Consider the following 57,671-nt stretch of genomic DNA (forward strand, 5'->3'; position numbering starts at 1 on the left):
TGCTAATAATCGACTGATGTTGATTGAGTTTGCCGAGTTTAAACCGATAGTATTTGCTAATTCTTTATCATCAAACGACTGCTTAACTAACGCCTGACAATCATCAAAATCACCATCAACGGCTAATGTTTCAATATTACCACCTAATGTGGTGAACATTTTTTCTTGCAGCAAACTAATTTTGCCTTTTGGATACATGATAACAACACGAATGTTATCAATACCATGGAAGGCATGAGCAACAGCAGCACCAGTATCACCTGAAGTAGCTGTTAAAATAGTTAACGGCTTTGTTTCACCACTTGCTTTGGCATCCTTGGCAACAAATGCTTGCAAACATTTCGCCATAAAACGGGCACCAAAGTCTTTAAACGCCAACGTTGGTCCGTGAAATAATTCTAAAATAGCTCGGTCTGGGCTTATAGGCTGTAATAAAGCAGGGAAATTAAAAGCATCGGTAACAATGTCAGTTAATTCACTTTGCGTTAAATCACCTTCAACAAAAGGTTGTAGTATTTTGACACTACGCTCTACCAAAGGCAGTGCAAGAAGCTCATCGATATTATCTAACTTAGGCATTGAGCTAGGAAAAAATAAACCCTGATTTTTACCTAAACCTTGCTTTACCGCTTGGGAGAAAGATACCTGCTCGTCATTTTCTTTTAAATTATAATATTTCACTGTCTTTCCTAATAATCTGTTCACTAAATTTTTTAGCGATGGTGCTTATATATGAGCGATGCAAATCGTTATTAATATATAAGTTAAATTTCTGTTGCGCCAACTTTGTCGACTTTACATATATGGACAAAGCCTAAAGTTGTTTGTAAGTAGTTATCTTGTAACCATAAGGCGTATTGCACTGCCTGTTGCTCGCTATCACAAACACAAAACAATGTCGGTCCTGAGCCTGAGATTCCAACAGCTAACGCGCCTTGTGCAGTCAAATAATCTCGAGACTCTTGATATCGAGGCAGCAAGTTAGTGCGATAAGGTTCAGCAATAACATCAGTGAGCACTGAGAATGCTTGGCTCTTATCTTGACGATGACAAGCATCGACAAATGTAGCTAAGTTTTGACCATAACTGATAACATCACTACGACTATAAGTTGTAGGCAAAACATCCCTAGCGGCTTTAGTCGAGACTTCTATACCAGGGTATGCCATTACATAATAGCAATCATCGAAGCTAGGTAAAGTACGCGAGATCACGTTTTCATCCGGTACCATTAACTGCAAACCACCTAAATAACACGGTGCAACATTATCGTAATGTAAGCTACCGCTAATTTGCGCTTCCATTTGACCTGTCATTTTTAGCAAGGCATTTTCAGAAAAACTAAAATCATGATATTTAGCATAAAATGCATTTAGGGCTGCTAATGCCGCAACAACAGAGCAGGCACTTGAGCCTAAACCACTGCCAACCGGCATTTTTTTATCCAAGCTAATAGCAACAATAACAGGAACTCTGTCAGCATTTATCAATTGTTCATTAAAAAGTAATAAGCAAGACCACACTATATTATCTTCTTTGTTACTCGGCAGCTTATCAGCAAAACTACCTGTAACCGTTAAACTACTTTCACTAGCGGTTGTTGAACTCACTGTAACAACATCACCCAATAAAGTACCATCTATTGGTTTTACTGCCAGTCCTAATACATCAAAGCCTACGCTGACATTACCAATGGAAGCTGGTGCAAAAACAGAAACACTTTTCTTAATATTGGCGTTAATAGTGACGTTAGGGTTAGTAACTGACATTAGTGTTGTTGCTCCCAAGCCAAGGTTCTTAGTAAGTCACCAAAAACACCTGCGGCAGTCACTGCTGCACCAGCACCGTAACCACGTAAAACAAACGGTAGCGGTTGGTAATAACGGCTATGGATAGCGAGCGCATTCTCGCCATCTTTAACACTATGAAGTGGGTGCTCTACCCCAACAGACTCAATAGAAACTTGGCATTTACCATCAACAATGTTACCAATATAGCGAAGGACTTTACCTGCCGATTTTGCTGTTGCTACACGCTCAGCAAAGTCACTATCAAGCTTAGTTAAGTTGCTCATAAACTGATTAACATTACCACTGGCATCAAAATCATGGGGTAATACTGACTCAATATTAATATCTGATAACTCTAATTTCATACCCGCTTCACGTGCCATAATTAATAATTTACGGGCAACGTCCATACCGCTTAAGTCATCGCGAGGGTCCGGTTCAGTAAAACCATTTTCTTTGGCAATAGCTGTGGCCGCAGATAACGACATACCCTCTTCTAATTTTCCAAACATATAAGATAAAGAGCCTGATAATACGCCTTCAAAGCGTTGTAATTCATCACCCGCTTTAATTAAGCTTTGTAGGGTATCAATAACAGGTAGGCCTGCACCTACCGTTGTTTCATATAAGAAGCGACGATTGCTTTTCTGTGCAGTAGTACGCAGCTCTTGATAATATTCCCAAGAATCTGTATTAGCCTTTTTATTTGGCGTGACAATATGAAAGCCTTCAGCTAAATAATCAACATAACTCATTGCTAATGCTTCATTTGACGTTGAGTCAACAAACACAGGATTAATGAGATGATTATCACGAACAAAACCTTTAAGATTATCGACATTAACGGGTAGTGGTTCTTCAGCATTGGCAACAACTGCTTGCCAGTTATTTAAATCAATGCCTTCTTTGTCAAACACCATACCTTTAGAGTTAGCAATACCGTAGACTTTCAACACAATATTTTGCTTTTTCAAGCTCGCTTGTTGACGAGATATTTGCGCGATCAGCTCACTACCAACAACACCGCAACCTACCAAGAAAACATCAATAGTTGGTTTATGAGAAAAGAAATTTTGATGACTTACTTTCATTGCATCCATACATTTACGCTGTTCAACTACAACAGATATACTACGTTCAGAGGAGTCCTGAGCAATGGCAACGACGTTAACCCGAGCTTGAGCTAATGAACTAAAGAATTTAGCCGCTACGCCTCGTTGATGATGCATGCCATCACCGACAAGTGACACAATTGATAGCTCACCCTTTAACGATAACGGCTCAAGCAAGCCATTTAAAAGCTCTAACTCAAATTCATCTTGTAAACTTTGTTTCGCACGTTCTGAGTCACTTGAATAGATACAAAAGCTTATGCAATACTCACTCGACGACTGACTAATAAGTATCAATGAGATATTTTCTCTACTCATGGTTGCAAAGACACGACTCGCCATGCCTACCATACCTTTCATGCCTGGACCTGACACATTAACCATGGTTAAGTCGTCAAGGTTGGAAATTGCTTTAACGCGCTTTTGTTGATCATTCTCACTAGAGATTAAAGTACCTGCGGCACTTGGGTTACTGGTATTTTTAATTAGACAATTGATATGATATTGAGCAATTGGCCCTATTGTTTTTGGGTGTAAAACACTGGCACCAAAATAAGATAGCTCCATTGCTTCTTGATAAGATAAATAATCAAGTAATTTAGCCTCTTTAATATAACGAGGATCTGCATTGTAGACGCCATCTACATCCGTCCAAATCTCACAACATTCAGCTTCTGCACAAACGGCTAATACGGCAGCAGAGTAATCTGAACCATTACGCCCTAACGTAGTTACTTGCGGCATATTGCTATTATTATCAGCATTAACACCAATAAAACCTGGCATCAACGACACTGGACTTAATTTATTGTATTCACGCGCGAACTTATCTTTTGATAGTACTAAATCGGCAACCGCATTAAGTGACGAGTTATTAGTATATAAAAACTTCTCTGGAGCTAATAGCGATACCTGTAAGCCATAAGCCTGTAATACCGCATCAAGTATTGCAACGCTTATACGCTCACCAGTACTGATGATTCGTGCTCGAATATGTGCAGGACAATAAGTTAATAACGTTACACCTTGCATATAACGTTGCAGTTGCTGCTCATAATTAGTTAACGCTTGCTCACAATGTTGGTGATTAAAGTTACTAATACTTGCTGATAAATCATCAATAATTGTTGATATTGCGCGTTTGAAGTGGCCTAAGTCTGTTACCAGTTTAGCTTCATCACTAATATTTTCGGCCATAGCAACGAGGTGATTGGTCACCCCTTGTGGTGCAGATACAACAACAGCAATCTTTGAAGATTCACTTTTGTCTTTGATAATATCTGCAACTTGACGGAAACGCTCTGCTGAAGCTAGTGAAGAGCCACCAAATTTAAGTACACGCATGTTTACTTCCTTTATAAAGAGATATTGAATAAATATACTCTTTTATTGTTTAAGCTATTATAAGTTACCACAAGTCATTAGAGCTAATACTCTTCATTGTAAGCATAAAAAAGCCCGTAACCTTTTCAGGTCACGGGCTTCGATAAAATTTTTATTTTTTACACGTTAGCCAGCGACCGCCATCCTAATTCGGGTGGTGGTGGTAATAAGAATAATGTGGCTGTTGTTTATTTGCATAAGCTTAAAGTGCCTTAAGTTATCATAAGTGTCAATCTTTAATGACAAATAACAGTAAATAAAAAGTTATAATTTATGCAAAATAATAACTAAAACGTTCACTTTTATGCATAATTTTTTAAAAGGAGATTTAGTGCAGTTGTGCGCAAGCACTTTTTTTTGGCGAGATATTAATCAATAAGTAAACTTTTAGAGCAATCGGCACTGCACACTTGGTTGCGTCCCAGCGCTTTGGCTTGATATAAAGCGTTATCAGAGAGGGTAATTAATTCTTCATAATTAGATTCTTCAACACTAAGTTGTGCCACCCCTAAACTGACTGTTACCTTTATGGCCTGATCTTTATAAATCAAAACTTTTGTCGCTATTTTATTACAAATACGCTGCGCTAGCTCTATTGCGCCACTTAATGCTGTCTCAGGTAAAATAATGGCAAACTCCTCACCACCATAGCGACCAAAAATATCTTCAACCCTTAATAAAGAGCTTATTAAAGCACTGACTTCAATTAGCACCATATCTCCACATTGATGACCATAATTATCATTAAGTAATTTAAAGTAATCTAAATCAAGCATTATCAGCGATAATTTTTTATCATGTCGTCGTGCTTTTGCATACTCTTGTTCTAATGATTCTTGCCAATGTCTTCGATTATAGATTTGAGTTAAACCATCAATACGACTAATTTGCGCGAGCTCAGCTAATGTTTTCTGCAATTTTGTTTGGTAATGACAAACATCGGTTACATCTTCAATTAAGATACAGATATATTTACTTTTACAATCAGTTTCTATAGGTAAAAAGGTGCAATTTTGTGCCATAAACTCACTATCCGTGGTGATAGGTCGAGTATGAGGTAATTCAAATAGATGATGTCTTTGCTCCCAAGAACAAAAACTTGGCGTATTTAATTGGAAAACCGAGCTGAACTTACGCGATAACCAACGCTCTGGTAGCTCTGGAAATGCACTAAATATTGACTGACCAAGCGTATTCTTTGCTATTTTATCGGTATGAACCTGTAAAAAACGATTCCAAATAACAATATTAAAATCAGCATCTAATACCAAAACACCGGTATTTAATTGATTAGCGATCTGGCTATTTATTTGTTTAAGCACTTGTTCATTTAAAGTCAGTGTATCGGTCATAGTTGTCGAAATAAGTGCATTAAAGTCCAGCATTAAAATTCTGCCAATATCCGATCAAGTACATGTTTTATATTCGTTATCGCTGTTTCAGGGATCAGTAAAATCATATTGCAATTAAACGAATAATCAGTAACTTGATAGTTAATATTTACTTTTAACGCTAAATCCCAACTGAATGGCATTTGTTGTAAATGCTCAGATAAATTTTCCTTGGCACTTGGCAGTAACTTAGGGGCATTATAAGACATTTGATTATCGATTTGCCGAGCGAATACATTCAAAAAAGTTGTCGTTAAAATAGAGCTAATATCAATTAATTGCTCATCTTGTGATAACTCATCAGGTTCATAGCCAAGTAAATCGGCAATGCGACCCGAGTCTTCTTCTTGGTACACTAATAGTGCTTCACCACGGATGCCTTCGTAACCAAAAAAGCCTTGGCTTACAACAGCCATAGTGTTTTTTTGCTGGCTCAAAGTGTTCATCAAGTCTTTAGCATCAACACTTTCAATACTCGGGACTTTTAAATAAACAAAAGTATCTAGGTAACGGGCAAGCTGATCACTTGCTTGTCCCATAGCGACATTGATGAGCTCTTGTAAACAATCTTGTTGGTCTTCTGTTAAATGAAATTCACTCATAACAGACCATGCTGTTGCAGATGGTTGGTTAAAACCTCTGGTTTTACTGGTTTACGTAAAAATTCTTTTGCGCCTAGTGCTTTTACCTTACTTTGCATTTCAGGTTGAATATCTGCTGAAATAACAAAAACACTGCATTTAAGCTTTAATTTTTGAATACCTTGTAAAACGCCAATACCATCAATCCCCGGCATAGTGAGATCAAGAAAGAGAACATCTATACTATTATCACGTAAAATAGTTAAGGCTTCTGCGCCATTAGTTGCAGTTTGAACAGATGTTTTCCATTGCTCAGGAAGGCTTCTAAGCACTTGCTTTCTGGCCATGTTTGAATCATCACAAATAAGCACCGATGGGCTCATAAAAGGAAGGACCTTATTTTATTTTTTTTGTTGATGATAATTTACCCTAAAAAAAAGCAATTGTTAATCAACAATTGCTTTTTTTTAACAAAATTATAAAGATAGTTTATTTTCAAATCTAAAACTGATATTAGATTTTGCGAAGCAACAACACTTTTATTCATTTGTAAATTAACTTACAGAGCCAAAGTACAATAAAATTAAGTATTTACAAAAGAGTATCATTCAGCACAACTATAAAACTATCCGCCAAGAATGAAAAAAGCACAAGCAATAGAAAGATACGCTGAACTTATATAAAGCATTGAAATTTTGATACTATGTAAATTAATTTTCATCACAATTCCTTTTCGAGTTAATCCAAAATAAGGGGGTAGTAATTAGTGAAAGTGATTATAATTTATGCTAATACAAAAAAGTGTAGTTAATGGTTGTTGTTTTGTCTAAGTTTGTGATTAAGATCATTGAACTTTAGATATTTTGTTGTCTTTAGGTAGGATTTTTCCAGTGTAATTGTGATTGATGAATATTAAGCCATTTTTTAGCGGTATTAACATTGGGACAAAATTTTTCAACGAGTTGCCAAAAGTCTTTGGAATGATTTAAATGCACTAAGTGGCACAACTCATGAATAATAACGTAATCAATAACAAATATTGGCGCCATCACTAACAGATAATTGAAACTGAGTTCACCGCGATTATTACAGCTCCCCCATCGTGCTCGGTATTGGCGAATATTTACTTTTGTCGGACTTAATGACGTTTGCGTACTAAGAAACTCAAGACGCTCAATAATCAATTGTTCAGCCTGCTGTTTAAAGTAAGTTTCCAGAAGTTTTTTAACCCGTGCAGCTTTATCTAGAGGCTCTATCAGTCGAATACTTACCCTTTCATTGATTACAACGTTAAGTTGTCTTAGAGATGGTTTAGAAGCACAGAATAACTCAACTTCATTGGCTATACTATTATCGATGAATACGTTAGATTTTTTTGCCAAACAGATATTCAGTGTGAGGTGTTCACCTAAGAAAAATAGACTTGAACCTTGGCTAAAATCACAAAAGTCTGGTTTTTTCTTTTGCTCAGCTACTTTTGTATGTAGCCAAGCTGACTTTTCTTTAATGAAAGTATCAATTAACGTTGCGGCCACATAATATGGTGCTCGCACAGTTACCTGACCATGTCTAACCTGTAATGAAAGTGTTTTTCTACGCTTACTGCGAATAAGTTGATATTCAAGCATAAAAAATCAACCACAATACTTTATATTCAATTAACTGGCTTCACTCAATTTAGTGCTCGTAGTTTTAGCTTTACTTTTTTTGGCTTTTGCAATAGGTTTTGGTTCATCACTTACGACAATTTCAACAATGGGTGTAACAGCTACTTTTTCAGCTGACTTTTTAGTTGGCGGTTTTGTCGGTTTCTTAGCTAACAACGCAACAAGTACCTCTTCTCGGTGTTGTGCTAAAAAGATACTTAACTCTTCATTGGCGCTATCACTTAATGCTACCGAAGATTGAGCGAACATTTGGCTTAAATTATCAGCCATATCCAACATTTTGTCATATTCATCAGCTGATTTCTTATCCATAAATGTTTTCGCCTCGACCCCGTTTCTAATTACTACAAACCGACTTTCAACTGCCATTAGCTTTCCCCATAACTACATATCGAACTTATTAAAGATTCGTAACACTGTAAAAATAATAATACCTAAGTATCAAATTAACTTTTACCCAAATTATATTACCCACAATAGCATAGCCCAAACCAAAACTGTATATAAAAACAGTTAATCAAGTGATTTTCAATCATGTCACTCAGGAGAAATGGTTAAAACAAGACAATCATCTCAAGTTTAATGACATCTACTACACATTTCGTATGTCAAAATAACACCAAATGTAAAGATTAATGTCAGTAATATACAAGATTTATTGTTGAATAAACAGACAATCAATCACTTAGCAAACTTACATCATTTAATGCTTGATTTTTACTTACATTCTCTGAGGGAATGGTTACAACTTTTAACTAAAAAGAGTCCACTATTATAGTGTGCCTTGCATAACGAGGTCGAACAAAACACTAACGACATACTATAACATTCTGGAGAATTACCATGACTACTTTTAAAAAAACATTACTTGCTCTTACCGCCGTTTTACCTGTTTTAGCTATCAGTTTACCAAGCCAAGCAGCGATGACTCCATATATGGAAAAAGCCTTAATCGATGTTTGTAAAGCAGCTAAAAGCAATAGTATTTTAAAACTTAAAAGCACAACTGAATCTTACCGCCTACAAACTAAAACTGTCGCTTTAAAATTAATGTGTAATGGTGAAGACGTGATTAGCTTTGCTGAAAGCAATGGAGCTGATAAAACCGCGGCGAGATTACAGAAAAGTATTGGTAATGTAAGCATCACCGATGTAGCTGCATTGTCAAAAGTAAAAGTAACTTTTTAATATAATGGCTAAATAAGAACGCTCAACAGGCTATTCTTGAGCGTTCATATTTACATCAAACTGTTAAACAATAACTACTCACCAAAGACTTTTTCAAACCAAGAACGATGGTCAATTTTTTCTTGTAAACATTCTTTTGACATAACTATACCGTCGAGCACCGCAGGATAAAACACAGTGTTGGCACATTCATCTGTTACGGCATTGCCCGTTTGTTGCTCAAATAAGGTAACGGCAATACTTTCAGGTTTATCTTCAATTTTATTTACTATCCCTTGCCTCTTCATGAAATCAGCAAACAAAGGCAAGGCGCCACTACTTCCTGTTAAACCTGTGGGTTTATTATTATCTTTTCCTAACCAAGTTGTTACTAAATGCTTATTGTCATAGCCGATAAACCAACTGTCTCGTAAAGCATTACTTGTACCTGTTTTACCTGCTACTTTATTGTTGCCTAAACGCCAACTTAGTGACCTAGCTGTACCAATTTTGGTGACTTGTTCTAAAGCGTAATCAAGCAGGTAAGCCGCATTACTTGATAAGCGCTGCTCACTTGATTGCTCTTTTTGCCAGAGTGTCTCATTATTTGAAGACAGTATTTTAGTAATGGTATGGCTTTTTTGGTAGTAACCTTTGTTCGCAATGGCTAAATATAACTGGTTAATTTCCAATGGCGACATATCAATTGCACCTAATAATACGGACGGTCGCATTTGAATATTATGTTGATAGCCCAGTGTTTTAATAACATCAGCGACACTGCCTAAACCTAAGCTCATACCCAGGTTAATGGTTGGTATATTAAGGGAATAAACTAACCCTTCTATTAACGAAACTTGACCTCTATATTTTCCATCATAATTTTTCGGTTGCCACTTTTTACCTGAGCCTTTTTTTAAGGTAATCGCTTTATCATCTAAAATAGTTGCGAAATTATATTGTTGATATCGCTCAAGTGCCGCAACATATATTGCTGGTTTAATTAATGAACCAATATGACGTTTGGCATTAAGCGCTCGATTAAAACCAGCATAGCCACTTTCCCTGCCACCCACTAGAGCTCTAATCTCGCCACTACTAATATCAGTGACTATCATAGCGGCCTCTAAATCACTTTGCTGATATTCTCGCTCAAGTAATGGCAGTTGTTGAGCCACACTCTGCTCTAATAACTGCTGACTGCGGTGCGAGAAACCGGTAAATACTTTTATGCCTGATTTTTGGGTAAAACTTGACAGGTGCTGATTTAATTCCGCATTAACGAGTTGCAAGTAGGCGGGATATGTTTTTTTGGCTAAACGTCGATGCGTTCTAACGGATAACGCTGACTCTGCAGCCTGCTCAAAATCGACTAATGATAACAAATTCTGTTCAAACATAAGTCTAAGAATGAGGTCACGTCGTTCTATTGCTCGTTTGGGATGTCGCCATGGATCGTAATAACTGGGTCCTTTAACTTGAGCTATTAATAAAGCCATTTGCCCATGACTTAATTCATGTATTTTTTTATCAAAATAAAATTGCGCGGCCAAGCCGAAGCCATAGACACCATTGGCATAATTCTGCCCTAAGTAGACTTCATTAATATAAGCTTCTAGTAGTTGATCTTTACTATACCTCAACTCCAAAATCACGGCCATTAGCGCTTCTTTAATTTTTCGAGAAAGTGTCCGTTCTCGACTAAGAAACATATTCTTAGCTAGCTGCTGTGTTAACGTGCTACCACCCTGCACCGTTCGTCCTGCACGAATATTATTGAATAGCGCTCTAACAATGCCTATAGGTGAAACACCATGATGATGATAAAAATCACGGTCTTCAATTAACAATAAGGTATCAATCAATTGGCTAGGTAGCTCTTCTAGCGATACTAAGACACGATCTTCTTTATTATCAGGAACTAAACGTGCCAGTAATTGTGGCTCAAGCGTTAATGTGGTAACTGCTTGTTTATCGACACTCAAGGAAACAATAATATCGCTAACAACCTCAATACTGAGTTGCTGTGCGCTGTTAGAACCATCGGTAAAATCAAATGAACGTTGAAAGATATTTAGACGCTCTGGCGACTGCGCGAATTCCCCAGCTCGAGTGACAAACTTAACTTTTTGATAGGTATTAATTTTTAGTGATTGAGCTATTTCATCCAAATTAGCTTGTTCACCTAACTGCAATGTTTGCATTTGACCGTAAACTTGCACAGGCACTTGCCAACGCTGACCTTCAAATGTCTTTCTTACCTTAGCATCAAGATAAATAGAGAAAATCCCTAAGGTGAATAAGGAGGCAATCATTAACTTACCTAAAGTTATCCCTATTTTACCTAATATTGATTTTTCTTTATGTACTAAGGTGCTACCTTTTTTTACTTTAATTTTTGACATTATTTTTCGATATGCTGAGTTATCAAGTTGGGTTATTCTTTTATATGACGCTTCATTTTATTGGTTGCTTTCGCATTGACCGGATCATCTGGCCAATAATGCCTAGGATAGCGGCTTTTCATATCTTTTTGCACTGCTTGATAACTTCCAGACCAAAATTTAACTAAGTCTTGTGTTACTTGAATAGGGCGTTGCGCGGGTGAAAGTAACTCTAACAACAAGGGAACACCTTGATTTTGTTCAAAAACACCTTCCATAACACCCACAATAGGAGTTTGTATTAAGCCATATAACTCTTGCATCGGTAATGATACTTTGGGTGATTTATCTTGAGAATAACTAATAGGACAATGCCTTCCTGTAGGTCCCACATAAACAGTAGGCGCGGCTTGGCTTAATATTTTTTGCTCTTGATAATTTAGTAAAGATAATAACATTTTTGATAAATCCAGTTTATCAAGCTGCGCTTTATTTTTTATTTCGCCAACAAACGGAGCAAACCAAGTTGTTAGCTTTGCCAAGAGTACATCATCATCGATAATCGACAAATTATATTCGGGGCAATATTGATTCAACCACTGCCAACGAGCCTTGAGCGCTAGATCTTTGGCCTGCCAAGATAAAAATAACAAACCTTTTTTCATCACTAACTCACACCACATAGTACTAATGGTTTCAGCCGTAACCTCTTGTTTCAATGGCTGCTCTGATAAAATAATTGCACCTAGTGTAGTTTGCCTTTTAGCTATTATCCTACCGCTTTTGCTGTCAAATTTTGCTATATCTTGTTGTTTTATTTGTGCAGGAAAAGCCTCCGTTATTTCAACTAAACTGATCTGACTAGCTAATCGTACACTTAACTGATTATCACCTTGGCTCGTTTGAGCAATAACAATAAAGTCTTCATTGGCTAATGCATCTTGTTCATTAACTGACGCGCCTTTGCCATTAACGCAAATATAATCGCCATGATTTATCCGAGCTTTCGCCACCCGCTCTGGGTAAGCATAAGCGATTAGTAGACCTGTCTTTGATAAATCTAATGAATGGACGTTAAAACGTAATTGTACATTTTGCGCAAGTCGGTTTGCTTGCAATAAAATCCGTTCTAACACCGGATTTTTATTGCTCCTATGCTGAATAAGTAATTGTAATCGGTGAACTAAGTCACAATCGAATTTAGCCTGTTCGCCCTTAAAAACATCGCGTTCTTCGAGTAACGCTGCGATTAAACAAGCCAACAGTGTTATGTTCTGGCCTAGGTGTTGTGCCATTAAAATCATATGAGCGAAACGTGGGTGGCAAGGTAAATTGGCAGCTTTTTCACCATGTTTGGTGAGTAGGTATTTGTCATCGACAATAGCTAGGCTTTGTAATTCTTGCCAAGCTTGTTGTTCTTTGATTTTACTTGGTAGCTCCAATAAAGGTAATTCAGCTAAAGCAGAAACGCCCCATCGAGCCGCTTCAATCAGTGTCGGTAATAAATCTGCTTGTTGAATATCATTAACACTGTGTAAAGGTCTACGCTCAAAATCATCTTTGCCATATAAGCGAATACAATGTCCTGGCATTAATCGTCCTGCTCGCCCTGCTCTTTGCACAGCTGAAGCTTTTGATATCTGCTTTTGCATAAGTTTATTCATCAAACTAGCACTATCAAAAACAGCCACTTTTTCAAGCCCGCAATCAATAACAAGATCTATACCATCGATGGTCAGTGAGGTTTCTGCAATATTAGTCGCTAAAACAATCTTACGGTGACCATTTTCACAAGGAGCTATAGCCTGCTGCTGATCCTTTAGAGTCAACTCGCCAAATAAAGGGCAAATTTTTACACCTTCTGTTTGTTGCGCCATTAAACGCTCAAGTAAAAAATGGATATCAGCGACACCCGGTAAAAAAACTAAGATTGAGCCATGATGATCAAGCATTTTATCTTTGATAACCGTCAACGCATGTTCTCGCCAACGTTGATGGCCCTTAGGTGCTTGATAACTCACTTCTATAGGATAGCTTCGCCCTTCACTCTTCAATATGTGTGCATCTGGCAATGCTTGGCTTAAATATTCAATATCTAGCGTTGCCGACATGAGCAGTATTTTTAAATCATCACGCAATTCTGTTTGTACTTCACGGGTAAGAGCAAAAGCTAAATCGCCCTGTAAACTTCGCTCATGAAATTCATCAAAGACCACCAATGAAGTATCTAATAGCTCGGCATCTTTTTGAATAATCTGCGTTAATATTCCTTCGGTAATAACCTCAAGTCGAGTCTTCGCGGACGTTTTACTGTCGTTGCGTAATCGATAGCCAATAGTTTCACCTACGTTTTCATCAAGTTGTTTTGCTAAAAAAACCGCTATATTTTTAACGGCTAAACGTCTAGGTTGCAGTAAATAAATTTTTTTATTCGCCAAGCTTGGCAAGGTTAATAACCATAAAGGTAAGCAAGTTGATTTACCTGCTCCTGGTGGAGCCGATAATATGAGGGTATTTTGCTCATCAAGGGTTTGGCAAAATTGTTGTTTAATTGCTTCTATGGGTAAAGAAGTGGTCACTGACATCGATAAACTAACGTTATTAAAAATATGGCAGCCATCATAACAATTATTACTTGTCTGGCATAATTCGATAATTAATTGAATTTCTCTATGATTGATTTAGCTTCGATTAAACATACTTTAAAAGTGTATCTGCAATGAAAAAAATTTCGATATTGTAGTTGAATATTGTTTTTTAGTTGAGCCAACAGATGTTAATTTTGGTGATAAGGTTCATGGCTGCATGGTAATGAATTCACCAAGCTTCGTATGCTTGTCCGGCAAAGTTGAGTAAACGTTACAGTGTGACTATTTCCGCCAATGGGAACCACTGTGTTTTTCCTATTATTAGTCGATAAAATGATATCGGCTTAGCACTATATTAAAAATATTTAGCACTAAATAGAATAAAAACTTGCGAATATAAATTTTTATGCTTACTTGGCAAGCTATTTAAAGGCTGTTATTACTAAACGTTGCCCTTTTATTAATCAGAAATAATCAGAGAGGAATGAACATGGAATACTCAGCACATGGACGTTATGTCATTGAACAAAAAAAGAATATTTTATTAGTAGATGCACAAGGCCCTTTTAATGAGGTTACAGTAGAAAAATACCATCAAGATATAAAGCAGCTAACTGAAAAAATGAGTGGCGAACCATGGGGTTCATTAATCACCTTTCGTGGCAATAGTATTTTTACCCCTGATGCTGAGCAACAATTAAGAGAAACAACTCAATATCGACAAAAAAAAGGTATGATTGCTATCGCTGTTGTTATTTTAAATAGCGCTTACGCTGATATGCAACAAATGCAATTACAGCGTATCTACCATGACTGCCAAATAGAATTTCATGTATTCAGTGATAGCGAAAGTGCTACCGATTGGCTCAATGGTTTTATTGAACAAGCAAGCTTATTAAAAAATAAACAACGAAAAACAGCGCGAGTTAATTAAAATGACTATGCCAATATAAAATTACGTTATGATTAGCTAAAATTAAACAGCCCCCTAACTAGCTCATTTTACTATGATACTGCAACTGCAACCCGCAAAATTAATTAAGCGTTACAAGCGTTTTTTAGCCGACATTAAACTTCCTAATGGTGAGGAAACAACTATACATTGTGCTAACACTGGTGCAATGAAAGGTTGTGCAGTGCCTGATGATACCGTTTGGTATAGCACATCAACCAACACCAAACGAAAATACCCATTTAGCTGGGAGATCACCCAAAGCCAAGATGACCATTTTATTTGCGTAAACACTTTACGTGCTAACCAGTTGGTTGAAGAGGCATTACACAAAGGCCTTATCAATGAGTTATCTGACTTCAATGAATTAAAAAGAGAAGTTAAATATGGCAATGAAAACAGTCGTATTGATTTTTTAGCTACTTATAATCATGCTCCTGACACATACATTGAAGTCAAATCAGTCACCTTATTGGACAGTGGCCATGGTTATTTTCCTGATGCTGTCACCACTCGTGGCCAAAAACACTTACGTGAATTAATGGACATGGTCTCACAAGGGCATAAAGCTGTATTATTATTTGCTGTTTTACATACCGGTATTAATGCTATATCTGCCGCGAGTCATATTGACCCCACCTACGCTGAGTTACTCAAAGAAGCCAACGCTGCGGGCGTTGAAATAATAGCCTACAAGGCCAACTTTTCACTCTCACGAGGAGAGCTAGATTTTAATTTAGTAGAAAAAATTCCCTTTATTGAACGATAAAGATTGACTAGTCCTAGTAAAACTTGCTAAAAAACCTTGCTAAAAATGTTTAAATAGCAGATTAAAATTATCATTACCATTAACTAGTTGATAAAATTAGATAAAATTTTTATTTTAACTAATTTGTTGATTTTCATCCTGAGCGACACAATATAGTCCTGATTAATCGGGTCATATATAAAATATTGGTACTTACAACAAAGGCACTATACTTCCTAAAACGTGGTATATTAGTAAATTGCCTTGGTCTATGTAGCATTTGGAGAATAAGCATGCCAAAAAGTAAACACAAGCCATTAGGTATCCTTGCCTTAGCAGGCGTTTCGCCATATCAAGAAAAAGCTGGCGAAGAGTACATGGAAGGGCCTCAACTTGAGCATTTTAAGAAAATTTTAGATGCTTGGCGCTTACAATTACGGGAAGAAGTTGATCGCACCGTATCGCATATGCAAGATGAAGCAGCAAACTTTCCAGATCCTGTGGACAGAGCAGCTCAAGAAGAAGAGTTCAGTCTTGAATTACGTACACGAGACCGTGAACGTAAACTTATCAAGAAAATTGAAAAAACCTTACAGTTAATTGAAGATGACGATTTTGGTTTTTGCAACTCTTGCGGTATAGAGATTGGTATTCGTCGTTTAGAAGCACGTCCAACTGCCGATCTTTGTATTGAATGTAAGACGTTAGCTGAAATTAAAGAACGTCAAATGGCTGGCTAATTATTAGCTAACCATACCTAGTTCTAGCTAGCATTAACTAGACAGGGTTTACATGCAAAATTTGCATACCTTCGCATACAATAAGCGACCACTAGAGCCTAATCAGGCTTCTCAATATCGTGGTCGCTTTGCTCCATCCCCTTCAGGTTTACTCCATTTTGGTTCTCTTATCGCTGCTCTTGCGAGCTTTCTTGATGCTAAATCGTTTATTAATGATTACGGCCAGCAAGGCAAGTGGTTAATTCGCATTGAAGATATAGACAAACCTCGTGAACAAAAAGGCGCCAGCACAGCAATATTAACTGCGCTTGAAGCTTTTGGATTGCACTGGGATGAAACCGAACTTTATCAAAGCACTCAATCTCAATACTACCGTGATATTTTATCTAACCTATCGAAGCAAAAACTAAGCTATTACTGTCAATGTACTCGCGCTCAGATCAAGGCTATCGGTGGTATATATCAAGGTCATTGCCTTAGTGCTAATCACTCCCCTAAAAATAGTGCTTTAAGACTTGTTAATCAGCACGGTCTGTATAATTTTAATGACCTATTTCAAGGTGATGTTGTGTGTGATAAAAAATTAGCTGATGAAGACTTTATTATTCACCGTAAAGACGGTTTATTCGCCTACCAGCTTGCCGTAGTCGCTGATGATATTGCACAGGGCATTACCCATGTTGTCCGTGGTTGTGACTTACTCGAACCTACCGCCAGACAACTGACTCTTTATCAAACATTAAATAATAGTTTTTTGAAATGTAATACCCCACTGTTCGGTCATATTCCCTTAGCGATAACGAGTGATGGTTATAAACTTAGCAAGCAAAACAAAGCGCCAGCTATTGATAACGATAGGCCGCAGCCAGCACTTATTGCCGCGCTAACATTTTTAGGTCAATCGCCGGCTCCTGAATTAGTGAATGCGAGTGTGGAAGAACTAATTAAATGGGCCATAAATAATTGGCAACGTAGCAACGTGCCTAAAGCTGTTGAAATAAACATTGATTAACAGTCAAACCGATTAAGTTACTCAGCATTGAATAAAAAAGAAGTAAGCCACTGAAAAGCAATTTAATAAAGGAAATATTATGTCTACTAACACAAAAAAAACTATTGTAATTACTGGCGCCAATCGGGGTATCGGTTATGCCATGGCTAACATTTGTCAAAAGCGTGGTGATACTGTTTATGCGCTTTGTCGTCAAAGTTCTAAAGATTTAGATGCGCTAGGCGTAAACATAGTAGAACAAATCGATGTGGCGACACAAGCAGGTATCGATAAAGCCGTATCAGCACTTAGCGGTATCACCATTGATTTATTGATCAACAACGCCGGTATTTTACGTAACGAGCAGCTTAGCGACTTAAATCAAGAGACCATTGTTGAACAATTTAATGTTAATGCTATTGCTCCTTTATTTTTAAGCCATGCTTTACTGGCGAACTTATCTTCAGGTAGCAAAATTGGCTTGATCTCTTCAAGAATGGGCTCAATTACGGATAATGATTCTGGTGGTCGCTACGGCTACCGCATGTCAAAAGCGGCGTTAAATATTGCGGCGGTATCATTGGCAAGAGACCTTAGTGAAGAGAATATCGCTGTGGGTATTTACCACCCTGGTTATGTGCAAACAGAAATGGTTAATAGCAATGGGGTATTAAGTAATGGTGATATCAGCGCAAGTGTCGCTGCAGAGCGCCTAATTGCCTTAATGGATAACTTAACCATGGCAGACTCAGGTGTGTTTAAACACTCAAATGGTGAAACATTACCTTGGTAGTCTTGGTCTATAAAAATTAGTTTATCGAAAGAAATACGGGCTTTGATTCCCGTGTTTTTTTCTTAGTGGCTGTTTTGCTGTTTTTTCATGCTATTTGTCGCGTCTGTTATTCTCTTTTGCCCTGCACTGTTATATCATTGCGCCACTATTTTATGTCTGTCTTAAAGGCCTGTGACTATCAAAAGCGTTATTAATTTATGCAAACGAGTTTTCTCCAAAAAAGTGAGTAAAACTATCGCCGAAACGACCCCTACAAAAAACGCTAAGAAAAGCGCCAGTAACAAAAAAAATGTTGCTACTGCATCCTTTGATAACCCATTAATTTTCTCAAGAGATCAGCATCCTGTCTCGCGCCAATTAATGAGTCCCAATGCACTTAAAGTATTACACCGTTTGAATAAAGGTGGTTTTGATGCCTACCTTGTTGGTGGCGGCGTGCGCGATATTTTATTAGGTTTTGAGCCTAAAGATTTTGATATTGCAACGAATGCAACACCTGATGAAATTAAAGATTTGTTCAGAAATTGTCGCTTAATTGGTAGACGCTTTCGATTAGCCCATATTGTTTTCGGTCGTGAAATTATAGAAGTTGCCACTTTTAGAGGGCATCATGATAACGCATCAGAACAAGAGAAGAGCTGTAAAACAACCTCTAAGCAGAGCGAAGATGGCATGTTATTGCGAGATAACATATATGGCAGTATAGAGGAAGATGCTGAGCGTCGAGACTTTACTATCAATGCTTTATATTATTCATCTAAAGATTTTAAAGTTTATGATTTTGCTAATGGTGTGCAGGATGTCAACGATAAAGTTATTCGCTTGATTGGCGATCCTGAAACGCGTTACCGCGAAGATCCGGTACGTATGTTACGAGCGATTCGTTTTGCCACTAAACTCGATATGCAAATAAGTGATGCTACAAAAGCCCCCATTAAAGAATTATCGACATTAATGGCCAATATTCCTGCGGCTCGTTTGTTTGAAGAATTCTTAAAAATGTTCATTGCTGGTAAGGCTGTTGCAAACTTTGAGCAACTGCGTAGTTATGACCTCTTTGGTTACTTCTTCCCTGCTGTTGATCAAGCACTTAATGATGAATCAAACGAGCAAAGTTATTTACTCGACTTCATTATGCTAGCGATGGAAAACACTGACAAACGAATAAATAATGATCAACGCGTAACGCCTGCCTTTTTATTCGCTGCCATGCTTTGGTATCCATTACAAAAGCACATTCAGCAAATTAAAGTTACAACTCAACTTACACCACAAGATATCTTCTTTGCTGCCCTCAATGAAATCATGCCTGAGCAGCAACGCAGTATTGCGATCCCTAAACGTTTCCAAGCCGTCATTAAAGATATTTGGATCCTGCAAGATAAGTTAAGTCGCCGTGATGGTAAGCGTGCATTTAAAACATTGGAGCATCTTAAATTCAGAGCAGGTTACGACTTCTTATTATTACGTGCACAAATAGAAGCGACACCTGAACTTGAAGAATTAGCGCTGTGGTGGACAGACTTTCAAGAAGTATCAAATGATGCCCAACTCCAAATGATAAAAGGTGTAAACGTGCCACAAGGCTCAAAACGACGTACCCCAAAGAAACGTCGTAAACCTAGTGCAAAGCCAACTGAATAATAACGGCAAAGAAATGCAAAAAACAACCATTGCCTATATAGGGTTAGGTAGCAACTTATCAAACCCTAGATTGCAAATAAGCAGAGCTGCTGCCGAAATTGCTAAAATAGAAGCGGGTAATGTTATTGCATTATCGGCTCTGTATTTGAGTAAGCCAATGGGTCCTCAGGATCAAGATGACTACATCAACGCAGTTATTGCCCTAAAAACAAGCTTATCTGCGCTTGAATTATTAGATGCCTTACAAGCAATAGAGAATTCAGCAGGACGTGTACGAAAAGATAACCGCTGGGGCGCACGTATACTCGATTGTGATATTCTATTATTTGGTAATGAATCGATAGAGAACGAACGCTTAACTGTTCCTCACTACGGTATGAAAATTCGAGAATTTGTTGTACTGCCATTAGCAGAAATCGCACCTACTTTACATTTACCTGACGGTACTTCAATCAGCTCCCTTGCTAGTGAAATCAACAGCAATGGCATAATAAAATTATCGCTATTAAAATAATAAATATTAAAACTATTGCCCTTAACACTATAATAAATAATTAGAACTACTGCTCATTAACCTATTCGGAAAAATCATGGCTAAAATAACCACCGCAAGCTTGCTGAACATGAAACAACAAGGCGAAAAAATAGCAACCATTACCGCCTATGACGCCAGCTTCGCAAAACTATTTGACCAAGCAGGTATACACGCCATACTTATTGGCGACTCTTTAGGTATGGTATTACAAGGCAAAGACAGCACATTACCCGTGACTATCGAAGATATGGCTTATCATACACGTTGCGTAAAACGTGGCGTTGAAGCATCCCTTATTATTGCTGACATGCCTTTTATGAGCTATGGCACTAAAGAGCACGCTTTAACAAATGCCGCACTGCTAATGCAAGCTGGCGCTAGCATGGTAAAAATGGAAGGTGGCGCTTGGCTTAATGACACTATTTCAGCACTGGTTGAGCGTGGTATTCCCGTTTGTGCTCACCTGGGTTTAACGCCGCAATCGGTTAATATTTTTGGCGGTTTTAAAGTACAAGGTCGTGATGATGATAAAGCCGAACAAATGATTGCTGATGCAAAAGCACTTGAAGCGGCCGGCGCTCAATTATTGGTACTTGAATGTATTCCCGCCACTTTAGGTGAAGCCATCACTCAGGCGCTGACCATTCCAACTATTGGTATTGGCGCAGGTAAAGAGACGGATGGACAAATTTTGGTTATGCACGATGCCCTAGGTATTGCCTGTAATTATATGCCTAAGTTTTCGCGCAATTTCCTAAAAGATACCGGTGACATAAAAAAAGCCATTGAGCTTTACATCAGTGAAGTGAGTCAAGGTAACTTTCCTGGTGATGAACACATTTTCAAGTAATTACAACAAGTAGTGACGCAAGCTATATCAGAGAATATGTAAAATACAGCTCTATTAATAAGATACTAACACTATAATATTTATAATAAATAACGGCAAAATTAATTTATGAAAACAGTCAGTCAAATTAGTGAATTACGTGCGCAAGTAAATGCATGGCGTCAACAAGGTTTAACCGTTGCTTTTGTGCCTACTATGGGTAACTTACATGCGGGTCATATTTCGTTAGTCGATGAAGCACATAAACATGCCGATAAGATTGTTGCCAGTATTTTTGTCAACCCAATGCAATTCGGTGCAAACGAAGACATTGATAGCTACCCACGTACCATGGTTGATGACCAACAAAAATTAACTGCTGCGGGTACCGATTTACTCTTTACCCCAACACCTGACATTATTTACCCAAAAGGCCTAGCAAAGCAAAGCTTTATTGAAGTGCCAAATATCTCTGATGGATATTGCGGTGAAAGTCGTCCCGGTCATTTTCGCGGTGTTGCTACCGTAGTCTGTAAATTATTTAACTTAGTACAACCAGATGTCGCTTGTTTTGGCCTAAAAGATTATCAGCAAGTACAAGTAATCCAAACGATGGTTGAAGACTTATCGATGCCTATTACTATTATTCCCGTAGCAACCACCAGAGAAGATAATGGTTTAGCTTTGAGCTCTCGTAATGGTTATTTAACTGCTGAAGAAAAAGCTATCGCTCCTGTCCTACATAAAAATTTACAATGGTTAGCCGAAAAAATTAGTACTGGTTTTTCTCAAAATGACAGTATTGATTTTATTGGTTTGTCAAAACAAGCAGTTAAGGCAATAAATGAGGCTGGTTTACATACTGATTACCTCCATGTTTGCCAAGCACAAACATTGCAACCTGCAAGTGAAGATGACACACAATTAGTTATTTTAGCGGCTGCACATTGCGGTAAAGCACGATTAATTGATAACTTACAATTGAAGCTAACTTAATTACCTTTGATCTTCCTGATATCAACTTACCTAGTCTAGTATGTCTTAGCTAGGTAAGTTGCGAAGTAGCCGCTAAACTAGCGTTACTAAGAGCATACCAATGACTAACAGTTCATTAATCCTTTGCCCTGTATTAGCGAAAAAATCAGATAAAAAGTCCATTTTACGCTTCTATAAAGATAACCATTATTCAGCAAGATTTATTGGTTATGATACTTGCTACCTTATCAAAAAAAATGACAAAATTATTGCCAGCGTGATTCTCTCGTTAGGTGAAAACAGACCAGAAATCAGCCAAATTGGAGAGGACATTCTCCTAACTAAATCCCGTGCTAAGCCGCAATATTTATTACACGCATTGTTTGTTACACCTGATTATCGCAAATTAGGCTATGCCGAGAGCCTACTGAAGCACTCGATAACGCATCATCAGCAGCTAGTATGCTTTGCGCAGACATCGTTAAATAAACTCTATTTAAACAATGGATTTACTCTGCTTTTTGATGACTTAATGAGTGAGTGTTTAACTCCGACTCTATTGAATCGATTCAAGCAGTATTCAAAACACAAGACTGAGCTAAAAGTCTATATTCATCAGATATCTAAGTAAATAAAGTGCGTGTGCAGACATTATTGATTTGAACAGAACCAATATTTATTTTTTTGAAGGCTAATTACCGCACTAGCTAGGCTTAAAGTAAGTTTTGACAAGTTTTTCTTTCTTTATCAAAAATAGACTTTACTTTAATAAGCCCAATTACAAACCAAGTAGAGATAACAAAAGGCGCGGTTAATGCGGGTACTGTTATCATCTCAAAAGCTCTTGTAAGCAATACAGAGAGTAAAATAGCAAAAAGGGTAAGACAGTATTTGTTTGGATAGCGATCGATAAACGCGATAGCAACAAGACAGCCATTAAAGCCATAAAGTCCCATCACTGCTTTCTCTTGAGTCAAGCCCAAGGAAATGGCAACAAGTAAACCGATAAGTGCAGCCAATACAGCCCATACTGCCGCTTTATATGATCCAAATAACAATGCAACACAAAACACGGCACCGGTAAGCCAGCTATCTTGTAGCATAACTTGCCCCACACCACGAAGAACACTATGCAAAAGCTCTATAAGTGTCCATGGCTCAATAGATGATAATGTAATAGCTGCAACAATACTCTCTTGGTTTGCTTGGCTTGCAATGACGAGTCCTGAATAATCAATTATGAGTATGATAGTCCATGTTGAAAGAATAAAAGGTGTAGTCAACGCAGGAATGCTTGGCATTTTAGTTATCATTAAATGCATGAGCAATGTAGATAAAGCAGCACCAATAACAACTAAAAAAAGTGCACTAACACTAAGCGGTATAAAGTAAAAAACAGCAATACCAACCAGTGCAGCATTGAAGCCATACAAACCTTTATTTACATAAACACTGTCATAATGGAATAGTTTAGTGGTTGCTAAACTAGACAAAATTGCCAATAGGCATCCTAGCAACATCGTAGCTGAATTTATACCAATGCCTATTAGGAATAACAACCCTGTGACAGAGCTTGCTTGTAACATGATTTGAGCTGAGCTGCTTAGAATGCTTTTAGTAAAATGCTCGAAGGGATAATTCATAAATAATTTTTGACCAAAAAGTCACTCTCAACAGTCACAACTAAAGCTAGTTATACCAATTACATTAATTAAGTGACCTATTTTATACGTAGGAAAAAGTGATAAGTTCAAGGCATTTATTTAACTAACTAGTTTTTCTAATTATTAAATAACGCAGTAATTATTACTTTTAACAAGTAGAAATGATCACTTAGTTTGTGTGATTGGTATTACTACTGATATACTTTAACGTAGTTATAACTTCTTCTACCGAAGTCGCCCAGGCTTGCGCACTTGCATCAACTTCTTTTAACGGGTGAATGAACTCTTCACCATGCAACGTGATATATGGCTTATTAAGTGCGGCACAATAACCCGCATCGAAAGCGGCATTCCATTGTTTGTATTTATCACCAAAACGGATAATAGCGATATCACAACGTTCAATAAGTGTCTTTGTTCGCATAGCATTTACTTTTGCTGACTTATGATCCCGCCAAAACTGCTCAGTTTCAGCGCCTAGATGATCACCAGCACTATCGCTTTTTTCATGATGAGTAACCGCCGAAGAAAAGACGATATTTAAGTCGCTTTCGTGGCAACCTTGAATAATTTGTTCTCGCCAATCGGTGTGAATTTCACCGGAAAGATATACTGTTAATTTCATGATTAAGTCCCCTAGTTACCTTTAGCCAAAGTAATATTTAGCGAAGGTTATATTTATTCATAATACATCACTTCTCGATGTGCTATGTATGAATGTAATGAAATGACATTCCACTATGTGAAATGATAATCAGCTTGAGTCTGAGCTCGGCTATTAAACCCTAACAAGCAACCTATAAAAACTGCATGATAAAAACTAGCACCATCAAGACTAATACAAATTCGATTAAGTTTGTGATTTTGTTGTGTGCTGGAAAATAATTCAAGGGTAGGCACTTGATAGAGCAATAGGGAGTATTGGAATTGAAAGCAATGCCGACTTAGCGTATTTTAACCAGTACAAGTGGGTAATAACTTAATGGAATTGGTATATCGTTTTAATTACCCGTGAGTGACTTAGCTAATTTCATTGCCCTTGGCATGCTCAACCATGTCTTCAACAATAGCTTCTTCTTGTACTAAGCTCTCTTCCTCAAGCTTAGCCTGTGGCAGCATTGCATTGAGTAAAATGGCGACTAAGCCACATAAACTAATGCCAGTTAAACTAAAGTCATCATTGCCGATAGCCATGCCACCAATACCAAAGACTAACGTAGTTGAGACAATCACCAAGTTGCGCTGCTCAGCTAGGTCTACTTGCGATTTTATTAAAATGTTCATACCTACACCTGCAATTGAACCAAAAAGCAGGATCAAGATACCACCCATAACTGGCGCAGGAATAGTTTGCAGTGCAAGACCAAACTTAGCAACGAATGCCAAACCAATAGCAAAAGCAGCAGCCCAAATCATAATGCGAGGATTAAACATCTTTGTCAGCATTACGGCACCAGTAACTTCTGAATAAGTGGTATTAGGCGGCCCTCCGAATAACGATGCTAAAGAAGTAGCCAAACCATCACCTAAAAGTGTGCGATGTAGGCCTGGGTTTTTAGTGTAATCTTTACCTGTTACGCTGCCAATCGCGATAATATCACCCACGTGTTCAATTGCAGGTGCAATGGCTATAGGTAGCATGAAAAGAATAGCCGCCAAATTAAACTCTGGCGTTACAAAATTAGGAATTGCAAACCACTCACTAGTCGCTATTGCTTCGGTACTAACCATGCCCATAACAGACGCCATGATATAACCAACTAATACACCAGCCATTATTGGGATTAAGCGAAAAATACCTTTACCTAAAGTCGCGACTAAAAGCGTGGTAATTAATGCTGACATAGAAACGATTAACGCATCAGCATAAGGGAAAAGTACTGCAGCACCATCACCGGTTTTACCCATAGCCATGTTCACTGCTATTGGCGCTAAACTCAGTCCGATAACCATGATGATTGGGCCTGTTACTACCGGTGGCATTAGCTTATGTAAAAAACCAGCACCACGAACGGCAACGATTCCAGCAATCAATACATAGACTAAACCAGTAACGAATAATGACCCCATAGCTGCCGCTATACCCCAAGTTTGAACTGAGTAGGCTATTGGCGCAATAAATACAAAGGAAGAAGCCAAAAATAATGGCACTTGCTGTTTAGTGATAAATTGAAACAAGATGGTACCAATACCCGCCGTAAATAAAGCAACGCTTGGGTCTAGTCCTGTAATTAAAGGCATTAAAACAAGTGCGCCAAAAGCGACGAACAACATTTGCAGTCCGGCTAGCGCATTACGCCAAGTAGGTTGGTTGAAGCTGCTTTTATTTAAAGAAGATTCCGACATAAATGTCCTATTGAGTGGTTATTTCTATTTGTGATTAGTTAACGGCTACATTGAATCGATTTATTTGGTACCAAATATTTTATCGCCGGCATCGCCAAGTCCAGGGATGATATAACCATTTTCGTTCAAGTGGTCATCAATAGATGCAGTATAGATATCGACATCAGGGTGAGCATTTTGCACCTTTTCAAGTCCTTCAGGAGCTGCTACTAATACCAATGCACGAATGTCAGTACAACCTGCTTTTTTTAATATATCGATAGTCGCGTTCATTGATCCGCCAGTTGCTAGCATCGGATCGATAATCAAGGCCATGCGCTGATCTATGTCTCCCGCTAGCTTTTCGAAATAAGTAACTGGCTCTAGAGTTTCTTCATCACGGTAAAGACCAACAACACTTATTTTTGCACTGGGCATTAATTCTAAGACACCATCTAACATACCGATGCCAGCACGTAAAATAGGCACAACCGTCGCCTTTTTACCAACAATGCGCTGACCGGTTAATTCGCCATCCCAGCCTTGCATTTGATAGTTTTCCAACTCAAGGTCTTTGGTTGCTTCGTAAGTTAATAGACTACCAACTTCAGCAGATAGTTGACGAAAGCTACGAGTGCTCATATCCTTGGCACGCATTAAGCTAATTTTATGTTGTATTAGAGGGTGTTTTATTTCGTAAACTGACATATCTTATAATCCGCTGAAAAATTTTTACTATTTTTACACAGATGAGCAGAATATTAGAGAGGTTTTATCACTATTTATTTTCTGGATCAGCAAGATCAAGAAATACTATAATAAATACCGCTAAAGTCGAGGAAAAAAATGAACGAACCACTCCTCTTAGGAAAACGCTTAATTAGTTAATGCTAGTTACCGTGAACTTTACCTAAGTTACTTACCAATTAATCACTATCAATATTAAGTAAATTTGCTGGTGCAAATTGATCCGTGAGTACCGGGTTATTGTCGGGCCAGTCTTGATGGATCGCGGTTGATTTCATACTTTGATAAAGTTTTTTTGCATCGACACCAATAGCAAGTAATTCAATGGCTAACGTGGTGCTAGCTCCATTTTTCTTTACTATAGTCTGGGCTTCATCAAGTTTTTCAACCAATCCATTATTACGCGCCAATATGATTCGATTATTATTATCTTGATTACTCACCTGATAAAAATCACCAAAAACCGCTTTGTACGTTGCCGATTCATAGCCGTACAATTTACTAGAAGAAAAAGTATTTGCTGTTAGTATGCCGTTTTCGGAAAGTAAACTTTTGACCTCTTCTAAAAATTCTTTGGTCATTAAGTGCTCAGGAATATAATCGCCATTAAAGGCATCTAGTATAATCCAGTCATATGCTTGCTTCTTTAATATCGCCCTTTTGACGAATACTCTACCGTCTTGACTATAGGTTTTTATTTGGTCATTTTCTAAAAAGCCAAAATATTGTCGAGCCACTTTAATAACACTCTGGTCTATTTCCACGTTATCAATATAACTACCAGGTAACAATTGATGTAGGGTGTTCGACATTGTGCCACCGCCAAGACCAATGATTAAAATGCGCTTCGGCTCAGGATTAACGAATAACCCTGAGAGTAATTGCTTGGTGTAATTAAAAACTAATTGTTGCGGTTGGCTTTTCAAAAGACAGCTTTGACGAGTTTTATTAGTCTTAACATTAAATTTCAAACAACGTAAATCCCCCTTATCTTCCACTAAAATATTCCGATATAAAGAGCGTTCACTGTGAATAACTTCAGCTAGAGCATCATTTACAATAAAACTACTCATTAAGAAATAGATGCTAAGGATAAGTTTACTCGTAGAATTAGGCATGACTGATATCTCGTTGTGCTTTCGCTTTATAAAAACTTGATTTAGCTTTTGCTAGCGTGATTGTCATTAGACCCAATAGGCTTAGCAACAAGCTAACACTCACCACAATTGTGTTTATATCAAACCACATAACCAAGTAGAAAGAAGTGACAATAGTACCCAAGGCGCTCCCCAGGGTTGAAACGAAATACAATCGCCCTGCTACCTGACCACTTTCGTTAGAGTTCTTAACCAATAACCTTACCGAGTAAGGCGATAACATTCCTAAAATAATGGTAGGAATAAAAAATAGTGTTGTAGCCGCTAATAAAGAACCATAACGAGAATCTTCAACCGCAACAAAAATACTTTCCATTAACCAAGTGCTTGAGGTGACTATAGGTAATAAAGTGATACCCGCAATAATAAAAATAAGACCATAACGGTTAAGTGATGCCGAGTGAGTAGAAAGCTTACCGCCAAATAGATAACCTAATGATAAACTCAGCATAAAAACCGTGATGATACTGCCCCAGATATGAACACTACTGCCAAAAAATGGGGCAAGAATTCGACCGGCTAACAGCTCAATACACATGATTGAGAAACCACTGGTAAAGGCCAGAAAGTAGATAAACAGGTTTTTATAGTTAATTGATTTGTTTGGTTGTTGCATGGCTTATTAAATTATTATTAAAATTTATATAAACACTGTAAATTATTTTTCTATCTTTGGATAGTAAACAACCTCCCTATTACTTTAGGAATTGTTTTTCGTTGTTTGTCTGATTAATGGTGTTGCTAAACAAGTAGAGTTTAATAAAGTTTCTTGGAAGTAACTCATCCACTCAATATTATAAACGTCTTGATTATTAGACAAAAAAACACGCATTGGCGCGTCTTTAATAGTGAAAATGGTGAGCCTTTGTAGACTTTAAATGCGGTTCTGCCGATTGCAATCTCAGGGCCTATTGTCAAAGGTAAGTATCGCGATGATTACCTACCTTGTCATAATTGCACTAGAATAATTTTGCTATGCTCCGGCCTAATCGGCTATGGTTAACTGACTTGGGTATCTTGAAGGAAATTAGATTGATAAGTATCAATTGCGATATTACGGAAAATAATATGCAGGTTTGTATGAAAGTGCTCTAATATCATTGAAGGTGAAGAGTTTAGTAAAAGATTTTTTTTTGCATAATACATGGAGAGATTTATGAAAATCATCAAAAACATTTTGTTTTTAATATTGTTAAGTATCCCTATCACCTCATATGCCCTTAGTGGCTGGAAACATGTCAGTAACGTGAATGGAAAATCGACATTAGCCGCTTTAAAAAATGGCGCTTGCCTTTGGGTTAACACGTCAAATAATGGAAAAATCACTCACAGATACAAAGTTATCAGCAAAAGAAAAGGCGAACTGGTGACTATTTATCAAAATCAAAGAGTTTCTAGTTGCTAGATGTTACCCTTCCTTTAATGTAAATATAGTCATTACCACATTAATATTTTTGCTTAGTCTTTAATAATACCTATGCAATTAATCGAGTTAAATCCTACCAAGAATAAGCTAATACTTTGTTCAACTTTAACTATGTCTTTCTGAATGGGATGATTAGTTATTTTCAAGGGCTTTAATCAACTTATTAAATAAAAGTAATACTTAGAATTATTAATTTATTTTGAAGTGGGTTTTAACAAATGATGGTTTGATTGTGATTTAAGTAATGTTTAATTTTTTGCGAAAAAGATATCGAAATAGAAATGGGGAATATTAATGATTTTTAGCCGATTCGTTGTCGCCGTCGTCAAGATTAAGGCAATACTTGAAAATTTGATACCAGCATAGGACCGGAACTTTGAGATAAGAAAATTAAGCTTTGAGTAAATTGGCCTAGGGGGTTGTACTATAACATGAACATGAAAATGGTGGGCCTTCGCAGACTTGAACTGCGGACCTGCCGATTATGAGTTTGTATCATCGCATGTTGATACAGATTGATAAAAGTTGATATTAATGCATTACTCTAGCTAAAACAGTTGATTACGTGTGTGTATAAAGTATTCTAGATTGATGTCGATTGACTGATATTGATGCCAAATGTAGCACATACGTAGCACAGCTTTTATTGTGCCATTTATAATTGGTATCAAAACAGTCTTTCTGACTCTAAATTATTTAGTGGAGAGAGATGAATGGCTAACAAATTCAAGTTTACCAAAAAGGAACTAGAAGCGCTGCCCGTCGGTGATAAACGAGTTAGGTATTACGATACTGCTGTTGCGGGTCTAGTGTTAGAAGTATATCCAACAGGGAAGAAGTCATTCAGGGTTTACAAAAGGGCTAAAGGGGCTAAATCAGCCAGTCAAGTGACCCTTGGCGCATTCCCCAACCTCACAATAGAGCAAGCTAGATCACAAGCTAGAGAAGCCATCAATCAACTTGCTATGGGTGTTAACCCAAATGAACAGGCCAAAGGTGAGGTAAACGCTAATGTGACTCTTGATACAGTATTTACTGACTATCTTGCAGCAAAGACATTAGCCGATAAAACGGTGATAGGTTATAAGCAGATCGTTAAGTTTTACCTAGATGACTATAAGCACCAACCTCTCAGTCACTTGACCGAAGACATCATTAAAGACTTACATAATGACATCTCATTAGGTAAATTTAAGGATATGAAAAAAGGCAGTATGGCGCAGGCTGACCTATGCATGCGAACTCTTCGGGCATTATTTAATTACGCAAAATACGAGTATCGAGGCTATGACAAAGCCATTATATTTGGTGATAATCCCGTCACAATCCTTAGTCACCAGCGTTCATGGAATAACGTTGACCGAAAAAACACTTATGTTCGCCCACATCAAATGCCTGAATTCTTCAAAGTTATTCATGACATGAGAGAACACTCAGATCTTATTCGAAATGAGTTCGCATCAACCGTATGTGATTTCGTTGAAATGGCCTTATTAACAGGTCTTAGAAAGAGCGAATTAATGTGCCTTGAATGGGCCACCGTTGACTTGCAAGCCAAATCCTTCTACATCAGTAAAACAAAGAATGGCTCTCCCCTTGAATTACCGATCAGTGATTACTTGATGGGCTTATTTGAAAGAAGGTTCAGTAAACGCACAGATAGCGGCTTTGTGTTCAACACCAATAGTGATAAGGGTCGAATTATTGAGCCTAAGAAAGTCATTCACCGTATCAACGACAACCTAGAGTTTTCCTTTACCCTTCATGATTTACGACGTACTTTCACCACTATTGCTGAAAGCCTTAACCTTGGTACATATACGTTGAAACGTTTACTCAACCACAAGACACAGCGTGATGATGTAACTGCTGGCTATACCATACTCACACCAGAGGAGCTTCGTAAACCAGCACAGTTGATAGAAAATAAGATGTTGGAGTTAGCAGAGCTTAAAGCAGAAGAACCAGTACAGGGCTTAAATATGGATGCGCTATTGGCTAGTTTGTCTGATGAAGAGCGTAAGGCATTGTTTTTTAAATTGGTTGATGGTGTAAAAGTTTAAATATAAATCACTTTAGAGCTGACATTACGTATTTGTGAAGCCATGCTAATATTGAGGGTAATATTGACCGAATTACCTGCTAACTCGTAAGGCAGGTTTTAGCACCATACCGACAGCTTTGGGGCTGTAAGCGGTCATAAATTAAGAGCCGAATCAATATATCTAGCAGTCACAATTAGCCTAAAGTGGGCATTAACAAACTCCAATTAGGTAATGTCACCTGCTAAATTAATCCCTAAAAAAGGCGTTGGTATTGGTAACTTGCATTGTTAAATCTACGATTAGCAATGACTCCTATGCTATCATCAGGTAAGTCAGATAATTAACGAGAATTTTATGAAAAAAAGATACACAGTGCTACATGCAAATCTTGGTGATATACCTTCATATACATTCACTATGAAAGTACAAGATATTCTTTCTATTTATTATGTAGCAGTAAGAGGTGTTGATTTTACTCCCGGCGCAGTTCAAAGGGTTTTAAGTGCCAGTCGAATTTCAAAAATCAAAGATTATATATTAGAAGGGAATACTTTTTTTAATTCCTTTATTTTGAATTGGACTGATGAAAATTTTCTACCTGTAATCTCAAATGAAAATATTGATATAGAGCTCATAACCTCATCTGCTCAGGTTATTGATGGACAGCATAGACTAGCTGGATTTGAAGAAGCAGTAAAAGAAGACCCTACAATTAATGATAGAGATATTATCGTGACATTGTGTTTGAATTTATCAACAAAACAAGCCGCTGAAATATTTTTAAATATCAATACTGAACAAAAGCCTGTACCAAAAAGTTTAATGTTCGACTTGTTTGGGGAAGTTATTGATGATGAATCCCACTCTGTTAATCGAGCTACTGATATTGCACGTGAATTAAATGACAACATGAATTCTCCCCTTTATAAATGCTTTAAATTCCCGGGAAGTCCAAGGGGAGTAGGTCAAATTGAACTTTCTACCTTTGTATCTGCAATGAAAGAACCTCTTAAGCGCGGTGGTGCTTTTTCAATCTATAAGTTAACTAGCTATGATTTTCAAAAAGCAGTCGTTAGTAATTTTTTCAAAGCAATCAAAGAGTATTATGTCGAAACTAATTTATGGCATGTAAAATCGAAAAACCCGTTTCTGAAAGCATCAGGATTTAATGGAGCCATAGAATTTCTTGTATCATCATTAATACATCGTTGTGCCGAAAAAAGTTCATTTTCTGTAGAAACAATGAAAAGAATAATTGATTTTGATGTGAATGACTTACTGACCTTAGAAGAATTAAAAGGCTTAGATGGTAAAACAAGTAAAAAAAGAGTTAAAGAAGCATTAGAGAAAAACTTATTAAAGTCTTTACCAGATAATCATAATTATGAATTTTGATCGGTTTAGAACACAAGTTGCTGTTGAACTGGATCTAGGTTGTACAGATATTTCTCTGTGGATAAACGACTTTAACCAACCTTTCATTGATTTTATTATCGATCAACAAAGAAAAGATATTTTATTACAAGAGCTAAAAGATGATGCTTTAGACTTGTATTTTAAAGGCTTACATTCTATATGCAATGCAATATTTAATATAAGTGAGGGTAACCATTCGTGGTCGGTAGTAAAGCTTTACTACGCAACATTTTACTTAATGAGGTGTTCTTTAGCGACTAGAGGCATTGCTTTTTTAAAAAATAAAAATATTTATTCTCTAGAAATGAAAGTTGGTGAAAAGCCTGTAAAAAGAAATAGAGGTCGTTTTAACGGTCAAAGCGTTAGTGGTGATCATAAATCTACAATTAAAACGTATGTAGATATTGTTGGTCAAAACGATGTATTACAAACCAATACTGTAGATGGGAAGTTAGTTTATGAATGGATGATGGAACTTAGGAATCAGGTAAACTATCGAGAACGTGTTTTTCATGAACCAGATATGAAACATTTCCCAGATACATTATTTGATTTAAATACAGTTAAAGACCAAATAGAAATTTATCTAAATGATGATAGTTTAGTATATTGTTTCGATGAAACTCATTGTTGTATAGCAGCCCCTTTAAAGCTTTTGTCTGTAGTTAAAGATGAGCTAACTAATTTTTATCCTGGTTGTTCTTTAGAGACAACAAAGGTAGGAACAATAGATGCAATGTTAAGTAAAACATCACTTCCCAATTATACTACTTTTAGGTCTCTCTATAATTTTTAATACTATAAGCACTTAAAACGGAACAAAAGCAGTTGGCTATATTTCACTTTGATCTACAATTTCAGCCATCTATTTTTGTTTGCTTTGTCGGATCTTAAGTCATAGGGGAATCATAGATGCTAACGACCGCTTTAAATCTTGGAGCTACCGTTAGTAAAGTAAACACTACCGACTATAAAGCGCACTTTGTTAACATTAAAAGCTCAACGACGAACGACCGCTGTGGTGGCTTAGTTAATTGCCATTAGATAGCAAAGGGTAGCCCCCAACTTTAGTTATCTATATTAACGCTATTTTGACTAAATTAAACGAATAAAAATTCTGCTCAATCAACTGATTTTTGAATAGTGAATACTTTTGACACTATAGCGTAATAGACAAAGTTACTTTCCCAAACTTGAAACATCTCTATCGCTTGTTCAATTGGATACGTACCAAACAGGTTCTGAAAAACGCCTGTATCAAAATCGAAATCCAAGTCTTTAGCTAGTTCAGCCACATACCCACTGCCCACATAACAAAAGTCGGTGATGTAACAAAAACGCCAGCCGTCACCTTCATTTTCTAACCTAATTTCTACGGGGTGATAACCACCATCATCGGCGGAATAAGTAGGATCTCGAAAGTTAATCGTTACGGCTTTTTCATTTTTATGAGATATCAGTAGATCGGCAATATATAGTGTGAAAATTGGGCTAACAGGCACGGCTAAACCTTCGTGTTTAATTCGAATAGTCATTGTATTTCCTTAAGTGTGTGCCCGGAATCAACCGGGCAATAGGTTATTTCGGTATAGCTACTTCTTAATGGGCTTGGCGTTTGCTGTTAGAACAGTGTCCAGTTCACCAGCAACAACTGCCTCAATAACAGTATCGATGGTTGTCAGCAGGTTAGTTTTGTCACCTACCTCTATAGCATGCATGCCTTTTGATAACTCCATTGGTTTATTGGCATAACGAACCTCAAAGAAATAGCAATTGTTACGCTTATAAAACCAAGGTCTTACATTCTTAGCTATCCGAGTCTTGGTTCTTTCTCCCGTTTCTTGATCATTAGCCCACTTTTCTTTATAGACTGTATATACCTCATCATTAACGTAACAAAGTGCCATCTTACGTTGTTGATCGAGCTTAGTTAATAACCGCTCCCGCTTTGAAAGCAATGGGTTGGCTTTGGTACTTTCAGGGCGAATGGTGACCTTGAGTTTACTCAATAGTGATTTAGTCATGTTGTTACCTATAGGGTTAGTGGTGGATAAATCCGATAGCCTGAGCTGTTTTTTTGTGGGTTACTTCTGCTTTAAGTAGGTCAATAATTTCGTTGGGGGTTAATGCTTTTGGGTTAAAGTGATTACGCCGCTGAACGATGGCAAAGTCACCTGCTGTGAGATGGGTTAGTTTCAGTAGCTCCTCTTTAATAATGGATGGGATAGCACGTACATGGGCGGCTTGTTTATAAAACCGTAGTACCTGCTCATGGGTTAAGTAGTCAAACTGTAACTTGAAGTCAAATCGACGCATAACAGCTTTATCGAGCTTGCCTGAATAATTAGTTGCAGCAAATAGCGGTTGGGTGAACGATTCCATTTGGGTGAGCAGTTCATTAACTAACTGTACTTCCCAACTTTTATCTAACCCATCCCTTGATAGCAATAAGCTGTCCACCTCATCAAGCAAAAGAATAGCCCCTTCCCTATGTGCCCGTTTGAATAATTCAGCTACATTTTTCTCGCTTTCACCGACATACTTATCGATGATATCGGAACACTTGGCTGTAATTAATGGCATATCTAGCTTATCGGCTAAATGATGTACTAAAGCGGTTTTACCTGTGCCGGGAGGACCAAGTAATAAAGAGCGTACATCCCTATTATTTGACACAGCATGTTCAATAAGTGTTACATCACTTGAGTTGCCCATGAGGTTAACCAACTGAGGCTCAAAGCTCATCGTTTGCTTGTAGTTAAGTGGCTCAGTGTCATACCCACATGCCTTGAGTGTGTTATCTATGACTTCGGTTAGTGTGTTCTCTGCATTATCTGACTTTTGCTTCAATAATTTAGCAATAGAGGTCCCATTATCGATGACTGCTGGTGATAACTCTTGTTTTCTGGCTAACGAATCTTTAAACGGGATAGAGACATTGAGCCCCTTACAAAGCTTGTCTATTATTCGCTTTCTAGTTGATACATTTAGCTGCGGTATTTCTACGACAAATTTGAAGCGCCTAATGCAGCTTTCTTCAAGCTCATCTAGGTGATTAGTTATCCAGATAGTCGGGATAGTGTTGTTCTCTAAAACTGAATGCAGAGTGTCCTTTGATATCCTGCTCTGATACTGATAATCCCTAAATATATCCTCACACTCATCAATTAGCAGTACGCATTTACGATCATTATGGCAAAGCTTTTGAACAAGCTTGTGGTATTGCAATCTCAGACAGGCACTTGAAGTTCTTGAATTAAATTCATCCTCAGGGTTATCTAACGAATCACCTATCGGTTTAATTTCATATAAATTGTTGTTTAGGTGGGCAAGTAAGGCCTTCGCTAACTCTGTTTTACCTGTACCGGGTATGCCGTATATTAATATATTTACACCTATTAGCTTTTTGCTAACTGCCTGCTTTATCAACTTCAATAAAGTATCACTCTGAACGTAGTCGAAGTCGGCAAGTGATAGGTTAGATGGTGTAGGTTGAATTGTGATCTGTGCAACTAATTCACTATAAGATTTTGCTTTTACATGAGTCAGGCACTCTATAATCACGCTAGGTAAAGGCGTTAATTCAAGTACTTGGGTTGCATTATCAAACATGAACAGCCCTGTGGATGATAGAGCCTTGATGGCATTAACTTGGTTTTGAATAGAGTTACCATTGATGTCAGCAACTACCTGATCAATGTTTTCACAGGTAAAGTTAAAGTCATCATCAAATAATTGGTTGAGGCCGATATTTTTTGTATAAACAGTAAGGAAGGTTAATAGTTTTTCAGCCCCCTTTGGAAGCCCTAACCCTTGGGCTAGTAGTTTACAGTTATGTCTAAGGATAGCTTCGGTAGCATTATCTGAAGCTATCCTATTGAGGTGTTTACACAGCTGTTGATACTTTTCTTCTTCGGGGATACGTTCCATTGCTAATGACTTACCTGTTAAAGCTCGAACGGTTGATGCCTTAACAACAGATAAACATCCTTCATCAAAGTAGGTAGAGCCAAAGGCATTGAGGACAAACTGACTAGCTAGGGAGTGAAATGTAGTTTGCCTTAAGTGGTTATCGGTTAGTTTTTTCATTGTGTTACCAAAAGTAGTTGCTAGTGAATGGGTCAGTATTTGAGTTTAGTGATAGCCTGTTGCATAAATTTAGAGTCCCGTTTGTCATAAATCTGGGTGGTTGTAACGCTGGCATGCCCTGCCATTTTACTAACTGTTAACAGGTCAACATCTTGGGTAAGTAACTCTGAGATATACGTTCGCCTTAGATCATGGGGAGAGCATTGCTGACCGTCTATCTCGGCCGTTCTAGTTGTAACAACGTAGTAGATGCTAGAGGCAGATATGGGGTTGGAAACATTGACCTTGCCACCAGTGAATGGGTTAAACAAGGAGCCTTCTGTAAGGCCACGCACCAAAAGCCACTTATTCAGTTCAGGTACTACCCAATCAGGCAGAAATTGGAATCGAGACTTGTTCCCTTTCCCTGAGATGACATTGACCTTCTGTTCCTTTATGTCGTAATCGCCCACCTGTAATTTAGCCAGTTCAGACCGCCGAAGACCCGTTGCTAAAAATACGGCTAATATTGCAGTATCTCTAATCCCAATAGGTCTGGTATCTTTTCGGCATTGGGTGAGTAGAAGCCTGACACTGGACGAAACTAAAGCCTTACCATGAGGATGGGGATCAAGTTTTAACGGTTTAACCGCTTGAACTTGAATCCATTGTTTTTCATCAACAAGCCCCATTAACAATGCTGTTTTAACGATGCACTTTAGACCGTTTAGCAAGTGATTTATGGTTCTTGGTGACTTACCTTCTGCGAGTCTTTTACGCTTAAGACATTCGATTGCTACATACCCTAATGTATGAAATGGCTGTTCTTCAGTTGGCGCTGGCCATTCCATCATTTTACGTACAACAGTTAATTGACTGAGCATAGATCGACGACCAGACTCAGCCAGACGCTGTAAATACAGCGCGCATGGCGTTTCTGTGTTCATTTTGGTATTCCTAGAGTGGTTTTGTGTGAGAAGAGAGTTTTGACGTGCTATTTGATAGTAGATGGGGATTGATGAAGTTTAAAGAGCAAAATCTGACCGATAACGAATCTCTGCCAGTACAATCACGTCATCCCTAAAATGTTTCCCAAAGAGCTTCCCGGCAGAGATATTGCTTTATCTAAAAATAAAAAACAGTAATCGCCTGAGAATGAAGGAGTAGGGAGTAGAATATAAGAAACATGGATGTATTTGACCTAACAAAAGAAGCCTTTAGAAAGTTACCTCTGATTAGTGATGAGAGAATTTTTAATGCCCAAATAGTATTGCAAACGACCTTCCCTCTTAGTTACATCAATACATTGTAAAGCTGACGATTCATACAGTGGAAGCAGTTGGTTCATCAATAACGAGTAGACTCTATTATGGCTTCGACTAATCAGCTCCTTAGCTAGGAGTATCTCATACTGTATAAAGCTTTCAAGGCTATTTGGTTCACCATCAATTAATTCAATTAGGTTCTGAGAACCCTTCTTAAGTTCTCTATTAAGTAATAACTGAATAATATCAAACATTGCATCACATGCCCCATTCATTAATGACTGATTAAGATCATCATCAATATATTTTATTCTCTGAGGGACAGCAGTCATTTGGCAATTATCTAAGAAGCCCATAACTTGAGTAGGACGGCCTTGCTGGATTTGAACCCAACCATCTTTTTCCAAAGCTTTAAGAGCTGTTCGAAGCGAGCACCTGTTCACATTTATTTCGGCTGCTAAAATACGTTCAGATGGTAAATATTCACCTGATTTGTATTTATTCTTGGTTATGGCACTAATTATATAGCGCTCTATATGTTCAGATATTGTTTCCATACCTAGAAAATACCAAAGTTATTAACAATACAGGTCGAACCAGATGGAACTATGTAGGTAAGAACAGATTTTACTTTACTATACTATAACAAAGGGAACCTCAGGCATCCCTTCTATTCTCTCTAGCTAGGCACAAGTCTTTTGGTGTTGTACCTTAAGGGCTTCCAACTGATTAAGCACACCAACGATCGAACGACCGACCGCGAATGCAAGATTGACAGGTACAGCATTTCCTATTTGTTTATACTTAGCCGTAATAGGTCCAGAAAAATTCCAGCTATCAGGAAAGGTTTGAACTCTAGCGTATTCTCGAACAGTCAACGGGCGTGTTTGATCGAGATCAGGGTGACATCTTTCTGTTTGTTTTTGGGCTGGGGAACATGTCAAAGTTAAACTTGGCTCATCCCAAGATAAGCGCCTTGCCATACCTGTTTTACCACCACCTAGGAAGTAACTCTTTTTCATATATTCGCGTTGCAGATCATCTGATAAATCTCTCCAGTACCCTCCTGGAGGAACTTCAGATAATATCTCAGCTTTTCTTTGAGGATACTTCTGTCCTTCAGACTCTGGAACATCACAATCGTACAATTCACCTTTTTTAAGAGCATCTCTCATCACCATGATACGAGTATATGGGGCTGGCCATGAAAAGTTAGTGTCTTGTATTAAGTCTTTTCGAATGCCCACCAAGAATAAACGTTCTCGCTTCTGAGGCACTTGATAGAACATAGCTTTTAATACTCTTGGTTCTACCAGCTTATAGCCAAGATCATCAATAACCCCCTTTATTGTTTCTAAAGTACGGCCTTCTTCATGATTCAACAGCCCTCTAACATTTTCTGCGACAAGTATTTTAGGGTTAGTTTCTTTAACAGCTCTAGCAAACTGAAAAAACATTGTCCCTCTAATATCTTCAAAGCCAAGTTTTTTTCCTGCATAGGAAAAAGCTTGGCAAGGAAAGCCTCCTGTCAGTAAGTCAATTTGATCTTTGTATTCTGTGAAATCAACTTTAGAAACATCCCCTTCAATCACATTCCATTCAGGTCTGTTTTTTCGCAGAGTGGCGCATGCATGCTTATCTATCTCGTTCAACATGACCGATTCTAACCCAGCTTTTTCCATGCCTAATGCTAATCCACCTGCTCCTGCAAATAATTCAAGCATTGTATATTTCTTGCTAGGTTTAATATCGATTTCTTCTGCCCACTTACTTTCAAACAAAAGTTGAGCCTGTTCAAACTGTTCCAATTGGCTTTTATGATACTGACGATAGTTATTTCCATCATCTCTTTGAGGTTTAAGTTTTCCGTTGTTGTCCCATCTTCTAAGTGTTTCTTTAGACACACCTAAGATATCTGCAACTTGAGCAATAGAGTAAAATTCTGGAGGCATTTTTATTTATTAAGTAGTAACCTTGGTCATGGTTACTACTGTACATACATTCATGCTTTCAGTCAAACCTTGATCATGGTTTTTTTTTGTACGCTAAATCAAAATAACTACTGAAGTCGGCAGAGTCCGAAATGCTAAAGCCTTTTACTTTGTATACTGTCTTATAGATATGCTCGATAACTTGTGGCAAAACAGCATGTAATTCTTTTAAAGCATCTGGTCTTCCTGTCACAAGCGTATAAAAGCTTGCTCCATCAATGACTCGAATATCCTCATTTACTGGACACAATTTCCCCGTTTCCTTATCCGACGGTGTAAAAACTTGATTCAATCGGTCAGGCTTCCTAGGGATAATATTTACAAAATAGGAGCAGTAGCCTTTAAACCTACTATGCTTGGGGGTCACTAACCCTTCTAGTGAGTGATATTGTTCAGCTAATTTACCTCCTGTAACTGTACTATATTTATTCTTGACCTCTGCAATAATCTTTTTACCTTCACAAACAAGGTCAACAACCCCTCCGGTTCCAAGATCTTCCCATCCATCTACGTGGCCTAGTAGTTTTTGATGAAATGTTCCTACATGATTCTGTATTGTCTTTTGGCATTGTCGAATCATTTCTGACTCTTTCCATTCTGCATGGCGGTCAAATACCGGTGACTCAAATAATGCACCGAAGGGGTCTATCACATTTTTATTAAACTCTTTCTCTGCTGCCTTCCTTTTAGCAACAGCTTTATCCAAAATATATTTTACTTCTTCAATTAGTATTTCATCACTAACATAATCCAGATACGCCATTTTTATTCCTTATATATTTATCAATATGTTAAGGTTAACCTAATAGGTACTTGGATTAAAAGTGATATATGTTTGAAGACAAGTATTACGAGACATATTATTTTTGTAATGTCATAAGAAACAGATCAGTTGACCTAAAGAACAATCAGTAGCTAACGTCAGCAAAGCCCGTGGAACAGTCTAAATTGAGGTTGATCTCCTATCTAACTTTGTGCCGTGCGACGTGAAGTCGTATGTAACGCTGTTCACCGCGATAAGAGTGAACCATCTGTATAACCCTAGGACTTTGAATAAAGTAGCGAGTCTGACAATGTAACAAAGTCCGCTGGACGGGAAACGAATCGCGAGAGGAAGTTCCTCCTGACAACCATAAGTTGGGTAAGTTCTAGGGAGTCAGTATGATGAATGTAAGTGAACCCATGTAAGATGCGTAATGCGAGAAGCAGCGGAAGTGGTTAATACGCTGTGGCCAAAACGGCAACGAGGGAAGGAAAGAGGTTGGCATATACTCTTTCGTGATCGAGGATCCCTTCGCATTAGAGTGGGCATATAAACTGACATTGCGTTCCATACGGAACACGGTAAGCCTGTATTACTCCCAATACCGAATAGGGAAAGCTGTCTGCGAAGAAAGCCGATAGTGGCGCAGGTAAAGGGGGCTGGAGAAAGCTAATGCTGCATTGTAATGATGTAGATACAGGCTGATGTCTGACACGAAAGTGAGCCCACTTCCAGCTCGTCCCCGTTGCAAGAAAATTTGAAGAACTTTATTTAAGAAGAAACGCAAATGATAACTTCGAATGAAGTTAGTGCCTCTTCTTACGGCACTCAGTGGTAATCCATCAACTGGAAAACCGTCGAGCAGCAAGTATTAAAGCTTCAGATACGCATTGCAAAGCAACCTGAGAAACTTTATAAGGTTGCTGGGTAACATAGTACGCCTTAGTGGAGGCTTGAGCCGTATGCAGTGAAAGTTGCACGTACGGTTCTTAGGAGGGTATCAGACGACAATTAGCTTGCCCGGGAAAGTTAGCTGACGTCTGATAGGAGGGCGACAGAGTGGCCTCTATTACACAAGGGAAGATAACTGTAATATCCCTGCTTGTAGTGGATATCAATAATGCCAGTTAACGTTAATATCTATTAACGTTAACTGGCTTTCAATTTTTATTGTGAATTCAAAAATCATTTAAGAACATAACTATTTATTTCTGAAGTCAGCGTGAGCAGTTGGTTTAAGTAAAAAATCAAAAAGTTTTTTATATGATTCACTTTGCATTTTTTCAAAAACCTCATGGTTAATAGGAATCATACACTTCCGTAGCTTTCTGTCGATATCCACTTTTTTTGCTCCTGTGAAGTTCCTCTTCCAGCTATTAACACCGAAATACTTTGCCTGTTGATAATTATCCGAAAACTCAGGTAATTGAAGTAGCTTGTTACCATCATAAATATTAACGCCTTTTAGTGGTGACCCAAAACTAGGATAATCTTTAAGCCTAAGGCCACTGAGTTTTTTATCTCGGTGAGGCCGAAAAGTCACCTCAAACCGAGTGGTAATTGGCCAAGTAGATAATTGATTCAGGGCTTCCGTATCACTTCGAATGGCAGCATCTTTATTGAGCTTATTAAGTCTGTCGTAAGCGTTTATACGGTGACCTCCATTAGCCCCATCAATTTTAGACTCGATCCTGCCACCTTCTGATATATAGGTTGTACTATATTGAGATTTAGCTAGGCAAAAAAATAAAATATCTACAGGTAAATCGGATATATCAAAAGTGTAATCAACCCGAGTTATCATAGCTTGCTCAATTACATTCTGATAATTATCACCACAGGCTTGCTGCAACCGCTTGAACGTCATAAACATATCGTGAGGATGAGCTTTTTCTGGATTAACAACAACCTTAACATTTCTAATGTTTTTCGATATCGGGTTGGTGAGTATTGTGATTACACTAGTTACATTACTTAATAATGCGTGATATTCACGTGATGAAAAAGTTATTGATTCACCAATAGATACAGTTTTATCTACATTAAATTGATTACGGAATTTCACTCCCCGAGGATTATGTACCTTTTTCCTTTTAATGCGCTTGTAGTTTTTTACATCCTTATCTAGTGAGTTCCTTAATTTTTCCACCTCTTCAACTGCTAGCGGTAAAGTTAACTCTATTTTATCCAAGAACAATCTGATAGATGATAACGGGTGTGAAAGAGCATTCGATAAATCAACATAGCTGTCAGTTACTAATACATCTGAATATTTATTCATGTAATTATCACTCGTCACAATTACCGTAGAATTGGGATGTTTAATTTTTTTTTGTGACGTTACTGTATCGTATGCTTTTTGGTGCATCATAATCGAGCCATAGGCACTCAGATCGACTTCTTGTGACGAGATGGCATGATCAACACTTAGAATATTATATGTGTAATCATTGTGATTGATGACTGTAATGTTATAAGTGTCATTCTTAACGTATTTAATAATATTAAGCATTATTACCTCTCTTTAGTCTGCGGTAGGATGAAATAGGGAGTTTAAAAGTATTTGGTTAGAAGTGTCTCGAGATCGAGACACTTCTGTACAACATTTGATATTCATAACAATGAAGCGGTTATATGCTTTAATGCAGTGCGTAATTTCTTTTTAAGAATAGCTATCTCACCACTAGTCAGACTGGTAACTACTTGTTCATCATTGATTAGAGTATCTAGCATAGTCATAATATATTGAGGTTTTCTTGGATCCATGGCCTTGTAATCTTGCTTTGGTTGTTCGACAATTTTGGATTCAGGAGCTGAATCTGATGATGAAGAATTATGTTCTATCCCTTTCGATTCTAAAGTTTTACATAGTGTCTCCAATACAAGCGGGCCAGTTATGCGCTGACCTTTAGCTAAATCAGTATGTTTATCAATCTCATCCCAAACCTCGTACATCACTTTTTCATCATGCTTAGCACGCACCGAGATTAAAGCATCTAGTACTGCGTTATTATTGGTTCCGACGTATTCGACTGACTTAAAACGTTCCATTTCAATTTTGGCACGATCGCAATGCTTATATCCTTCATTCTTTGAACATGATGTATATTGAAGAAAAAACTGCACCTGAGATAATCCTAAGACAAGATGAGCACCGGATTCGATGAGGGCATACATTATAAGTCGTTGTCTACCCCCACTACGTTTTTCTACCTTTGACAATAAATTTATTAACTTCTTCGGTAATACTTCATCATTATCAATAAGGTTTATTGCTTGTTGGCAATATTTGTTGATACTGTTTTTAGGAAACTGCCCTGTATCTAATACCTGTTCTTCGTAAACTCGAGTAGTAACTTGCCCTTCTTTTTTTATGCTAGTTTTCTTTTTCGCAACACGATTTTTATTTGTTTTTTTCTTCTTCGACTGCTTGACGTTTTTGACTTTGCTTTCTGAGTTTTTCATTTTATTTATCCATATTGATAAAGATATAAACTTGATAGCTATTTATTGTTGGTAAAAAAATAGCTATCACCTTTTTTATCTGGTCAAATTTAAATAACTGAGGTTGTCTAAACTTCAGACCCAAAAGTATTTTTTAAAACAAAAGACTGGATAGCCGTTCGTTTGTAAAAACAGCGCGATCCTATTTTAACCCAAGCGAGGTCTAATCGACTTCGCTGGGAGCGCCACTTAGCTAAAGTCGATAACTCCAACCTCAAGTATTTAGCTGTTTCTTCTGGTGTCCAAAGTTCATGAACGTGTACCTTGCATTGAAGATTACAAGCCTTATTTAATTCCATAATGTTATCCATCCTTATAGGTTCAATTGTTAGTTGTTAGTTAAGGTTTGGATAATACACCGTGGTATTTTAATGGTTGGATGACAAAATTTTGTAGAATCAATGAATGAAAATAGAGAATGACAGCAATTGATGCTTTTGATAGGTTAGGATGCGAAATATGCGGACAAATTAAAAGTACAGGTTTTTTATGGTTAAAGAATTAAATTATAATCAGAAGTATTTTAGGTCGCTCGAACTAATGATAGAAATTGAAGATACTCGTATAAAGGCGCTTACACCTAACGATATACGTAACCTTTGTACCTATGTTGAAACACCAAGGATTAGGAAAAATATCCCACAGGATTTTCTGGATACACTGGAAGAGTGTGCAAACTCTCTCTTCAAAGAGCTAGAAGAAACTGGCTATACGCACGAAGCTGATATTGTAACTAGAGCTATTTATGAGTTATTGCACATTGAATATCCTAAAATAAATAGGAATTTTAGGGAATGTATGAGAAAACGTAATAAAAGAATATGCCCAAGTGGTCGTACTAAATGGGAAGAGAGAAAGGTAACTATTTCTAGAAAAAAGGCTACTGTTACACGAACCAGTAATGTAGAGATGACAAAGAGTAAGAAGGAAGAGTTGGCGTATAATAAAATTAACGAATTATTTTATGGACGCAAAAAAATTGAAAGTGATAAATAAACGAAAGTGATAAATAAACGAAAGTGATAAATAAACGAAAGTGATATTATTACCACAATAATAATGGAAATGTTTTATTATCGAAATACTGACAATGATTATATTTTACAATAAAATGATCGGTTGATTTTAAAACTTAAGAAAGTAAACTTAGTTATGAAATGTAGCACATACGTAGCACCAGATTATTTGGTGAGTAACTACTAACTAGAAAAGACAATGAAAATGGTGGGCCTTCGCAGACTTGAACTGCGGACCTGCCGATTATGAGTCGGATGCTCTAACCAACTGAGCTAAAGGCCCATTTTCACATGTTTGGCCTGATGTATTCTAATGCGTTTATTTGTGCAATCAAATGAGTGAACTAACAAAGCGGGTGCAGTATAAGCATTTTTTATTTTGTTGTCACCTAATGAACTTTAAATAATCGTCTTTTTTTACTGAATGTTCATTTCTTAAACAAACCAGCACAGATAAGCGCTAAAAACGATAAGTTATACCTGCACTCACTTCACTTTGAACCCAGATACTACTAGAGATGTATATCGCGCAAGTTTCAACATCACAAAATATTGCACTATCCGAGTTAAAAAATGTCCCGTATACACGGCTATCTAACCTTAAGCTAATTCGTTCGTTTAGCTCAATTTTTGTCGCTAAGCCAACGTTGACTGAAAAGCGAGTCTCATTACTGAGACCATCATCTTTAGGATCAAGGTGAGTTAAACCAAAACCACCCGTGATATAAAAAGGAACGGGTCCTTCTGAGATTGGCACATTACCGCCTAAGTGGGCATAAGTAATACCCAGACCAGTATTACTTACTGTAAAGTCATCTGACTCGGAGAAGTCGGTATTGTAGTGGCTTACTAAGAATTCACCTTGTCGATTTCGGTCAAAAGACCAAGCAGTCAATAAACCATAACTTGTTTCGTCACTCAGTTCGATTTTATTGTGAATTTTATTCTTGGAAGTATCAAAATCACCACCGAAGCGGTAACCAATCAATGGGGTAACCTCAACATTTAGCGGTTGCTTTGCGAAAGTAGTTACAGAGGTGATAGCAATAAAACAAACAAGTGCTGAAAGAATACGCATGAAGGTTCCTTATTTTAGAAAGTAAAAAAGAGTAAGTTAGTATCACTAACTTACTCTTTTTCATGTGTATTTAAAACTATAATTTAAATACTTTTTGTTTTACTCACCGTCTAAGAAGCTTTTAAGCTGCTCTGAACGAGATGGGTGACGCAATTTACGTAACGCTTTCGCTTCAATTTGACGGATACGTTCACGTGTTACATCAAACTGCTTACCTACCTCTTCAAGAGTATGGTCGGTATTCATGTCAATACCAAAGCGCATTCTAAGTACTTTAGCTTCACGAGCCGTTAAACCAGCAAGTACTTCATGAGTAGCACCTTTAAGGTTCTCTGAAGTTGCAGAATCAACAGGAAGTTCACCACTACCATCTTCAATAAAGTCACCTAAATGTGAATCTTCATCATCACCGATTGGTGTTTCCATTGAAATTGGCTCTTTAGCTATTTTCAATACTTTACGAATTTTATCTTCAGGCATTACCATGCGTTCAGCTAATTCTTCTGGCGTAGGTTCGCGGCCCATTTCTTGTAACATTTGACGAGAAACACGGTTTAACTTGTTAATCGTTTCAATCATGTGCACAGGAATACGAATGGTACGCGCTTGGTCAGCAATAGAACGGGTGATTGCTTGACGAATCCACCACGTTGCATAAGTTGAGAACTTATAACCACGACGGTATTCAAATTTATCAACGGCTTTCATTAAACCGATGTTACCTTCCTGAATCAAATCAAGGAACTGTAAACCACGGTTGGTATATTTTTTCGCAATTGAGATTACTAAACGTAAGTTTGCCTCAACCATTTCTTTCTTTGCACGACGCGCTTTCGCTTCACCAATAGACATACGACGGTTAATGTCTTTAATGCCATGAATATTTAAATGCGTTTCTTCTTCAATTTGGTTTAGTTTGTAGATGCAACGTCCAACATCATGCTCAACATCGCCAAGCTTAGCTGAGTAAGGATTACCTGCCGCTTTTTCTGCTTCAAACCATTCTTTTGAGGTTTCATTACCTGGGAATATTTTGATAAAGGTAGTTTTTGGCATACCAGCACCGACAACACAGTGCTTCATGATCAAACGTTCTTGAACACGTAATCTGTCCATCATGCTACGCATGTTTTTGACTAATTTATCAAATAATTTAGGGATCAAACGAAATTCTTTAAATACTTCAGCAACCGCATCAATAGCTTCTTGAGCATCTTTATGGCCACGGCCTTTCTTTTCTACGATTTTATTAGCATTTTCATGCGCTTTGCGTAACAGGGTAAATTTTTCACGCGCTAGCTCTGGGTCTGGACCAGTATCTTCTTCTTCTTCATCTTCATCTTCATCGTCGCCCTCTTTCTTTTCACTATCTTCATTAGCGAGGTCTTCTTTAGAAAGTTCGCTACCAACATGTGTCGCTGCAGCGGCAACATCATCATCTTCGGCATCAGGGTCTAAGAAGCCAATAATGATATCCGTTAAGCGAACTTCTTCGGCTTCAAAGTTGTCCCACATATCTAATAGATAGTTTATCGCTGGCGGATATTCAGAAACACTACGCTGAACTTCTTTAATACCTTCTTCTATACGCTTAGCAATGACGATTTCGCCTTTACGCGTTAGAAGTTCAACAGTACCCATTTCACGCATATACATACGAACAGGATCTGTTGTGCGACCAATTTCACTCTCTACCGTAGCAAGCGCTTGCGCTGCTGCTTCGGCTGCATCTTCATCTGTATTTGCTTCTGCCATCATCAAGGTATCTTGATCAGGCGCATTTTCAAATACTTGAATGCCCATATCGTTAATCATACTAACGATATCTTCAACTTGATCAGAGTCGATAATGTCTTGTGGAAGATGATCATTAACCTGCGCAAACGTTAGATAACCTTGTTCTTTACCTTTGGTTATCAGGTCTTTAAGTCTAGATTGAGGGGCTGATTCCATTGACGAGTGTCCACCTGTATAAATATGGGATGTAAAATATGCGCTTAAACATTAGTAAAAGCTAATAAATGACGCAATAAAGCCGGAAATTATAGCGAATTTTAAAGACAGTTACCAGCTAATATCCTGTCTTAATCGCTTGTTAAGATATCAAGCTATATAATTGCTCTAATCTTATTTATATCAGTTCACCTGAATATGTATCTTCAAGTTAAACGGATATATGCTTACTAAGTATAGCTAAAACTTGGAGTTAAGCATTTAGTATTGCTTGTAACTCTTGCTTTTCCTCAGCGGTCATTTGTCCAGCACGTGCTTTTTGTAATAATACTTCCGCACGTTGCTCAACAAAATTATTCAAAAGCTTCTCAATACTATCTAGAAAAACATCGGTTGCTGCATCAGCTTCCACATGGTGCTGCCAACACATCAACTTTGCTAATTGTAATCCTTGCTCTGTACCACGAAAATATTCAAGTAATTGCGGAGATTTAATATCAGGATTTTGCTGACAAACACCAAGTACCCGCATTAATAGCGGTATTCCTGGAGCCGTTAGGGGCTGCAACACACTAATATCACCTAAGCTATTTGCTATATGGGGATGTTCTAACAATAAAGCAAGTGCTAACCTCACCGGAGTCACTTTCGTTCTATTTTTAACGGGTGTTTTTACCACCTCGCCTTGTAAGCTTTTAGTGAATTTTGTCAGAAACTGTTCACTACCGGTACCAAAATTATTAGCAATTTCATTAATCATGGCATCTTTTAAAATACTATCTGGAAGTTTAGATAAATAAGGCTGAAATGACTCAACTAAAGCGGCTCTTCCTTCTAGAGAGCTCATATCAACCTTCTGCATGAGTTGCTCAAAAAGAAATTTTGATAACGGCATAGCATTATCAATAATATCTTCAAATGCTTGCTGACCTTGAGTTCCAATTAAAGAATCAGGGTCTTCACCATCAGGTAGAAAGACAAATTTTAATGAGAAACCGTCACGAATAAGCGGTAAGGCATTATCCATTGCACGCCATGCAGCTTCGCGCCCTGCTCTATCACCATCGTAACAACAGATAACATCGGGCACAGTGCGAAATAAGGTTTGTAATTGCTCAAAGGTAGTAGCGGTGCCTAACGAGGCAACAGCATAATCGACACCGTGTTGTGCAAGCGCCACGACATCCATATACCCTTCAACAACAATTAAACGCTTAAGTTGTTTATTGGCTTGTTTAGCTTCATGTAAGCCATAAAGCTCTTGTCCCTTATGATAAAGGTTAGTTTCTGGCGAGTTCAAATACTTGGGCTTTTCATCACCTAAAACACGCCCACCAAAACCAATAACTCGCCCACGTTTATCACTAATAGGAAACATGATTCGACCACGAAAGCGATCATAAGGTCGATTTTTATCGCCTGAAATAGCCATACCTAAATCAATCAATTGCTGATTGGCTTGACCATTACGTGAGAATACACTCATCATACCGTCCCAAGCATCACTTATGTAGCCAATACCAAAGCGCTTAACAACCTCACCACTGAGCCCTCGGTCTTTTAAATAATTTATAGCCGTGTCTTTGTCATCAGCAACCTTTAATTGCTGCTGAAAAAAACGACTAATTTGCGACATTAACTCATAGTCATCTTGCTTTTTTTGGTAAACTTGTTGTTGTCGGCGTTGCTCTTCCGGACTGGCAGTATTTTCTTCACGAATAACTTCCATTCCGCAATGGGAAGCAAGCTCTTCGACCGCATCAACAAAATCGAGACGATCAAACTCCATTAAAAAAGAAATAGCATTACCGTGTTCACCACAGCCAAAGCAGTGATAAAACTGTTTATCTTGACTAACAGTAAACGACGGGGATTTTTCATTATGAAATGGGCAACAGGCTTGGTAGTTTTTACCCGCCTTTTTTAACGGTACTCGGCTATCAACGAGATCAACAATATCTGCTCTGCTGAGTAAGTCATCAATAAATTGTCTAGAAATGCGTCCAGCCATAATGTTTTAGCGTCATCGTTAAAGGGAAAAAATATACCAATCGGATTACCTGCGTATTCTACACAATACGAGTAAGAATGTAGCTGAAATTATTAAATTTCAGCTACATAAATCTTAAAAAAAAGTGACAAAAAAACCGTAATAGCCAAGGCCATTACGGTTTTATTTAATGTACTAAATATAGTGTTAGTTATAAAACTATACTATAAACCTTGCAGGGCTGCTCTTACTTGACCGCTTACTGCGCCCATGTCGGCCTTGCCTTGCATTAAAGGTTTTAACACGGCCATCACTTTACCCATATCAGCCATAGAGGCTGCTCCAGATTCAACAATTGCCTTGCTTATTAATTCATTAATTTCTTCTGCGCTAAGCGGCTGTGGCATAAAAAATGAGAGTGCAGATACTTCTGCAGCTTCTTTTTCTGCCAATTCATCACGACCACCGTCAGTAAACATCTTAATAGATTCTTTACGTTGCTTAACCATTTTGGTTAAAATCACAATGATGTTTTCATCAGTTGCTTCGGTTTTATGATCAATTTCTGCTAGCTTAATTGCAGAAATCGCCATACGAATTACACCAAGACGTAATTTGTCTTTGGCTCGCATAGCAGTTTTCATTTCATCTTTGAGTTGACTTAGAAGTGACATTTCTCTCTCCATAATAGGCAATCTCTTAGAATAGTTATACTAAGATAATTCTTAGTACATGCGAACGCGACGAGCGTTCTCACGAGAAACTTTTTTCGCAGCACGTTTAACGGCAGCGGCTTTCTTACGTTTACGTTCCCAAGTCGGCTTTTCATAACATTCGCGACGACGAACTTCTGAAAGGATTCCTGCTTTTTCACATGAACGTTTAAAACGACGTAATGCAACGTCAAATGGTTCGTTTTCTCTTACTTTAATTACTGGCATGTACTTTATTACCTTAGGGTAGCTATATAAATTGGTGACTGATTTCGACTGAACAATACAAATATTTGTAATGCTTGTCTCATCCACACCCACTCTATTAAAAATTGGTGCCGTATTCTACTGCCAAGACATCACTAATGTAAAGGTTAATTTAATAACAATTATTCAAATCAGCTGGTGTCTGCCTTATAAACACAGTAAAATTGCCTCGCCAATATTTACAATGATAAAACTCAGTAATTAACGGCTAACATTCCTACTTTTTGAGCTTTTTTGAGATTATATATTTATGCGTATTTTGGGTATTGAAACTTCTTGTGATGAAACTGGCATCGCCATTTATGATGACGGCCAAGGAGAGAGTCCTGAAGGCATACTTGCGCATCGTTTATATAGTCAAATAGCTGTTCATGCCGACTACGGTGGCGTGGTACCTGAACTCGCATCAAGAGACCATGTTCGTAAAACTATTCCTTTAATTAAGCAAGTATTAGCTGATGCCAACCTGACGCCCCAAGATTTAGATGGTGTTGCTTACACTGCAGGTCCCGGTTTAGTTGGCGCACTATTAGTGGGTTGTTCAATTGGTCGAAGCTTGGCTTATGGTTGGGACTTACCCGCAGTTCCCGTACACCACATGGAAGGCCATTTGTTAGCGCCAATGCTTGAAGATGATGTACCTGAATTTCCTTTTGTTGCTTTACTAGTTTCTGGCGGACATACCATGCTAGTGCGTGTTGACGCTATTGGTGAATACAAACTATTAGGTGAATCTGTTGATGATGCTGCCGGTGAAGCATTTGATAAAACAGCTAAGCTGTTAGGATTAGACTACCCTGGCGGTCCGGCATTGTCTAAGATGGCAGAAAGCGGTCAAGCAGGTCGTTTTAAATTACCGCGCCCTATGACAGACAGACCTGGTTTAGATTTTAGTTTTAGTGGTTTGAAAACAGCTGCAGGAACCTTAGTTCGTAAAGAATGCACTGATTTAACTGATATAGAACTGACACAAACTCATGCTGATATCGCTCATGCTTTTCAACAAGCCGTGGTCGATACCTTAGCGATAAAGTGCAAACGCGCCTTGCTACAAGAAAAATTAAGTAGGCTAGTTATTGCTGGTGGTGTAAGCGCCAATACCGCTTTACGAGCGCAACTTGCAGTAACCACAAAGAAACTTGGCGGCAGCGTTTTTTACCCTCGTCCTGAATTTTGTACTGATAATGGCGCCATGATTGCTTATGCTGGCATGCAACGTTTAAAAGCGGGGACAAATGCTGACTTAACCTTTAAAGCCAACCCAAGATGGGCTTTAGATTCACTGCCATCAGTAAAATAACAACTGGCATGAAATGTAATCAATCACAGGTAAAGTTTATTTATTTATTTATTTATAGGTGATTGATTAATACCTAACACCTAGATAGTTAAATTTTATGAGTGATTTTACTTTCAGTGCCGTTTAGTAAACGTTTAATGTTGTCTCGGTGGCGAAAAATTATCAGTGCGCTGAGCATCAAGGTTGGATAAACATATAGCGGTTTTAAGAAGTACACGTAAAGTGGTGCAATAGATACCGTAACAATGGCTGCTAGACTAGAATACTTACTAAACTTCACCACTAATACCCACGTTAGAATTAACAATCCCCCCAGAGTAAAGCCAATAGGTAGCAAGGTGCCGAGCGCTGTGGCTACGGCCTTCCCCCCCTTAAAATTGAAAAAGATTGGATACATGTGACCTAAACAAGCAGAAACGCCAATTAATCCTAGATACAGCGCATCAATTTTTAAAAAGTAAGCGCCCCATACAGGGATAGTGCCTTTAACAATGTCGAGGAATAATACGGTTGCAGCGGTAAGCTTATTACTCATACGCAATACGTTGGTCGCACCAGGATTTTTCGAGCCTGTTGTTCTTGGATCAGGTAACACTAAAAATTTACAGACTAATATAGCACTCGAAATAGAGCCTATTAAATAAGCGGCAATGATCATAGTGAAAATGAGTAGTAACATCTAAGTATCAAAATCCATTGTGAGTCTAAAAAAGGGAATTCTTATTCTATCTTCATCTCTGCTAGTTTTTCTAACACTTCGCAGGTAAAATCGCCCCTTATTTTGTAACAATTGCATAAATACTGCAAATAGTTACTGTAATATACCCGTTATCATTCAAGATGCAGGTTACAGAGCACTTTGATTGTTAACGGGTATGGTTCTTCTAACAATCTCTCACAGCATAATAGGTAAGTCATGGACAAGGTCTTCATTAAGGGTTTAAGTATTCAAACCACTATTGGTTTTTTTCAGTGGGAAAAAGAGATAAAGCAAACCTTGGTCATAGATTTAGCTATGGGTTGGAATACTGCCAATGCTGCACTAAATGATGACTTGGCAAAAACATTAGATTATGCCGACATATCAGTAACTATAGAGCGTTTTGCTAACGACAACCCCGTTGACTTAATTGAAACACTTGCTGAACGCTTAGCGAGTTATTTAATGACTCAATACCATATTCCGTGGTTAAAGCTCAGTATTGGCAAGCCAGGTGCTGTACATAATGCACAAACCGTTGGTGTAGAAATTGAACGTGGAAAGAAGACCACTGAGATCTCTACTTAATGGCTCAAATATATATATCATTAGGTAGTAATATTGATCGAGAACATTATGTTAAACAGGGTTTACTCTCATTAGCGAAAGCATTTGATCTGCCTTTTGAACAATTAACATTATCTTCCTTGTTTGAAAGTGAGGCCGTTGGCTTTAATGGTGCTGCTTTTTATAATATGGTCATTGGCATCACCTGTGCTCACAGTGTTGAACAAGTAGCGAGCATATTACGTGCTATAGAGTTTTCTCACGGTCGTGACCATAGCGCTAAGAAGTTCAGCCCGCGTAGCTTAGATCTTGATTTGTTATTATATGATGATTTGATTATTGACTCCCCTGCGCAACTTCCCCGTGATGAAATAACGAAGAATGCTTTTGTATTGTGGCCTCTAAGTCAGATTGCACCGGGGCTTAACCACCCAATTTCAAAACAAAACTATCAAGATTTATGGGATAGTTATAATAAAACGAGTCAGCAACTCAGTATTGTTGCTGACTGCTGGTAAATCAGCCAAATTAGATATATTACCCCTACCAAAAAGTTAAAGGACGACTAACGAAACATGAGTACTTTAGAAATATTTATCCTTGCCTTATTACAAGGCTTGACCGAATTTTTGCCTATTTCAAGTTCCGCGCATTTAATATTGCCTTCACAGATTTTAGGTTGGAAAGATCAAGGCTTAGGTTTTGATGTTGCTGTGCATGTTGGTACATTATTGGCTGTAATGATCTATTTTCGTAAAGAAGTTGGTGTTATGGCTGTTGCCTGGTTAGGTACTGTCGGCGTCGGCCCAGAAAAAGGTCGTAGTAGTTTTGATGGCAAACTAGCCTGGTGGATTCTACTCGCCACTATCCCCGCCGGCTTATTTGGTTTATTAGGTAAAGACTTTATTGAAGAAAATTTACGCTCTGCTTTAGTGATTGCCTTAACGACTTTACTTTTTGGTTTCCTGTTAGGTTTTGCTGATATCAAAGCCGGCAATCGCACTGTACATAAACCTATGGATAAGTTGGGCCTTAAAGGCGCAATGTTAATTGGTTTAGCACAAGCTATTGCTTTAATTCCCGGAACTTCACGTTCAGGCATTACCATGACAATAGGTTTGATGTTAGGTTTAAGCCGTGACAATGCTGCTCGATTTTCATTTTTACTGTCTATTCCAGCTATTGCTATGGCAGGTAGTTATTTAACCTTAAAGCTAATTTTATCAACTGAGAGTGTCGATTGGTTTGCCATGGGCCTAGGCAGTTTTATAGCTTTTGTTAGTGCCTATGCATGTATTCATTACTTCCTTATTTTATTAGAAAAATTAGGGATGATGCCATTTGTTATCTATCGATTAATCTTAGGTGTTGGCTTACTTTGGTTTATTTTAGGTTAACTCCTACCTATAGCTAAGCATAGAAATCAGCACCAATTACCTGTTGAAATTATAACTATCAACATATTACCAACATTTGAGAATACAAAAATGATTGCCATTACCCTAGATAATTTTCAGCACATGGTTGTTGAAGGTTCAAAAAATAAATTAGTACTCGTTAGCTTTTGGGCAGAGCAAGTGCCTGAGAGTGTAGAGTTAAGAGATAAACTAGCCGTTAAGCTGTCAAAATTAAGTGACCATATCACGTTGGCAACAGTTGATTGTCAAAGCCAAGGTCAGATTGCTCAACAATTTGGTATTCAGGGTGTACCAACTGTTATATTGCTAAAAGATGCCCAGCCTCTTGATGGCCTTTCTGGACCGCAAGATGATGAAAGCATCGCTGTGTTTTTAGATAAACATCTACCTAAGCCAGAAGAGGTTTTACTTGAGCAAGCTAAAGCCGCCCTTAGCAATAACCAGTTGCCTGAAGCACAAAGTGCTATCACCCAAGCCTATCAAGTTGATAATAGTCGTGCTGATATTAAGCTAGTATTAATTGATGTTTACTTAAAAACAGGAAAAACCAGTGAAGCAAAAGCATTATTGGACACGATAATGATGGTTGATCAAGATGGTGAGTATCAAGCATTAGTGGCAAAAGTAGAATTAGCTGAAAAGGCAGAAAACTCTCCTGAAATTAAAGCATTAGAAGCACAATTAAAAACAACACCTGATGATATCAATCTTAGTCAGCAACTTGCTGCTCAGTACAGCCAAGTTAATCGCCAAGAAGAGGCACTAACTATATTGTTCCGCTTGGTACAAGCTGGCGATGAGAGTACCAAGGGTAAAAGCAAAGAGCTATTTTTAGATGTCTTAAAAGCGTTACCTGATGGCGATCCTCTGGCAGCAAAATTTCGTAGGAAGCTTTACACTTTACTGTACTAAAGACTTGAAACTCTAGCTCGTTACATCACTAAATCAATAACGCAGCATGTAAACCTTTTAAACTCGCCCTCTGTGAGCTTTCACGATGTTCACTAACATCGTTAAGTTTATTGGATTTATAATGACTAAACCGAAACAAATTTGCCTTGTTATTGAACATCGAGCAGAGCTCTGAGTTGGGAGGAAATTTAATCAAATTGGTATAACTTATAATTATTGCATTATAGATTTAAAAAAGCCCGACTCATTAATGAGTCGGGCTTTTGTCTTTTTCAGTGACTTCAGTTATAAACTGTTACCTATGGCAGATGTTCACTGGCAAGGTAATCATGTGACTGCATTTCTTGTAACCGGCTTAAGCAACGTTTGAATTCAAATGCTAAGCGACCACCACTATATAAATCATCTAAGGCAAGTTCTGCTGACATAATTAATTTCACATTACGTTCATAAAATTCATCAACCAAGGCAATAAAGCGGCGCGTAGTATCGTCCGTATCAGGGCCCATTTCTTTAACATTAGCCATTAATACCGTGTGATATAGCTGACTAATCTCCATATAATCACCTTGACTACGGGCACTTTCACACAGTACCGAAAAATCAAAGTACACCACGCCATCACTCATTAAAATAGTTTCTAATGGGCGATTATGAATTTCAATAGATTGTCCGGCTTTACCTTCATCGGTAGAAAGTTGTTTAAAGTAATGTCTTAAATTTTCATCAGCTTGAGCATCAAGCGGGTAATGAAATATTTCCGCCTGTTCTAAGGTTCTTAAACGGTAATCGACACCACTATCAACATTAACGATGAGGGTATGTTCATTGATGAGTTTTATAGCCGGTAAAAAGCGCTCTCGTTGTAAGCCATTACGATAAAGTTCATCTGGAATAATATTAGACGTTGCGACTAAGGTAACATTAAGTGCAAATAACTCCTCAAATAATGTGCCTAAAATCATGGCATCGGTGATATCTGATACAAAAAATTCATCAAAACAGATAATTTGTGTTTCTTGGGCAAACTTCTTAGCAATGATTTTTAGGGGATCTGATTGACCCGTTAAGCTTTTAAGTTCTTGATGAACTCTATGCATAAAGCGATGAAAGTGA

General features: G+C 37.8%; 53 protein-coding genes and 1 tRNA gene (2 of these 54 running past the window's edge). 21 read left to right on the top strand and 33 right to left on the bottom strand.

Annotation, left to right across the window (positions count from 1 at the left end; genetic code table 11):
• The 8 genes from thrC to CXF71_RS19635 form a co-directional block, all read right to left on the bottom strand.
• On the bottom strand, positions 1 to 681 hold the 5' portion of the coding sequence (thrC, locus tag CXF71_RS19600; protein WP_101234605.1) for a threonine synthase. Its footprint begins 624 nt before the window's first position; only the first 681 of its 1,305 coding nucleotides appear in the window; it begins with the start codon at positions 679 to 681; its stop codon lies off the left edge, out of view.
• An 83-nt stretch (positions 682 to 764) separates the two neighbouring features.
• Positions 765 to 1,769 carry a homoserine kinase gene (gene thrB / locus CXF71_RS19605; protein ID WP_101234606.1) on the bottom strand — a complete coding sequence of 335 codons (1,005 nt, stop codon included), beginning with the start codon at positions 1,767 to 1,769 and terminating at the stop codon, positions 765 to 767.
• The gene (gene thrA, locus CXF71_RS19610) at positions 1,769 to 4,246 is read right to left on the bottom strand and encodes a bifunctional aspartate kinase/homoserine dehydrogenase I (protein WP_101234607.1); all 2,478 of its coding nucleotides are present in this window, start codon (positions 4,244 to 4,246) and stop codon (positions 1,769 to 1,771) included. Before thrA ends, thrB begins: the two co-directional genes overlap by 1 nt.
• Before the next feature lie 407 nt (positions 4,247 to 4,653).
• Positions 4,654 to 5,670 (bottom strand): GGDEF domain-containing protein, encoded by a 1,017-nt coding sequence (locus CXF71_RS19615; protein WP_101234608.1) that lies wholly within the window; start codon positions 5,668 to 5,670, stop codon positions 4,654 to 4,656.
• A complete protein-coding gene (locus CXF71_RS19620; RefSeq protein ID WP_101234609.1) occupies positions 5,670 to 6,278 on the bottom strand; it encodes a chemotaxis protein in 609 nt (202 codons plus the stop codon). The genes CXF71_RS19615 and CXF71_RS19620 overlap by 1 nt, the downstream gene beginning before the upstream one ends.
• The gene (locus CXF71_RS19625) at positions 6,275 to 6,640 is read right to left on the bottom strand and encodes a response regulator (RefSeq protein WP_101234610.1); all 366 of its coding nucleotides are present in this window, start codon (positions 6,638 to 6,640) and stop codon (positions 6,275 to 6,277) included. The genes CXF71_RS19620 and CXF71_RS19625 overlap by 4 nt, the downstream gene beginning before the upstream one ends.
• Positions 6,641 to 7,129: 489 nt before the next feature.
• Positions 7,130 to 7,885, bottom strand: a complete 756-nt coding sequence (locus tag CXF71_RS19630; RefSeq protein WP_101234611.1) for a M48 family metallopeptidase — start codon at positions 7,883 to 7,885, stop codon at positions 7,130 to 7,132.
• 30 nt (positions 7,886 to 7,915) lie between these two features.
• Positions 7,916 to 8,293, bottom strand: coding sequence for a YebG family protein (locus tag CXF71_RS19635; RefSeq protein ID WP_101234612.1), 378 nt, complete (start codon positions 8,291 to 8,293; stop codon positions 7,916 to 7,918).
• 474 nt (positions 8,294 to 8,767) lie between these two features.
• On the opposite strand from CXF71_RS19635, the gene CXF71_RS19640 reads away from it, so the two are divergent.
• Entirely contained in the window at positions 8,768 to 9,112 is a 345-nt protein-coding gene (locus CXF71_RS19640; protein WP_101234613.1) for a DUF3718 domain-containing protein, read from the top strand.
• 74 nt (positions 9,113 to 9,186) lie between these two features.
• On the opposite strand, the gene mrcB is transcribed toward CXF71_RS19640, so the two are convergent.
• A complete protein-coding gene (gene mrcB / locus CXF71_RS19645; RefSeq protein ID WP_101234614.1) occupies positions 9,187 to 11,496 on the bottom strand; it encodes a penicillin-binding protein 1B in 2,310 nt (769 codons plus the stop codon).
• A 32-nt stretch (positions 11,497 to 11,528) separates the two neighbouring features.
• Positions 11,529 to 14,060, bottom strand: a complete 2,532-nt coding sequence (gene hrpB / locus CXF71_RS19650; protein WP_101234615.1) for an ATP-dependent helicase HrpB — start codon at positions 14,058 to 14,060, stop codon at positions 11,529 to 11,531.
• Positions 14,061 to 14,553: 493 nt separating this feature from the next.
• Here hrpB and CXF71_RS19660 point away from each other — a divergent pair, with 493 nt between their 5' ends.
• The 10 genes from CXF71_RS19660 (at position 14,554) to CXF71_RS19705 (ending at position 22,901) form a co-directional block, all read left to right on the top strand.
• On the top strand, positions 14,554 to 14,997 hold the full coding sequence (locus CXF71_RS19660; protein WP_101234616.1) for a hypothetical protein: 444 nt from the start codon (positions 14,554 to 14,556) through the stop codon (positions 14,995 to 14,997).
• Positions 14,998 to 15,070: 73 nt separating this feature from the next.
• On the top strand, positions 15,071 to 15,784 hold the full coding sequence (gene sfsA, locus CXF71_RS19665) for a DNA/RNA nuclease SfsA (protein WP_101234617.1): 714 nt from the start codon (positions 15,071 to 15,073) through the stop codon (positions 15,782 to 15,784).
• A 272-nt stretch (positions 15,785 to 16,056) separates the two neighbouring features.
• Positions 16,057 to 16,503: an RNA polymerase-binding protein DksA gene (gene dksA, locus CXF71_RS19670; RefSeq protein WP_101234618.1), complete on the top strand. Its 447-nt coding sequence runs from the start codon at positions 16,057 to 16,059 to the stop codon at positions 16,501 to 16,503.
• Positions 16,504 to 16,555: 52 nt separating this feature from the next.
• The gene (gene gluQRS / locus CXF71_RS19675) at positions 16,556 to 17,515 is read left to right on the top strand and encodes a tRNA glutamyl-Q(34) synthetase GluQRS (RefSeq protein WP_101234619.1); all 960 of its coding nucleotides are present in this window, start codon (positions 16,556 to 16,558) and stop codon (positions 17,513 to 17,515) included.
• A gap of 79 nt (positions 17,516 to 17,594) precedes the next feature.
• Positions 17,595 to 18,287 carry an SDR family oxidoreductase gene (locus CXF71_RS19680; RefSeq protein WP_101234620.1) on the top strand — a complete coding sequence of 231 codons (693 nt, stop codon included), beginning with the start codon at positions 17,595 to 17,597 and terminating at the stop codon, positions 18,285 to 18,287.
• 222 nt (positions 18,288 to 18,509) lie between these two features.
• Positions 18,510 to 19,931 (top strand): polynucleotide adenylyltransferase PcnB, encoded by a 1,422-nt coding sequence (gene pcnB / locus CXF71_RS19685; protein WP_101234621.1) that lies wholly within the window; start codon positions 18,510 to 18,512, stop codon positions 19,929 to 19,931.
• A 13-nt stretch (positions 19,932 to 19,944) separates the two neighbouring features.
• Positions 19,945 to 20,445 (top strand): 2-amino-4-hydroxy-6-hydroxymethyldihydropteridine diphosphokinase, encoded by a 501-nt coding sequence (gene folK / locus CXF71_RS19690; protein WP_101234954.1) that lies wholly within the window; start codon positions 19,945 to 19,947, stop codon positions 20,443 to 20,445.
• A gap of 76 nt (positions 20,446 to 20,521) precedes the next feature.
• On the top strand, positions 20,522 to 21,316 hold the full coding sequence (gene panB, locus CXF71_RS19695; RefSeq protein ID WP_101234622.1) for a 3-methyl-2-oxobutanoate hydroxymethyltransferase: 795 nt from the start codon (positions 20,522 to 20,524) through the stop codon (positions 21,314 to 21,316).
• Between the two features lie 108 nt (positions 21,317 to 21,424).
• Positions 21,425 to 22,291 carry a pantoate--beta-alanine ligase gene (gene panC, locus CXF71_RS19700; RefSeq protein ID WP_101234623.1) on the top strand — a complete coding sequence of 289 codons (867 nt, stop codon included), beginning with the start codon at positions 21,425 to 21,427 and terminating at the stop codon, positions 22,289 to 22,291.
• A gap of 100 nt (positions 22,292 to 22,391) precedes the next feature.
• Entirely contained in the window at positions 22,392 to 22,901 is a 510-nt protein-coding gene (locus CXF71_RS19705) for a GNAT family N-acetyltransferase (RefSeq protein ID WP_101234624.1), read from the top strand.
• 82 nt (positions 22,902 to 22,983) lie between these two features.
• Here CXF71_RS19705 and CXF71_RS19710 read toward each other — a convergent pair whose 3' ends face one another.
• The 6 genes from CXF71_RS19710 to CXF71_RS19735 form a co-directional block, all read right to left on the bottom strand.
• A complete protein-coding gene (locus tag CXF71_RS19710) occupies positions 22,984 to 23,913 on the bottom strand; it encodes an urea transporter (protein ID WP_101234625.1) in 930 nt (309 codons plus the stop codon).
• Positions 23,914 to 24,103: 190 nt separating this feature from the next.
• On the bottom strand, positions 24,104 to 24,559 hold the full coding sequence (locus CXF71_RS19715) for a YtoQ family protein (RefSeq protein ID WP_101234626.1): 456 nt from the start codon (positions 24,557 to 24,559) through the stop codon (positions 24,104 to 24,106).
• A gap of 395 nt (positions 24,560 to 24,954) precedes the next feature.
• Positions 24,955 to 26,280, bottom strand: coding sequence for a uracil-xanthine permease family protein (locus CXF71_RS19720; protein WP_101234627.1), 1,326 nt, complete (start codon positions 26,278 to 26,280; stop codon positions 24,955 to 24,957).
• Between the two features lie 60 nt (positions 26,281 to 26,340).
• Complete coding sequence (gene upp, locus CXF71_RS19725; RefSeq protein WP_101234628.1) at positions 26,341 to 26,967, bottom strand: uracil phosphoribosyltransferase; 627 nt, start codon at positions 26,965 to 26,967, stop codon at positions 26,341 to 26,343.
• Between the two features lie 218 nt (positions 26,968 to 27,185).
• Complete coding sequence (locus tag CXF71_RS19730; protein WP_101234629.1) at positions 27,186 to 28,124, bottom strand: spermidine synthase; 939 nt, start codon at positions 28,122 to 28,124, stop codon at positions 27,186 to 27,188.
• Positions 28,117 to 28,779: a fused MFS/spermidine synthase gene (locus CXF71_RS19735; RefSeq protein WP_101234630.1), complete on the bottom strand. Its 663-nt coding sequence runs from the start codon at positions 28,777 to 28,779 to the stop codon at positions 28,117 to 28,119. The genes CXF71_RS19730 and CXF71_RS19735 overlap by 8 nt, the downstream gene beginning before the upstream one ends.
• A 540-nt stretch (positions 28,780 to 29,319) precedes the next feature.
• On the opposite strand from CXF71_RS19735, the gene CXF71_RS19740 reads away from it, so the two are divergent.
• The 4 genes from CXF71_RS19740 (at position 29,320) to CXF71_RS19755 (ending at position 33,846) form a co-directional block, all read left to right on the top strand.
• Positions 29,320 to 29,568: a hypothetical protein gene (locus CXF71_RS19740; RefSeq protein ID WP_101234631.1), complete on the top strand. Its 249-nt coding sequence runs from the start codon at positions 29,320 to 29,322 to the stop codon at positions 29,566 to 29,568.
• Positions 29,569 to 30,302: 734 nt separating this feature from the next.
• Positions 30,303 to 31,652, top strand: coding sequence for a tyrosine-type recombinase/integrase (locus tag CXF71_RS19745; protein WP_101234632.1), 1,350 nt, complete (start codon positions 30,303 to 30,305; stop codon positions 31,650 to 31,652).
• Between the two features lie 336 nt (positions 31,653 to 31,988).
• On the top strand, positions 31,989 to 33,029 hold the full coding sequence (locus CXF71_RS19750) for a DGQHR domain-containing protein (RefSeq protein ID WP_101234633.1): 1,041 nt from the start codon (positions 31,989 to 31,991) through the stop codon (positions 33,027 to 33,029).
• The gene (locus CXF71_RS19755) at positions 33,019 to 33,846 is read left to right on the top strand and encodes a hypothetical protein (protein WP_101234634.1); all 828 of its coding nucleotides are present in this window, start codon (positions 33,019 to 33,021) and stop codon (positions 33,844 to 33,846) included. Before CXF71_RS19750 ends, CXF71_RS19755 begins: the two co-directional genes overlap by 11 nt.
• 325 nt (positions 33,847 to 34,171) lie before the next feature.
• On the opposite strand, the gene CXF71_RS19760 is transcribed toward CXF71_RS19755, so the two are convergent.
• The 9 genes from CXF71_RS19760 to CXF71_RS19805 form a co-directional block, all read right to left on the bottom strand.
• Positions 34,172 to 34,585: a DUF2787 family protein gene (locus CXF71_RS19760; protein WP_101234635.1), complete on the bottom strand. Its 414-nt coding sequence runs from the start codon at positions 34,583 to 34,585 to the stop codon at positions 34,172 to 34,174.
• A 57-nt stretch (positions 34,586 to 34,642) separates the two neighbouring features.
• On the bottom strand, positions 34,643 to 35,074 hold the full coding sequence (locus CXF71_RS19765) for a DUF6641 family protein (protein ID WP_101234636.1): 432 nt from the start codon (positions 35,072 to 35,074) through the stop codon (positions 34,643 to 34,645).
• Positions 35,075 to 35,090: 16 nt separating this feature from the next.
• Entirely contained in the window at positions 35,091 to 37,139 is a 2,049-nt protein-coding gene (locus tag CXF71_RS19770; protein WP_101234637.1) for an ATP-binding protein, read from the bottom strand.
• Positions 37,140 to 37,171: 32 nt separating this feature from the next.
• Positions 37,172 to 38,065 carry a tyrosine-type recombinase/integrase gene (locus CXF71_RS19775; RefSeq protein ID WP_101234638.1) on the bottom strand — a complete coding sequence of 298 codons (894 nt, stop codon included), beginning with the start codon at positions 38,063 to 38,065 and terminating at the stop codon, positions 37,172 to 37,174.
• A gap of 278 nt (positions 38,066 to 38,343) precedes the next feature.
• A complete protein-coding gene (locus CXF71_RS19780) occupies positions 38,344 to 38,940 on the bottom strand; it encodes a FadR/GntR family transcriptional regulator (protein WP_101234639.1) in 597 nt (198 codons plus the stop codon).
• Positions 38,941 to 39,066: 126 nt separating this feature from the next.
• Positions 39,067 to 40,335 (bottom strand): DNA (cytosine-5-)-methyltransferase, encoded by a 1,269-nt coding sequence (dcm, locus tag CXF71_RS19785; protein WP_101234640.1) that lies wholly within the window; start codon positions 40,333 to 40,335, stop codon positions 39,067 to 39,069.
• 73 nt (positions 40,336 to 40,408) lie between these two features.
• Positions 40,409 to 41,137 (bottom strand): Eco47II family restriction endonuclease, encoded by a 729-nt coding sequence (locus CXF71_RS19790; RefSeq protein WP_101234641.1) that lies wholly within the window; start codon positions 41,135 to 41,137, stop codon positions 40,409 to 40,411.
• Between the two features lie 1,201 nt (positions 41,138 to 42,338).
• Positions 42,339 to 43,649 carry a hypothetical protein gene (locus tag CXF71_RS19800; RefSeq protein ID WP_101234642.1) on the bottom strand — a complete coding sequence of 437 codons (1,311 nt, stop codon included), beginning with the start codon at positions 43,647 to 43,649 and terminating at the stop codon, positions 42,339 to 42,341.
• Positions 43,650 to 43,750: 101 nt separating this feature from the next.
• Positions 43,751 to 44,602 carry a hypothetical protein gene (locus CXF71_RS19805; RefSeq protein WP_101234643.1) on the bottom strand — a complete coding sequence of 284 codons (852 nt, stop codon included), beginning with the start codon at positions 44,600 to 44,602 and terminating at the stop codon, positions 43,751 to 43,753.
• Between the two features lie 528 nt (positions 44,603 to 45,130).
• On the opposite strand from CXF71_RS19805, the gene CXF71_RS19815 reads away from it, so the two are divergent.
• Positions 45,131 to 45,637 carry a hypothetical protein gene (locus tag CXF71_RS19815; protein ID WP_101234645.1) on the top strand — a complete coding sequence of 169 codons (507 nt, stop codon included), beginning with the start codon at positions 45,131 to 45,133 and terminating at the stop codon, positions 45,635 to 45,637.
• 226 nt (positions 45,638 to 45,863) lie between these two features.
• On the opposite strand, the gene CXF71_RS19820 is transcribed toward CXF71_RS19815, so the two are convergent.
• The 6 genes from CXF71_RS19820 to rpsU form a co-directional block, all read right to left on the bottom strand.
• Positions 45,864 to 45,940 (bottom strand) — tRNA-Ile (locus CXF71_RS19820).
• 177 nt (positions 45,941 to 46,117) lie between these two features.
• Positions 46,118 to 46,735 carry an outer membrane beta-barrel protein gene (locus tag CXF71_RS19825; RefSeq protein ID WP_101234646.1) on the bottom strand — a complete coding sequence of 206 codons (618 nt, stop codon included), beginning with the start codon at positions 46,733 to 46,735 and terminating at the stop codon, positions 46,118 to 46,120.
• 99 nt (positions 46,736 to 46,834) lie between these two features.
• Positions 46,835 to 48,688, bottom strand: coding sequence for an RNA polymerase sigma factor RpoD (rpoD, locus tag CXF71_RS19830; RefSeq protein ID WP_101234647.1), 1,854 nt, complete (start codon positions 48,686 to 48,688; stop codon positions 46,835 to 46,837).
• A gap of 253 nt (positions 48,689 to 48,941) precedes the next feature.
• On the bottom strand, positions 48,942 to 50,699 hold the full coding sequence (gene dnaG / locus CXF71_RS19835; RefSeq protein ID WP_101234648.1) for a DNA primase: 1,758 nt from the start codon (positions 50,697 to 50,699) through the stop codon (positions 48,942 to 48,944).
• 203 nt (positions 50,700 to 50,902) lie between these two features.
• Positions 50,903 to 51,352 carry a GatB/YqeY domain-containing protein gene (locus CXF71_RS19840; RefSeq protein ID WP_101234649.1) on the bottom strand — a complete coding sequence of 150 codons (450 nt, stop codon included), beginning with the start codon at positions 51,350 to 51,352 and terminating at the stop codon, positions 50,903 to 50,905.
• Between the two features lie 51 nt (positions 51,353 to 51,403).
• The gene (rpsU, locus tag CXF71_RS19845) at positions 51,404 to 51,619 is read right to left on the bottom strand and encodes a 30S ribosomal protein S21 (protein WP_076420232.1); all 216 of its coding nucleotides are present in this window, start codon (positions 51,617 to 51,619) and stop codon (positions 51,404 to 51,406) included.
• Positions 51,620 to 51,908: 289 nt separating this feature from the next.
• Here rpsU and tsaD point away from each other — a divergent pair, with 289 nt between their 5' ends.
• Positions 51,909 to 52,958 carry a tRNA (adenosine(37)-N6)-threonylcarbamoyltransferase complex transferase subunit TsaD gene (gene tsaD, locus CXF71_RS19850; protein ID WP_101234650.1) on the top strand — a complete coding sequence of 350 codons (1,050 nt, stop codon included), beginning with the start codon at positions 51,909 to 51,911 and terminating at the stop codon, positions 52,956 to 52,958.
• An 88-nt stretch (positions 52,959 to 53,046) separates the two neighbouring features.
• Here the strand turns inward: tsaD and plsY are convergent, their stop codons facing one another.
• Positions 53,047 to 53,637, bottom strand: a complete 591-nt coding sequence (gene plsY, locus CXF71_RS19855; protein ID WP_101234651.1) for a glycerol-3-phosphate 1-O-acyltransferase PlsY — start codon at positions 53,635 to 53,637, stop codon at positions 53,047 to 53,049.
• Between the two features lie 237 nt (positions 53,638 to 53,874).
• Between plsY and folB the strand changes: the two genes are divergently transcribed.
• From folB to CXF71_RS19875, 4 genes are all read left to right on the top strand, one after another.
• Complete coding sequence (gene folB / locus CXF71_RS19860; protein WP_101234652.1) at positions 53,875 to 54,246, top strand: dihydroneopterin aldolase; 372 nt, start codon at positions 53,875 to 53,877, stop codon at positions 54,244 to 54,246.
• On the top strand, positions 54,246 to 54,743 hold the full coding sequence (gene folK, locus CXF71_RS19865; protein ID WP_101234653.1) for a 2-amino-4-hydroxy-6-hydroxymethyldihydropteridine diphosphokinase: 498 nt from the start codon (positions 54,246 to 54,248) through the stop codon (positions 54,741 to 54,743). Before folB ends, folK (CXF71_RS19865) begins: the two co-directional genes overlap by 1 nt.
• A 57-nt stretch (positions 54,744 to 54,800) precedes the next feature.
• Positions 54,801 to 55,622, top strand: coding sequence for an undecaprenyl-diphosphate phosphatase (locus CXF71_RS19870; protein WP_101234654.1), 822 nt, complete (start codon positions 54,801 to 54,803; stop codon positions 55,620 to 55,622).
• Positions 55,623 to 55,712: 90 nt separating this feature from the next.
• Positions 55,713 to 56,555, top strand: a complete 843-nt coding sequence (locus tag CXF71_RS19875) for a tetratricopeptide repeat protein (RefSeq protein ID WP_101234655.1) — start codon at positions 55,713 to 55,715, stop codon at positions 56,553 to 56,555.
• A gap of 299 nt (positions 56,556 to 56,854) precedes the next feature.
• Here CXF71_RS19875 and zapE read toward each other — a convergent pair whose 3' ends face one another.
• Positions 56,855 to 57,671, bottom strand: the 3' portion of a protein-coding gene (zapE, locus tag CXF71_RS19880) for a cell division protein ZapE (protein WP_101234656.1). Its footprint extends 299 nt past the window's final position; 817 of the gene's 1,116 nt are visible here — the last part of the coding sequence; its start codon lies off the right edge, out of view; its stop codon occupies positions 56,855 to 56,857.

It is taken from the genome of Colwellia sp. 12G3 (assembly GCF_002836775.1).
In the GTDB taxonomy this organism is placed as follows: Bacteria; Pseudomonadota; Gammaproteobacteria; order Enterobacterales; family Alteromonadaceae; genus Colwellia.

Coding starts and splice junctions, on each gene's coding strand:
- thrB (WP_101234606.1), bottom strand. CDS start 1,769: ATGTCAGTTACTAACCCTAACGTCACTATTAACGCCAATATTAAGAAA.
- thrA (WP_101234607.1), bottom strand. CDS start 4,246: ATGCGTGTACTTAAATTTGGTGGCTCTTCACTAGCTTCAGCAGAGCGT.
- CXF71_RS19615 (WP_101234608.1), bottom strand. CDS start 5,670: ATGCTGGACTTTAATGCACTTATTTCGACAACTATGACCGATACACTG.
- CXF71_RS19620 (WP_101234609.1), bottom strand. CDS start 6,278: ATGAGTGAATTTCATTTAACAGAAGACCAACAAGATTGTTTACAAGAG.
- CXF71_RS19625 (WP_101234610.1), bottom strand. CDS start 6,640: ATGAGCCCATCGGTGCTTATTTGTGATGATTCAAACATGGCCAGAAAG.
- CXF71_RS19630 (WP_101234611.1), bottom strand. CDS start 7,885: ATGCTTGAATATCAACTTATTCGCAGTAAGCGTAGAAAAACACTTTCA.
- CXF71_RS19635 (WP_101234612.1), bottom strand. CDS start 8,293: ATGGCAGTTGAAAGTCGGTTTGTAGTAATTAGAAACGGGGTCGAGGCG.
- CXF71_RS19640 (WP_101234613.1), top strand. CDS start 8,768: ATGACTACTTTTAAAAAAACATTACTTGCTCTTACCGCCGTTTTACCT.
- mrcB (WP_101234614.1), bottom strand. CDS start 11,496: ATGTCAAAAATTAAAGTAAAAAAAGGTAGCACCTTAGTACATAAAGAA.
- hrpB (WP_101234615.1), bottom strand. CDS start 14,060: ATGTCAGTGACCACTTCTTTACCCATAGAAGCAATTAAACAACAATTT.
- CXF71_RS19660 (WP_101234616.1), top strand. CDS start 14,554: ATGGAATACTCAGCACATGGACGTTATGTCATTGAACAAAAAAAGAAT.
- sfsA (WP_101234617.1), top strand. CDS start 15,071: ATGATACTGCAACTGCAACCCGCAAAATTAATTAAGCGTTACAAGCGT.
- dksA (WP_101234618.1), top strand. CDS start 16,057: ATGCCAAAAAGTAAACACAAGCCATTAGGTATCCTTGCCTTAGCAGGC.
- gluQRS (WP_101234619.1), top strand. CDS start 16,556: ATGCAAAATTTGCATACCTTCGCATACAATAAGCGACCACTAGAGCCT.
- CXF71_RS19680 (WP_101234620.1), top strand. CDS start 17,595: ATGTCTACTAACACAAAAAAAACTATTGTAATTACTGGCGCCAATCGG.
- folK (WP_101234954.1), top strand. CDS start 19,945: ATGCAAAAAACAACCATTGCCTATATAGGGTTAGGTAGCAACTTATCA.
- panB (WP_101234622.1), top strand. CDS start 20,522: ATGGCTAAAATAACCACCGCAAGCTTGCTGAACATGAAACAACAAGGC.
- panC (WP_101234623.1), top strand. CDS start 21,425: ATGAAAACAGTCAGTCAAATTAGTGAATTACGTGCGCAAGTAAATGCA.
- CXF71_RS19705 (WP_101234624.1), top strand. CDS start 22,392: ATGACTAACAGTTCATTAATCCTTTGCCCTGTATTAGCGAAAAAATCA.
- CXF71_RS19710 (WP_101234625.1), bottom strand. CDS start 23,913: ATGAATTATCCCTTCGAGCATTTTACTAAAAGCATTCTAAGCAGCTCA.
- CXF71_RS19715 (WP_101234626.1), bottom strand. CDS start 24,559: ATGAAATTAACAGTATATCTTTCCGGTGAAATTCACACCGATTGGCGA.
- CXF71_RS19720 (WP_101234627.1), bottom strand. CDS start 26,280: ATGTCGGAATCTTCTTTAAATAAAAGCAGCTTCAACCAACCTACTTGG.
- upp (WP_101234628.1), bottom strand. CDS start 26,967: ATGTCAGTTTACGAAATAAAACACCCTCTAATACAACATAAAATTAGC.
- CXF71_RS19730 (WP_101234629.1), bottom strand. CDS start 28,124: ATGCCTAATTCTACGAGTAAACTTATCCTTAGCATCTATTTCTTAATG.
- CXF71_RS19735 (WP_101234630.1), bottom strand. CDS start 28,779: ATGCAACAACCAAACAAATCAATTAACTATAAAAACCTGTTTATCTAC.
- CXF71_RS19740 (WP_101234631.1), top strand. CDS start 29,320: ATGAAAATCATCAAAAACATTTTGTTTTTAATATTGTTAAGTATCCCT.
- CXF71_RS19745 (WP_101234632.1), top strand. CDS start 30,303: ATGGCTAACAAATTCAAGTTTACCAAAAAGGAACTAGAAGCGCTGCCC.
- CXF71_RS19750 (WP_101234633.1), top strand. CDS start 31,989: ATGAAAAAAAGATACACAGTGCTACATGCAAATCTTGGTGATATACCT.
- CXF71_RS19755 (WP_101234634.1), top strand. CDS start 33,019: ATGAATTTTGATCGGTTTAGAACACAAGTTGCTGTTGAACTGGATCTA.
- CXF71_RS19760 (WP_101234635.1), bottom strand. CDS start 34,585: ATGACTATTCGAATTAAACACGAAGGTTTAGCCGTGCCTGTTAGCCCA.
- CXF71_RS19765 (WP_101234636.1), bottom strand. CDS start 35,074: ATGACTAAATCACTATTGAGTAAACTCAAGGTCACCATTCGCCCTGAA.
- CXF71_RS19770 (WP_101234637.1), bottom strand. CDS start 37,139: ATGAAAAAACTAACCGATAACCACTTAAGGCAAACTACATTTCACTCC.
- CXF71_RS19775 (WP_101234638.1), bottom strand. CDS start 38,065: ATGAACACAGAAACGCCATGCGCGCTGTATTTACAGCGTCTGGCTGAG.
- CXF71_RS19780 (WP_101234639.1), bottom strand. CDS start 38,940: ATGGAAACAATATCTGAACATATAGAGCGCTATATAATTAGTGCCATA.
- dcm (WP_101234640.1), bottom strand. CDS start 40,335: ATGCCTCCAGAATTTTACTCTATTGCTCAAGTTGCAGATATCTTAGGT.
- CXF71_RS19790 (WP_101234641.1), bottom strand. CDS start 41,137: ATGGCGTATCTGGATTATGTTAGTGATGAAATACTAATTGAAGAAGTA.
- CXF71_RS19800 (WP_101234642.1), bottom strand. CDS start 43,649: ATGCTTAATATTATTAAATACGTTAAGAATGACACTTATAACATTACA.
- CXF71_RS19805 (WP_101234643.1), bottom strand. CDS start 44,602: ATGAAAAACTCAGAAAGCAAAGTCAAAAACGTCAAGCAGTCGAAGAAG.
- CXF71_RS19815 (WP_101234645.1), top strand. CDS start 45,131: ATGGTTAAAGAATTAAATTATAATCAGAAGTATTTTAGGTCGCTCGAA.
- CXF71_RS19825 (WP_101234646.1), bottom strand. CDS start 46,735: ATGCGTATTCTTTCAGCACTTGTTTGTTTTATTGCTATCACCTCTGTA.
- rpoD (WP_101234647.1), bottom strand. CDS start 48,688: ATGGAATCAGCCCCTCAATCTAGACTTAAAGACCTGATAACCAAAGGT.
- dnaG (WP_101234648.1), bottom strand. CDS start 50,699: ATGGCTGGACGCATTTCTAGACAATTTATTGATGACTTACTCAGCAGA.
- CXF71_RS19840 (WP_101234649.1), bottom strand. CDS start 51,352: ATGTCACTTCTAAGTCAACTCAAAGATGAAATGAAAACTGCTATGCGA.
- rpsU (WP_076420232.1), bottom strand. CDS start 51,619: ATGCCAGTAATTAAAGTAAGAGAAAACGAACCATTTGACGTTGCATTA.
- tsaD (WP_101234650.1), top strand. CDS start 51,909: ATGCGTATTTTGGGTATTGAAACTTCTTGTGATGAAACTGGCATCGCC.
- plsY (WP_101234651.1), bottom strand. CDS start 53,637: ATGTTACTACTCATTTTCACTATGATCATTGCCGCTTATTTAATAGGC.
- folB (WP_101234652.1), top strand. CDS start 53,875: ATGGACAAGGTCTTCATTAAGGGTTTAAGTATTCAAACCACTATTGGT.
- folK (WP_101234653.1), top strand. CDS start 54,246: ATGGCTCAAATATATATATCATTAGGTAGTAATATTGATCGAGAACAT.
- CXF71_RS19870 (WP_101234654.1), top strand. CDS start 54,801: ATGAGTACTTTAGAAATATTTATCCTTGCCTTATTACAAGGCTTGACC.
- CXF71_RS19875 (WP_101234655.1), top strand. CDS start 55,713: ATGATTGCCATTACCCTAGATAATTTTCAGCACATGGTTGTTGAAGGT.